Raw genomic sequence first — 53,606 nt, 5'->3', positions numbered from 1 at the left:
CGGGGCTGGCGAGCTCCAGTCTCAGCTGGAAGGGGCCATTTAACGCCTCTTCCAGTGCAAACTCGGCCACTACTAAGGTGCTCTCGGGCAAGGCCCCCACCTTGACGGTAAATTGTAATCCTGTGCTGTCTGCCATCGGTGCGCCTCTGCTGTCGGCCCCGCATTTCTGCCGGCTGGCCTCAAGATGGGGGAAAGATCCACCATGGTCGCCGCTGTTTCGCCACCATGGCTACCGCACGCCCCGAAGGCGTGCGTGAAGATCCGTCGTCATGTTCTTTCTTGTGCCCGCTCGGCAAACAAACGGGCAGAAGGAAGGCATGGCACAGACAAGAAACGACTGGGGGACACGGGTACCTGGACAGTGGCTTGCACAGGATGGGCCCCCCAAAAGATGAGGAGCACCCAAACGGGTGCTCCTGCATGTCATCATGCTTCGATGGGCGCGCGCCAGTCATCGGCACCGGAAGTACCGGCAACGGTGTGCTCCCAATCGATTTTGCGGTAGGCCAGGGAGACCTGGATCAGCTGGGTGAAGTCAGACTTCGCCGGATCCTGGCAGTGCGGCATCTGGCAGTCGATGTCGACGATGGTGGCGTCGGTCAGCACGGTAGAGAAGAAGTGCTCCTGCTTGCCTTCGACCGAGGTGCGATACCACTTCAGGGTCACTTTCGGCAACATCTCGCCGGAGGCCAGGGAGTTGTACATCAGCGGCACGGCTTTGTTCAGCGCGACGGTGAATTTGAACGGCTTGTGGACACGTTGGCCAGCCGGCTGACCGGATTGCGGGTCGGTCGGCACCGTGACGATGTGCTGGAATTCCTGCACCAGCATCTCGTCTTCATGACCTTGCACGAAGATGTTGCCGACGGAGTCAGAGGTGAAGGCACCGGCGGTGATGTTGCCCTGGGTTTTGCCTTCGATACTGATATAACATGGAGTTGGCATGGGTATGCTCCTGATGGGTTGAACGGTAATGACACTCGACCGAAACCCTTAGCAGTGACCATGCCACCCATTAAAATTAATATATTTCAATGACTTATAAGTAACCCGGCACGACTACCAGTATGAATAGCGCAACGAATTGTGTTTCCCCCTCTTTTAAACCACCAATGATTGCCTGACTGGAATAATGTTCCGCACCGTGCGCAATTTGTTGCGCCATGCAGACGAGTTCACTGCTTCTCATCCACATTGGCGACGGACGCCAGCTCGACATTCAACCTGACGACTCCCTGCTTGAGGGCCCAGGAGATGGCCTGGCACTTGCTGCTCGCCCCCAGCTTGGTGACCACGTTGTTCAGATGAAACGTCACGGTACGCGGGGTGATCCCCAGGATCTGGGCGATGTCGCTCACCTGTTTGCCCTCTGCCGCCCAGCGGCACACCTCCAGCTCTCGCAGGCTCAAGGCATCGTGGGGCGACAGGCCCACCAGGCATACCCGAGCCACGGCCTCGAAGATATGCATGGATAACCAGGTGAGGGAGGGGGTGACGGCCAGCCACTGCTGCCCGCTGCGAGGTTCACGGCTGATCAGGGAGAGCAGACCCACATGCCCATTGGCGCCATGCCAGGGAAAGGTGATGCCATCTCGCAATCCCGCCTCCTGGGCCAGCGTCATGACTGCCAGGCTCTGCTCATCACATGCCCCCTGCGCCATGAGCTCGGCCCACAGAATGGGCGTACTCTGCACCATGCCACGCTGCACCACGGGATCGATGGCAAAGAAGTTTGCCTGGGTATAGGCATCCACCCAGCCTTGGGGGCAGCCATTGAAGATGATGACATCCGGGCGCTGTATGGTGCTGGGAAGCAACAGAGCCAGCCGGAAATAATCAAACCCCATCTGGCGCGTCAGTTTGCGCAGCAAGGCCACTATGGTGCCTTCATCGCTGGCCCGATCGAACTGGGAAATGAGATCTAATGCGTCAGTTGTATCCATGTCATGATGCTGCTTTCAAAGGGTAACCATATTGTTCAGCATGAATTCCAATAGGGGCTGAATCACATCTAAATAAGTTGAGATACGTACAATATAAAAACAAAAACCAATGAATTCAGTTGCTTGGGTTATATACAAAGAAACAATAACTCACCGTAACTCAAACTATGCCACTCCCATTAAAATACAATGAAGGCATATTTATCGATATATTGTACATATTTTCATTTAATTACCACTAATTACGCTCGATAAAAATAACCACTTCAGCATATTCGACTAATGGCACCTTACCTGATAGCGGCATATCCAAAGAAGGATCCTGAGACAGCGTATTTGCAGGGCTTGGTCGGATCGGGTAAATCAAGGAAGACAGCGCGCCTGGGAGCAGGCTTTTCCTCGGCATCGTGCAACAACAGGTCCATCACACTCCGGACGGTGGCTTTATACGCCCCGCACGCCAGACGGCGGTTGATATCGGCAATCACCGGCTCGATATCGGTCAGGTGTCGCCCATATAGTGTGCGCCCGCCTGCCGCAGCCAGGCCTCTGCCGGAGTGCGCTGGATTGACAAGCGACTGGCCCACCTTGCCGCTGGCTAGGTGGACAAATGGGCAACTATCCCCGGAACCGGCCGGGCGATTCACCCTTATGACTTATGAAGAAGCAAGTGAGATTGACGCAGTCAACTTACAGAATAGACACTCCATATTTCCATGATTAGTTGCATCGATTCAGTGCTGTGTCCAACCCAGTTCATCTCGATAGCATGCCAGCCAACACTTAATGACATACCAAGTGGCATACTAAAAATCACAGACACAAAAAAGCCCAACCGATTCAATCGATTGGGCTATATAAATGGCGGAGGAGGTGGGATTTGAACCCACGGATGGTCGCCCATCGCCGGTTTTCAAGACCGGTGCATTCAGCCGCTCTGCCACCCCTCCGCAGCAGTGCGCCGAATACTACCCATCGCGATCCGGCTTGTAAATCCCCGTCCTGTCTGTTTGCCGATTTATTGGGCTAAATGACGCATAAAACCCGTAAATTGGGCACAAGCCGTGCTTTTTCAGCCGGATAACTTGACTTGAAAACAGACTCCACCACTATAGTGGCCTCCACGATATTCCCAGCAAGTTGGACCTATGAGAATCAAACATGCCCTGATCGCCGCCTTGACTGGCGCGACCCTGCTTGCGGCGCCGCTGCAGGCGAGTGAGCTGACCAAGACGGATGTCGAGCAGATAGTGCGCGACTATCTGGTCAAGAACCCGGAAATACTGGTCGAGATGTCCAACGCCCTGCGCGCCAAGCAGGAGAGCCAGCAGTCCGCCAACGACAAGTCGCTGATCGAGGCTCATGCCAAGCAGCTCTACTCCAACAAGGATCCCGAGAGCGGCAACCCCAAGGGCAGCCTGACCGTGGTCGAGTTCTTCGACTACAACTGCGGCTACTGCAAGCGTGCCCATCCGCTCATCCAGCAACTGCTCGGCGAAGACAAGGAGATCCGCTACATCTACAAGCAGTTCCCCATCCTGAGCGAGACCTCCTACTACGCCGCCCGCGCGGCACTGGCGGTGCAGCTCGGCCAGCCCGACAAGTACCAGGGCTTCCACGACAAGCTGTATGCCCATCAGGGTCCGCTGTCCGACGAGGCCCAGGTGAAAGCCGTCGCCAAGGCCGCCGGGGTGGACTGGAGCAAGGTCGAGGCGAAGATCAAGGATGGTAGCATCGACAAGAACCTTGGCACCAACCGCGCCCTGGCCGAAGCCATGAGCATCTCGGGCACGCCGGCCTTCATCATCGGCGACCAGATCCTGCGCGGCGCCCCCCGCGATCTGGCGAGCCTGCAGGCCATCGTCAAGGACGTGCGCGCGGGCAAGAGCATTCAGTAATCCTGCCCCGCGCCCATAAAAAACGCCCCGATTTATCGGGGCGTTTTGCTATTCAGGCTTCGCACCTTCAAGTCTGATAGACCGTCGCGAGACGCTGTCAGCAAGGCGGAGAGCTTCGCATGAGCCCTGATCACTGCTTCGCAGCAGGACCATAGCCGTTCGGGTTCTGGCTTTGCCAGCGCCAGGTGTCGACCATCATCTGCTCCAGCCCACGCATCGCTTGCCAGCCCAGCTCGTCACGGGCCAAGGTGGGTTCGGCCCAGCATTCGGCGATGTCGCCGGGGCACGGGGTTTGATCCGGTAGGGGATGGGGCGACCGCTGGCCGCCTCGAACGCACGGATCATCTCCAGCACTGAGTAACCCTGACCTGTGCCCAGGTTGTAGGTGAAGACCCCGGTGTCGCTCCCGATGCGGGCCAGCGCCTTGAGGTGACCTATGGCGAGATCCACCACGTGGATGTAGTCGCGCACCCCGGTGCCGTCCGGCGTCGGGTAGTCGTTGCCAAACACCCCCAGCTCCTTGAGCTTGCCCACCCCGACCTGGCTGATGTAGGGCAGCAGGTTGTTGGGAATGCCGTTGGGATCTTCGCCGATGAGACCGCTCTGGTGGGCGCCGACCGGGTTGAAGTAACGCAGCAGGACGATGGCCCAGCGCGGATCGGAGTTGGAAAGATCCCGCAGGATCTCCTCCACCATCAGCTTGGAGCGGCCGTAGGGATTGGTGGCGCCGGTGGGGAAATCTTCCCGCAGCGGCACAGAGGCTGGATCGCCATAGACGGTGGCCGAGGAGCTGAACACCAGCCGGAACACCCCGGCCTTGGCCATCTCTTCGCACAGCACCAGGGTGCCGGTCACGTTGTTCTGGTAGTAGGTGAGCGGGATCTGGCTGGACTCCCCCACCGCTTTCAATCCGGCGAAGTGAATAACTGATTCGATCCGGTGCTGGGCAAACAGCGCCTGCAGGCAGCCACGGTCGAGAATATCCCCCTCGACGAAGGTGACGGCCTTGCCGGTGATCCGCTCGACCCGTCGCAGGGACTCCGGCGATGCGTTGGAGAGATTGTCCAGTACCACCACCTGCTGCCCGGCTTCCAGCAGCTCCACCAAGGTGTGGGAGCCGATATAACCGGCGCCCCCCGTGACCAGAATTGTCATTTATTTATCCCGTGTTCCGTTGAAACTGGGCCAAGTGTACCCGCCCGGTTTCAACGGGAGAAGACCGGGATGCTCATGGCGCCATCAATAGTCGAGGCTGACGTCCCCCTTGGCGGTGCAGGAGCAGGCCAGCGCCACCCCATTTTCAAGATCCTGCGCACTGAGCGTCATCACGCTCTGGCGCTCTATGATCCCCGTGGTGGAGCAGCGACAGGCGCCGCACACCCCGGCGCGACAGGCGGCCATCATGGTCTCCCCCGCCCCCTCCAGCGCGGCCAGCAGGGTCTGCCCCGGCAGTATCTTCACCTTCTTGCCGCTCTTCTTGAGGGTCAGCCAGAAATGGTTGCTATCGGTAGCCACCGGCGGCGCCTCGGGCAGACCGAACGACTCCTGATGCAGCTGGCCGGCCGGCAGCCCCAGCGCTGTCAGCATGGTGCAGACCGCCGTCATGTAAGGCGCCGGCCCGCACAGGTAGACGTGGCGGCTGAGCAAGTCCGGCGCCAGTTCTTTGAGCATGTCCGGGCTGAGCCGACCGACCCAGGGGTGAGCCGCCGGCGCCTGCTCCAACACCAGCGCGTGGCGCACGCCGGGATGCGCCTCTGCCAGGGCGGCCAATTCACCCGCGAAGATCACATCCTCGGGGGAGCGGGCGCTGTGAATGAAGCGGATATCCGCCTCCGGTCGCCTGGCGAGCTCGTCTCGCAGCATGGCCCACATGGGGGTGATGCCGGAGCCCGCGCTCAGCAGCAGCGGTCGCTCGCAGGGCAAAGCGGTCAGATGAAAGTCACCGAAGGGACCGTCGGCCCGGATCTCGCCCCCCACCTGCAGGCTCTGGTGCAGGTGATGGGAGACCAGGCCCACGTCCTTGATGGTGACCTGCCAGCAGGCATCCTGCGGGCTGGAGGAGAGGGTATAGGCGCGGCACTGGAGCTTGCCGTCTATTTCGGTGTGCAGGGTGATGCACTGGCCAGCCAGCACGGCCGGCAGGTCGCCCGTTAGCGAGGCAAATTGCCAGCTGGTCACATCGTGGGTATCCGCCCGGCGTGCGATGCATGTGAGCGTGAGAGACGTTGAGCTCATCACTAGGCTCCTCTATCGAATGTAAAAGGTCTGATGAACAGCCTTGTTTGAAAAAAAGGCGAGCCAATCGGCTCGCCAAAGGCTTACAACATGCGAAATGCGTCTGGCCGGAAAAAGCCGGGATCAGGCCGCCAGGATCTCGGCCAGATCCGCTTCGGCCGTGGTGGTGCCCTTGAGACCGGACTATGTCTCCAGCACCTTGATCAAGCAGCCAGGATCTCGGCCAGATCTGCCTCTGCGGTCGTGGTTCCCTTGAGACCGAACTGCTCCTCCAGCACCTTGAGCAGGGCCGGGGTCAGGAAGGCGGGGGCGGTCGGGCCGGTGCGAATGTCCTTCACGCCGAGCGCCAGCAGGGTGAGCAGGATGACGATGGCCTTCTGTTCGAACCAGGAGAGCACCAGGGTCAACGGCAGATCGTTGACGCCGCACTCGAACGCCTCGGACAGCGCCAGCGCGAGCTGGATGGCAGAGTAGGCATCGTTGCACTGACCCACGTCCAGCAGACGGGGGATGCCGCCGATGTCGCCAAAATCGAGCTTGTTGAACTTGTACTTGCCGCAGCCCAGGGTGAGCAGCAGGCTGTCTCGGGGGGCGGCCTTGGCAAACTCGGTAAAGTAGGCGCGCTCGGCCTTGTCGCCGTCACAACCGCCCACCAGGAAGAAGTGGCTGATCTCGCCTGCTTTCACCTTGTCGATCACTGCGGGGGCGGCCTGCATCAGGGCATTGCGGGCAAAGCCGATGGTGATGAAGTGCTCGAGCTCGGTGTGTTTGAAGCCCTCCAGTGCCTGCGCCTTGGCCACTACGGCGGAGAAGTCTTCCCCTTCCAGGTGGGTCACACCCGGCCAGCCGACGATGGAGCGGGTGAAGATGCGGTCGCTGTAGTCACCCACGTTCGGGTCGATGATGCAGTTGGAGGTCATCACCACGGCGCCGGGGAAGTTCGCGAACTCCTTCTGCTGGTTCTGCCAGGCGGAGCCATAGTTGCCCACCAGGTGCGGGTACTGCTTGAAGAAGGGGTAGGCCAGGGCGGGCAGCATCTCGCCGTGGGTGTAGACATGGATGCCAGTGCCTGCGGTCTGCTCCAGGATCAGCTTGAGATCCATCATGTCGTGGCCGGAGACCAGGATGCACTTGCCCGGGATCGGGGTGACTCTTGCTTGAGTCGGCTCGGGGTGGCCGAAGGCGGTGGTTTCACCGAGATCCAGCATCTCCATGATCTTGAAGTTGAGCAGGCCTATCTCCATGGCGCACTTGAACAGGGGATCCAGATCGCTCGGATCCGTGCTGAGCCAGCTCATGATGCGGTGGAATTCGGCGGCCACGGCGCTGTCTTGCTGGTCCAGCACCCGGGCATGCTCCATGTAGGCGGCGGCGCCCTTGAGGCCGTAGAGGCAGAGCAGGCGCAGCCCCATGATGTCTTCGTTGACCTCGCTCTTGCCGCGATTGACCGCGGTCTGGGGCGCATGAGCCAGCTGTTCCAGCAGTTCGGCACCCGGCTCGAAGCGGGCGGCGGCGGGCAGCTCGCTGACCTGCACCGCCAGCGCGGTCAGACGGTCGGCCAGTTGCTGGCGATAAGCGATCGCCTGGTTCACATAGCCGACGATGCGCGCGGAGTCGAAGTTGACGTTGGTGAGGGTGGCGAAGAACGCCTTGGGTACGAAGGCATCGATCTCGTCATCGACGATACCATGCTCGCGGGCGGCCAACGCCCAGGCACTGAGGCCTTGCAGCGTATAAATCAGCACATCCTGCAGATCCGAGGTTTCGGCCGTCTTGCCGCACATACCTTGTGCGTAAGCGCAGCCATTGCCTGCCGGGGTACGAATTGTCTGTTCACATTGCACACAAAACATCATGCCTCTCCTAATTGGACATTTCAGTTGCTTGTTTTGTGGCGATTCTATTCCCCCCGGTAAAAACTTAATAGGCATTCAATTTACCAATTAAGTATTCATTGATGCAGATCAAAAACAAAAAAGCCGCCCAAACAGGGCGGCAAAGGGGTAGATATAGGGGAAAGACAACTCAGGCTTGCAACAATATTCGAGCACATCAGGGGCGGAGCAGCATTTAATCATGCTGCATCCAGCCCCTTCTAACGTCAGGCCAGATAGGCTCGCAGCATCCAGACCAGTTTTTCCTGCTGCTGCACGTAGTCGGAGAGGATGGAGGCCGTGCCCTCGTCACCGGCCTCGGCGGCCTGTCCCAGGATGCGGCGCTGAGCTACCAGCAGCTCGCGGAAGCTCTCCAGCAGGGATTCGACGCAGGCGCGGCCATCGTGCAGCCCCTTCTGCTCGGGGATGGCGGAGACCTTCAAGTAGTCGCTGAAGCTGTGCATGGGCACCCCGTCCAGGGTGAGGATACGCTCGGCCAGGGCATCGACTTTGAGCAGCAGATCGTTGTAGATCTCTTCGAACTTCAGGTGCAGCTCGAAGAACTGGTTGCCACGGATGTTCCAGTGGAAGCCGCGCACGTTCATGTAGAGGATCTGGTAGCTGGCCAGCAACTTGTTCAGCTCGGCGGCCAGGGCTTGTGATTGAACGGTATCAAGACCAATGGGGCTCTTCATCATTCACCTCCAGGTGGAAACATTATTGGGAACGGAGTCAGCATATCCCCGCACAGACTCAAAGGACAATTGCTTATACCTTGTCCATTGATAGCGAATGGCTATCGTCAGTGGGAAAAGCACTTGCTTTCATCGCTCGAGCCGCTCGATATAGAGGATCACCTCGCCCAGGTGAATGCCGAACTTGCTGATCTCGGCGCGATTGATCAGGCGATCTTGATCCAGCAGATACATCCAGTCATCGAAGCTCACCCGCACCACCTCCCCGTCCGGCAGGGCCAGATCGAGTTGATAACGCCAGTTCAGGGCAAAGCCTGCCGTCTTGCCCACCGCCTCCCCCACCACATCCGAGGCGGTGCCGCGCCAGTGCCCATCCGCCCCCTTGTTCAAAAACCAGGTGCGGGTCTGCCGGCGGCCGTCGTCGAAATAGAACTGCTCGAACAACTCCCCCTTGCCACCCTGCCAGCGTCCCTGCATCTCGACCCGAAAGCGACTGGTCACTTCGCCGCCACGGTCGGTCACCAGGCCGTGGGCCACCAGCTTGCCATTGAAGAAACGGGCGAGATCCCAGTTCGGGCCCTGCCCTCTATAGTCATCGAGGCTGGCGCCACACCCTGCCAGCAGCAGCAGTGGCCACAGCAGCAGAATGCGCCATGTGCGGTAGAGAGGCATGAGGGACTCCGGTATCAGGGTTGGCCGCGCAGGCGGCGGGTGAGGGCGGGATCACGGCTGTTGTCGGCCAGCCAGATGGCCAGAAACGCGGCCGAGAACTGAGGATCAGGCATGCTGCCCAGCGGCTTGTCTCGCCACCAGAAATGGCCAAGCCCGGCGTCATCCACGTAGAAGGTCAATGCATCCCCCGAGCTCACATCCGGCCACAGGGTCGCCAGCTGTTGCAGCCAGCGGCGTCGCTGATCCTGGTTGCCCACCCCGAGTCGCTGCCACTCCTGCCCAGTCACGGCGAGCAAGTCCTGGCGGGAAATGGATTTGGCATAGGTGATGGTCAGGGCCTGCGGATAGCGACCGGGCTCGTAGTGGCCGCTCTCGCTGTAGAGGGTGGCGTCATAGAGCTTGAACCAGAGCCAGCTCATCTCCCCCTGTCCGACCGGGCGCAGCTGTTGCCAGGGGGCGGTAGAGGCCTGCACGGCAGTGGCCACAAGCAGCATCAGCGCCGCCAGCAAGGTGCTAATTCCATCCCATGTGCCAGCGGGTGGGATCTTCCAGCTCATGCCAGTTCATCTCCTGTTCCTGCAAGGTGTTGATATCCTGCAACACCACGCGAGCCAGCAGCCCCTGCGCATCCCGCTGGCAGGAGACCACCAGATAGAAGTGCGCGTTTGGCCCTTGCTGGCCCTCCCTGGTCCACTTCGAAAACAGCAGCGTATCGGTCGAAAAGGTGCTCATCTTGGCTCACCCTCCAGCTTGACCATTACCCACAGCAATACGGGTAACCACCACACCCAGATCAGCGCCAGTATGAGGGCGCTGATCCCGATGCCCCAAGACAAGTGTACCGATCCCAAGGCGGCTCCCGCCACATAGGAACCCGCTCCCCCCACCATGCCGAGCAGTCCCTGCTGCCAGCGGGGCAACGCCAGCAACCAGCGCAGCCCCTGGCCCAGAGTCAACGCAAATCCGAGCCACAGCAGCCCCAGCCAGAGGGGAAAGCCCTGGGGAAACTGGAACAATCCGAGATGCCAGAGCAGGCCATCAAGCAGACAGCCGGCCAAGGCCAGGGGCCAGCGGCGCAGATCCCCACGGGCATCCGGCGAGCAGAGCAGATGCAACCCCAGCAGCAACAGCAGTGGTCCCGGCTGCTGCCACACCACCGCCAACCACCAATAGAGGTTGAACCCCAACAGTTGCAGCCAGCCCCACATGATTCAGGGGGAGTTCACGGGCCTGTCCCCCGACCAGCCCTCCGGGCCAGGCTTGGCGGCCTCCAGCTGTACCAGGCTGATGGCTCGCTCCCAAAACCCCCCCTCGCAATAGGCGAAATAGAAGTGCCATAGCCGGATGAAGTCCTGGCTGTAGCCGAGCCTCGGCAACTCGGGGGCCAGCGCCAGGAAGCGCTCGCACCAGTGGGCCAGGGTGCGGGCGTAGTGGTGACCGTGATCATGCAAGCGCACCAGCTGCATGTCGGTCTCCCGGGCCAGCAGCCCCGCCATCTGGGAGACGCTCGGCAAACAGCCGCCAGGGAAGATGTAACGCTGGATGAAGTCGACGCTGCGCACATACTGGTCGTGGCGCTGATCGGCGATGGTGATGGCCTGGATCAGCAGGCGGCCGCCGGGTTTGAGCAGGCGCGATAATTGCCTGAAATAGTCAGGTAGGAAAGCATGACCCACTGCCTCTATCATCTCGATGGAGACCAGCTTGTCGTAGCGACCCTCCAGCTTGCGATAATCCTCCAGCAGCAGGGTGATGCGATCCTCCAGCCCCGCCGCCGCAATCCAGTCGCGGGCATGATCGTGCTGGGCCCGAGAGATGGTGGTGGTAGTGACCCGGCAGCCGTAGTGGCGGGCGGCGTAGATGGCGAGCCCACCCCAACCTGTGCCTATCTCCAGCAGGTGATCCTCCGGTCCCAGTGCCAATCGCTCGCAGATGGTCCTGAGTTTGGCCTGCTGCCCCTCCTCCAGGGTGGCATCCGCAGCCGGATAGATGGCGCTGGAATACTGCATGTGGCTATCGAGGAAGCCCTGATAGAGCCGGTTGCCGAGGTCGTAGTGCGCCGCAATGTTGACCCTTGAGCCGGTCAGGGTATTGCGGCTGCCCCAGTGCCGCAGCCTGTTGAGCGGAAAGCTGAGCCAGCCAAATCGCCGCTCCAGCCGATCGAGCATCGCCATGTTGCGGGCCAGCAGCCGCACCAGGGTGACCGGTGCCTGGCTGGTCCAGAGCCCCTCCACCCAGGTCTCCCCCGCCGCTATGCTGCCCCCCAGCAGGAGCCGCCGGTAAAAGGCGGGATCCAGTACCACGACCTCGGCCTGCAGATCCGCCCCGCGCTCCCCGAAGATGAGGCTCGCCTCCCCGTCACGCAGCAGCAGCTGACCATGTTGCAAGTGTCCAAGCAACCGGAACACCAGTTGCCGCGCCCAGCGATCGAGCAGGGGGATGGAGGTTGTGAGTTGCACCAGTTCCATTAGTGAGTCTCCGGGTGGGTGAACAGCGGTATCCGTTTGATGAGGAGCCGCACGGCCTGCCAATAGATGCCGAGCAACACCCGCATGGTCATCCAGGGCCAGCGCAGCAACAGCATGCCGAGCCCCCGTTTGGACAGTGGCTCGCGGGCCAAGGCCAGGGTGGCATCGAACAACTTGGGATCGCCGCTTTGGGGATGACTCTCGATGTGGATCAGGGTCTCCTCTCTGGGCGGGCGAACACGCCAGTGATAGCGCATGGCCAGCGCCATAAAGGGGGAGACGTGAAAGTCCTTGTCGTGGGGCACCAGCGCCGCCAGATCCAGCAAGTAGTAGTGGCGCTCGTTCCAGGGGGTGTTGGAGACCTCGGCCAGCAGATAACGGGCATCGCTCCCCTGATAGCAGAAGTAAAAGTTGACCGGGCTGAAGTAAAACCCCAGGCAGCGCACATTACCCAGCAGCAATATCCTGCCGCCTTGGGCCGCCCCACCCAGCTCGTCCACCTTGTTCCATACCGCCTGCTTGAGCGGCCCCTGCGTCCCGCGCAGGTAATCGCTGCGACGAAACGAGAGCAGGCCGGCGCGCTCGACCCCGAACCAGGGGCTCAGCTGCAAGTCGGCCAACTCGTCCAGATCCAGCCCCAGCATGAACAGAGGGTAGGAGAAAGCATGGGGCCTGGGTGCGAAGCGGCGATGGCGTACCGCCCCTTGCCAGATGCCGCTGATGAGGGCAGCGCTCATAGCTCGGCCCCGAAGCGACGGGTCACATCCAGGGCGCTGCGCACCCCGTCCTCATGAAAGCCGTTGTACCAGTAGGCGCCGCAAAAATGGGTATGCCGTTGCCCGCAGATCTCGCCGCGCGATGCCTGCGCCGCCAGGGCGGCCTCGTTGAACACGGGGTGATGGTAGACGAAGCGTCGCAACACCTTGCGCTCATCCACCCTGCCGGCGGGGTTGAGGCTGACGCAAAACTCGCGGCTAGCCTTAAGCCCCTGCAGGATGTTCATGCTGTAGGTCACCAGTGGCCTGGCCTGCTCGTCATCCCCGAGCTGATAGTTCCAGCTGGCCCAGGCCTTGCGTCTCTTGGGCAAGCTGGCGATGTCGGTGTGCAACCAGACATCGTTGGCCTGATAGCCGATGCCCCCCAGGATGCGCTGCTCCCGCTCATTGGCATCGGCAAGCAGGGTCAGCGCCTGATCGCTATGGCAAGCCAGGATCACCTCATCGAACGGCTCCTCACCTCGGGCGCTCTGGATCACCACGCTGCCGTTCACCCGCCGGATTTCCTGCACCGGGCAGGCCAGGCGGATCTGCGGCTGCCAGCCGGCGGTGAGCGGCGCTATGTACTCTCGCGATCCCCCGGGGATCACGTACCACTGGGGGCGGTTGCTGACGTTGAGCAGGCCGTGATGGTCAAAGAAACGCAGGAAGAAGCCGAGGGGAAAAGCGCGCATGTCGGCCAGGGTAGATGACCAGATGGCCGCTCCCATGGGCAGAATGTAGTGGCGGGCGAAGTAGTCGCTGAATCCGCCCCCTTGCAGGAAGGCGCCCAGGCTCGGCTCGATACTCCCCGTCTGTGGTGCGGCCAGCCAGCGGCGGGCCGTGTGGTTGAAGCGCAAGATCTCGGCGATGAAACGGTAGAAGCGGGGACGCAGCAGGTTGCTGCGCTGGGCAAACAGGCTGCCCAGCGAGTGACCGTTGTACTCCAGCCCCTCGCTCTTGACCGAGAAGCTCATCTCGGTGGGCTGGCGCGCCACCCCGATCCGCTCCAGCAATTTCAGAAAATGGGGGTAGGTGCGATCGTTGAAGACGATAAAGCCGGTGTCGATGGCATAGCTGCGACCGGACAGGCTGACATCCACGGTGGCGGTATGTCCGCCGAGCAGGGGGGCCGCCTCGAACAGGGTGATGTCGTGCAGCTTGTGGAGCAGATAACCGGCGCTGAGCCCCGAGATCCCGGAACCTATGATGGCGATCTTTTTCTTCATGAAGGGGATCCTTTCGAGATGAGGATGCGACCGAGGCGCAGCCAGAGCCCCGTCGGCAACGCCCCCAGCAGGCGCAGCAGCCAGATGAAGCGACGGGGGAAGTGGATCTGATGGCGACCGGCGGCCAGCCCGCTCATGATGGCGCGGGAAGCCTGCTCCACCGTCACCAGACAGGGCATGGGAAAATCATTCTTCGCGGTGAGCGGCGTCTGCACGAAGCCCGGCCGGATCAGGGTCACCCCTATGCCGGCGCCCTGCAGATCGAGGCGCAAGGTGGCCGCCAGATAATCGAGCGCCGCCTTGGAGGCGCCATAGGCCTCGGCCCTTGGCAGGGGCAGCCAGCTCACCGCCGAGCCGACGATGGCGAGCCGCGACCCGGACGCCAGCCGCGGCAGGAAGGCGGCCAGGGCGTGGCCGGTGGCGACCAGGTTGGTCTCGATCACCCGGGCAAAGAGGGCACCGTCAAATCCCTGGGCCAAGTCCATGTATTCGCAGCTGCCGGCGTTGAGGATCAGCAGATCCAGTGCGGGCAGGCCGGCGGCAACCTCTGCCATGGCGGCGCTGTCCCGTGCATCGAACTGCAGGGGGGTGATCCCCTCATGAGCCAATGCCTGCAACCGCTCGCCGTCGCGGCCACAGCCCCACACCTGCCAGCCCGCCTGCCGGTATGTGAGCGCCAGCTGGCGGCCGAGGCCGGAGCTGGCCCCGGTGATCAGCACCCGCCCGCTCATGTGCCCAGCCTTGTGCGGATGGCGCGGATGAGGCTCCCCAGCAGGGGCAACCGCTCGTAGAGCATGGCGCCGAGATCGAAATAGTCGCGGTGCAGGCACACCTTGCCCCAGGCATCGAACTGCAACTGGGTCGCCCCCTCGACCCGGATCGGCTGACCACCGGCGAGCCTGGGATGGGCAAAGGTCATGATCCAGCCAAGCCAGGCCTCGTTGCCCTGTTGCTGCTGGCTCACTATCTCGAATCGGCAGTAGTGCAGTCGCTGATACAGGGAAGAGAAGTAACGGGTGAGCGCCGCCAGCCCCTCAATCCGGTGCGCCGGATCGATGAAGACCACCTGTTCTGCGTAGATCTCCGGCAGGCGGTGCAACTGCTGCCTGTCCAGTTGCAGGTAGAGGACGATAAAATGGGCCAGCGGTTCTTTCATCCTATTTTCTCTCCAGTTCCTGAAACATCTCGATGGCCCTCAGCCGTGCCTTGGCATGATCCACCATGGGAGCCGGATAATCCCCTCTACCCTGCTGCACCAGCCATTCGTGAGGCTGATGCAGCAGGGCGGTCGGCACATCCTTGAGCTCTGTCACCCAGATACGGATAAAGCTGCCGTCAGGATCAAAGCGCTGGCCCTGAGTGGTGGGGTTGAACACCCGAAAGTAAGGGGCCGCATCGGCACCGGTGCCCGCCGCCCACTGCCAGCCGCCGTTGTTGGCCGCCAGATCGCCGTCCACCAGCCGGCTCATGAAGTAATCCTCCCCGAGCCGCCAGTGCAGGTGCAGATCCTTGGTCAGGAAGCTCGCCACTATCATCCGCAGCCGGTTGTGCATCCAGCCGGTGGCATTGAGGCAACGCATGGCCGCGTCGACGATGGGGTAACCGGTGCGCCCCTCGCACCAGGCAGCCAGCGCCGCCGGATCCCAGCCCCAGGGCAGGGCCCGGGTCTCGGCCTTGAACGGCAGGTTCATGGAGAGGGCCGGCACCAGCATCAGCAGGTGGCGATAAAACTCGCGCCAGATGAGCTCATTGAGCCAGACGAAGCCGGGCTGCGCCTTGGACTGGGGCCGGTAGCCGAGCCGCTGTTGCAAGGCCGCCACGCACTGGCGCGGGCTGATGATCCCCGCCGCCAGATAGGGGGAGAGGGTGGAGGTGCCGGCCAGGGCCGGAAAGTCTCGGGTCTCCCCATAGTCCAGTACTCCCTGCTCCAGAAAGCCGTGCAGCCGGCGCTGGGCCTCGGCCTCCCCCACCGGCCAGCGCGAGTCTGGGCTCCCATCCCAAAGATCGGGATCGACCAGGCCCGTTTCGCAGAGCGGTCGCCATGGCAGCGGCGCCCCTCTCGGCGCTGGGGCGCGGTGGATGACGAAGCCATCCTCCTCCAGCGCCTTCAACCAGGCCCGACTGAAGGGGGTAAACACCTTGAACATCTCTTTGGAGCCGGTCAGTACCCGGCCGGGGGGCAACACGCAGCAGCCGTTGAACCAGTGACTCAGGATCCCCTGCCCCTGCAAGGCCTCGCTCACCGCCAGATCCCGGCGCTGCTCGTCGAGCTCGATGGCCTGATTGGCGTAGAGCTGGCGCACGCCAAGTCGGCTCGCCAGGGCGCAGATCTCGGCCGGCACCTCGGCGAAGCGCTCCACCCGCAGCAGGTGCAAACGGATGCCGAGCGCCGCCAGGGATTTGCCCAGCTCGTCGACCTGGGCCAGCAGGAAGCGCTGCCGGATGGGGGCAACCTTGTGCTGTTGCCACTGGGCGGGGCTGATGACGAACAGAGCCGCGACCTCGCCTCTCTCGCCCTCCCGATCGGCGCAGGCGTGGCGCAAGGCCGGATTGTCGGCCAGACGCAGATCGCTGCGAAACCAGACGAGTTTCATGTTCCCTTGCCCTCGCTGCCCGATGTGCCCTGTGGCCGCGGGTCGGCCAGCGCGGCCGACAGGGTCGGTGACCAGGCTTGCTCCGCCAGCCAGGCCGGCTCATAGAGGCTACCCAGTGCCCCGAACAGCCGGACCGAGGCAGGCCATCGTTCGGCCAGCTCTCTCTTGCCGAGCCCGGCACCCAGCAACACCAGCCAGCGGTCGGGTATCCGTCCCGCCAACAGCGTGACCCCTCTCGGATCGCAGGGGCCGACCAGATGTACCTCGTGGCCCTGATTGACGAGCTCATAGGCGCACCAGAGCAGGTCCAGCGGGCCGATCTGGCCCCAGCTCGCCAGGCTGACGGGGCTCCCCTTCTCCTGCTCGATGAGGTGGCGGCCGAAGTGAGCCTGCAGCCAGCTCAGCCAGAAACGCTGCAACAGCTCTCCATCGGGCCGCTCGCGCCACAGGCCGAGCAGTTGATCCAGCAGCGGTTGCAAGACTCGGCTACGGACCAGCTCGAAGGGGTAGCTGGTGAGCAGATCCTGTAGCAGGGCCTCGGCCTTGCGTTGATGGAAGGTGAGCATGGCCTCGCCAAACTGCGCCAGGCTCTGCTGCCAGTGATCGCTGGCAAGGGGACGGTCCGGCTCGCTCAGCAGCCCCTTGACCTGACCAATGCTCACCCCCCGCTCTAGCCAGCTCAGGATCTCGCCGATCTGCCGGATATCCTGCTCGCTGTAGAGCCTGTGCCCCTTCTCGGTACGGGCCGGTTGCACCAAGCCATGGCGTCGTTGCCAGGCTCGCAGGGTGACGGCATTGACGCCGGTCAGGCGTGAGACCTCGCGGATGGGGTAAATCGCCTTTTCTTGCATGTCGAGTCCATTTGATAAGAGAGGATGCCCCAGGTTTACCGCCTTGGCGGTGACCACGGGGCCATGGAAAGCGTCGTCCTCAGCCTTGCTCACAGGCCATACCTGAGCCTGAGCGTTTCCGGATGAGGATTAAGATAGACCTGCTCGGCCAGATAGGGGTTGGGATGTTCGCGCAGGTGGTGCCGCAGCAGGGTCAGGGGCACCAGCAGCGGAAAGATGCCGACGCGGTACTTGTCGATGGCCTCGGTCAGTTCCTGCTTCTGGGACGGAGTCAGCATCCGTTTGAAGTAGCCCTGCAGGTGCATCAGCACATTGGTGTGGCTGCGGCGATTGGCGCGCAGGGTCAGCGCCGCCATCAAGCCCCTGATGTAGCTGTCTGCAACCTCCTGCAGGTTGGCCTTGCCGAGGTTGCCGAGCAGCTTGCCGAGGGTGCGGTAGTAGGTGCTGGCGTGGGAGAGCACCAGATACTTGTAGCGCGAATGAAAGCGAATGAGGGCGGCGGCGGTGATCCCGCGGGCGCAGAGCTGCTGCCAGTCGTGATAGGCGAACACCCGCAGCACGAAGTTCTCCCGCAAGATGGGGTCGCACAGGCGGCCATCCTCCTCCACCGGCAGCAGGGGGTTGGCTTCCATCAAGGCCTTGGCAAAGAGGCCTATCCCCTCCTTGGCGCTCCCCTCGTTGTTGGCGCCATAGATGCGCACCCGCTCCATGCCGCAGCTGGGGGACTTGGCGCAGAGGATGTAACCGGAGAGAAAATCGAGGCGGCTGGCCTGCTGCTCGCTGAAGGCGATCAGCTTTTCCGTCACATCGAAGCTGCCGTTGCTGGCCTCGGCACGGATCTCCCCCTTGCGCCTGACTAGGCGGATGGCGGCGCGGGGGGCGCCGAGGCCGATGGCCATCTCGGGGCAGACGGGGTGATAGTCAAAGTGAGCGCCAAGATCCCGTTCGCAGAAACTGGAGCGCTTGTGGCCCCCGTCGAACCGCACTTCCTGCCCCAGCAGACAGGCACTGATACCGACCTTGATCTTGTACATGATTACGCCCCTTGTATAAGCATTGAACCAGTTATAGCAGTTATACAAAGAAATGGAAGTTGTATAACTATTACGGACCGATACGACACAAGGGGGAAAACAGGATCACCAGAAAATGAAAAAGCCCATGACCGGGGCCATGGGCAAAGACACGACAGGATGGAAAAATTAGAAGCTGTACTTCACACCCAGACTGGAGATGGAGCCCTGTTGCAGGTCCCACTTGCGGTAGGTGTAGTCGGCGGTGAGGGCCAGGTTCTGGCTCACCTTGTAGGCGGCACCCACCTTGAAATCGTGCATGTCATCGGTCATGTTGGCGTAGCGATAGCCGGTGGAGAGTTCCATCACCCCCAGGTCGTAACGCAGGCCCACTTCGCCGTACAGACTGCCGCTGCTCTTGCGGGTGATGTTGTCCCAGCCGGAGTCGTTTACGTTGTTGGCCAGTTCACGTTCCATGCTGTAGCCCATCAGGCCCGCTTCACCGTACAGGTTCAGACCTGTGCTGAGCGGGGTGAATACCCCCATCCCCAGATTGGAGATAGCCATGCTGTCGTTGCCGCTGTTGCGGGAGCTGTATTCGGAGCCAAAGCGACCGTAGAAGTTGGAACCGAAGCTCTTGGACAGATCCAGGCTCAGGCCGCCAAAGTCACGGTTGTTGCTGTCTTTGCCACCGACGAAGTCGGAGTTGGTGTGAGCCCAGGTAGCGGCGCCCTTGGCGTAGCTGAAGGCATCCTGTGCCATGACAGAGGTGGAAGAGAGACCGGCCAGAACCAGAACAGACAGTGCGACTTTTTGCATTTTGTTGACTCCATAGGTAGAGCTAGTGAGGACCTAGCTGGGATGGAGCCATTGTGACGGCTAGCGGGGACTGTGCCGAGCGGCAAGCTGTTGCCAAACCATTGCAGATGTAAGCAAATATTGCTGGCGGTTGCCGGGTTAACAATTGAACGAAAACAGGCTCCGTAATGGAGCCTGTTTGCTGATGGCGGCCGTGTGGCGAAGAGTCAGCGGAACTCCACTTCGTCGATCTGCACCCGCACCAGCGGCTTGCCGTTGAGGCCCGTGGGGCGAGCCAGCTCGATGGCCCGGGAGGGGCGCTGCTCGCCCTTGCGCAGATAGGAGTCGGGCAGGCGGTTCTCGCCGGCCCAGAACCTGACCTCCAGGCTCGTCAGCTGGACGCCCTGCTCGGTGAACAGGGTGACGCTGCCGCTGACCCGCACCACATTGCGGCTGCCGCTATTGTTCAGCATGAATTGCAGTTGCAACGGGTCACTGCCGTCGATCTGGGTCAGCTTGACCACGATGCCATCCTTGCTCGCCTGGGAGAGCATCTCCGGGTTGGTCAGGGCTTGCTCGGTCAGCACCGGCGCCACTGCGGCTCCCGTTGTCGCCTCGGTTGTGGTGGCCGGCTTGATCAGCAGATATTCCCAGCTGAAGTCGTCGTTGAGCTGCACCTGACGCCCATCCGGCAGGGTGACCTGGGTCAGGGGGGCGGCTTGGGCCAGCAGGGGGGAGAGGCAGAGGGCAACCAGCAGTCGGGACAGGGGCTTCATAGGCTAATGGCTCGGTGGAGAGACAGAGGGCGCCAGTATAAAGAGTCGGGTCGTCCTTGCCTATGACCCGACTCACGTTACGTCGCTCTCCCTGCCGGCTCTCAGATGGCCAGGGCCTGGGGATCCTCGCTCGGCACCATGTCCAGGGTCACCATATCGAACTGGGCACCGAGCAGCGCCTGCAGTATGGTCGGCTGCATGTCGAACACTCGGGCTCGCAGGCCCGTGGGCGTCCGGACCCGCGCCAGGGTAGTCACCCTGTCGGCCAGGGTATGGAAGTAAACCTGTACCCCATCCAGTCCCATGTCACTGAGCAGTTGTTCGGCCATGTCGACCATGCGCAGATGACGCCTGTCCAGCGACTGGGGATCGGAGAAGCGCCGGCTCAGGCAGTTTTCTCCCCCCTTGCCCCAGAGATCCAGCTGCCGCTTTTGGAAGCCATAGCGGAAGTCCCGGTTGGTCATACCCTGCTCGGCAAAGAGCCAGAGCGTGTTGGCGGGCAGGCTGTCAAAACGACGCAGATATTCTCGCATCTCTTCGGCAGAGGCCGACAACAAGATCGGAGGATGAACCTCCTGCCCCAGCCGCTGGCAGAGGTAACGCACCGGATCCTTGACGTCGGCGAGATGGCCGAGGTGCACGCTGAAGATCATCTCATCGGTCTTGATCACCTGGTGCGCTATGCCGTAATGCTGGCAGTAGCGCTTGGCCCGTGCCACCGCCTTGCGGCTGAGGGTCGGGTTATCCAGCGTGATGGCACGAAACCGGACCCCGCTGGCCCGGCACAGATCCATGCTGTAACAGGATTCCAGCCGGCCGGAAAAGGTGACGATCAGCTCATCATAACCGGCCAGTGACTCGATAAGCCGCTGCTCTCTGGCCTGAAAACTCTGATCGTATCCCCGATTCAGCACTACTACATTGGCATCCATTACAACAATTCCGGATGATGAATTGGCGTACATTTTGTGCTCAGCAGGCTGAATAGGTGCTTACGGAACGGGAATAAAATCTTATTTAGATTCAAATGGACCATGGCGGAATTCGTACTTTTCGACTGACGGCCCAGGATCAGCACGGGTTCAAACATGCAGCCATCCCTGCTCGATGAGTTGCCGGCGACACTGTGCCGCATCGGTGAATACCAGGCCTCCTATTCCCAACGCCTGTGCGGCCGCCACGTTGGCCGGGCTGTCGTCGATAAACAGGCACTCCTGCGCCTTGAGATCGAACGACACCAGCAGGTAGCGGTAGATGTCCGGCTCCGGCTTCATCATCCGCACCCGCGCCGACACCACCTTGCCGCTGAAGAAACGCCAGAACGGCTGATGCTGCTCCAGCCAGTCGATGCTGGCATGACCCATGTTGGAGAGGGCGTAGAGACGGTGACCGGCACTGTGCAGCGCCTCGATAAGCGCCACCATAGCGGGATCCGGCAACAGCGAGGCGGGCACCGCCTGCAAGATGGCAAGGTTGTCGGCGGCCGACAGGCCGGTGCGCGCCTCGGCCTGACGCGCCATGGTATGCAAGGAGAGGGCGCCCCTGTCCACCTCCAGCCAGTCGGGGTGATTGAACAGCCGCTCGGCCAGCGCTTCGGCATCCACCGGGCCCATCACGGAGCGCACTATGGCCACCGGATCCCAGCTCACCACCACCCGTCCCAGATCGAAAATAATCGCCATCGTCTCGCCTCCTGCTCAACTGTTCTGATGCCCCGGGAACATCCATCGCGCCCAGCTGCATACCCTGCCCCGTTCGCCGACCTCGGGCAAGTTTTACTTGCATCGAACGCCTAAATCCCTTAATGCTTATGGCGTTACCTCAAGGACAAGCCCATGTACGCACCATTCTTCTTCGTTTTCTCGTTTATCCGGCCCACATGAGGGAAGGCCCTGTCGTCGCATGAACAGAAAACAAAGACGAATCGAGCCTCCCCTAGCGGAGGCTTTTTTTTGCATTCACCACCACAGAATACTTGGATAGGGAACCACAATGGCTACGCTCGACGAGATCAGACAGGACATTACCCAGTTGGATGAGGAGCTGCTCGCCCTGCTGGCCAAGCGCAAGACCCTCAGCATCGAGGTCGCCCGTGCCAAGCAGGCCAACCCGCGCCCCATCCGCGATACCCAGCGCGAGCAGGACCTGCTGGTCGCCCTGATCCAGAAAGGGCGCCCCCTCGCCCTGGATGCCCAGTACATCACCCGTATCTACCACACCATCATCGAAGATTCCGTGCTCTCCCAGCAGGCCTATCTGCAGAGCCTGCTCAACCCCGAGCAGCAGGAGCCCATGACCAGCGTCGCCTACCTGGGGCCGCGCGGTTCCTACTCCAGCCTGGCGGCCCGCAAGTATCTGGCCCGCTACAAGGATCAGGTGATCGAGGTGAACTGTCAGAACTTCCGCGAAGTGCTGGATACGGTGGAATCGGGCCGCGCCGCCTTCGGGGTGCTGCCCATCGAGAACACCAGCTCGGGCTCCATCAACGAGGTGTACGACGTGATGCAGCACACCACCCTCTCCATCGTCGGTGAGCTGACCTACCCCATAGAGCACTGCATCCTGACCGCGGTGCCGACCGATCTCGCCCGCATCAAGACCTTCTACGCCCATCCCCAGGTGTTCCAGCAGTGCTCCCACTACCTGAGCAAGCTGGAAGGGGCGCGCCACGAGATCTGCGACTCCTCCTCCAGCGCCATGATGAAGGTCAAGGAGCTGGGGAGCCCGGAGGCGGCCGCCATCGGCAGCGCCGCGGGCGGCGAGCTCTATGGACTGGACGTGCTGGCCGAGCAGCTCGCGAACCAGAAGGAGAACTACAGCCGCTTCATCGTGGTGGCCCGCAAGCCCATCGACGTGGCGCCGCAGATCCCGGCCAAGACCACCCTCATCATGTCCACCTCCCAGCGCCCCGGCTCCCTGGTGGAGGCCCTGCTGGTACTGCGCAGCCACGACATCAACATGACCAAGCTGGAGTCCCGGCCGGTGCAGGGCAACCCCTGGGAGGAGATGTTCTATCTGGATGTGTCCGCCAACCTGCAGACCCCGCAGATGCAGGCCGCCCTGCTGGAGCTGACCAAGATCACCCGCTACGTCAAGGTACTGGGCTGCTACCCGAGCGAAGACGTCAAACCGACCACGGTGCCGCCGGTACTGATGGGCAGCTAAGCCGCCCCGAACGGCAAGAGGCGAGCATCAGGCTCGCCTCTCTCTTTTCTGCCTCCCAATCCCCGCTGGAGGCGCCACAGCCACATTTACCGCCATCAGCCACCCCAGTCCCCCCGACTGAGCGTTCGGAATAACTGAACGATAAGCCTCTATCATTCACTCTATGTATACGATGCAGGCCGCCAACCGAGCCCCAGACTCAAGCTGACGGGGCGCCAACCCCGGTCCTGCCCCCAGCAGACCCGGCCCCCGGACAACAAAAAGGCGAGCCCATGGCTCGCCTTTTTGTTACCCCTGTCGGCTGGCTCATAACTTGCCAGCCATGGTGATAGAGGATGGAGTCCCGCTTCCGGCGCTAGAACTGACCGGCCATCAGCTGGTTGAGGTGATAGAGGTTGCGGGTATCGAGCTCGAGCTCGGTGGCATAGGTGTTGCCACGGGGATAGGTCGCCACCACACGGGCGCCGCGCACCATGCCAGCCACCGACACATCCAGGGTGTTGGCGGTCTGGGTCAAGTCCTTGTAGCTGCTGCGACCGCTCACCTGCTGGCCGTTGAGCTGCTCCGCCAGTTCCCGGTAGGCATCCATCTTGGAGGCACGAATGGCCTGCAGCATCTTCTCCGACTGGGACGGCCCCGGCTGGATGTCGATCACCGCGTAGCCGACCGCCTTGAGCACCGGGAAGTCATCCGGTTTGCCCCCACCGTCGTAATTCACGACCCGATTTGCGCTGCAGGCAGTCAATAGCATTGCCATCAGGCAACTCAGTAGGATTTTCATCTATTGCTCCTTGTCAGGGGGTCAGGTTGACCAGATGGCCGGACGGGCTCTGGCCGCCCCGCATCAGGTAGCCCCGATTGACCGATGCCCGGCCAAACGAGTTGCTGGCGCCGGACAGATATTGTTGCGGGATCAGGCTCTGGGCCGTGGTCTCCACCATCTTGGTCCGCAGATCGATGATGCGGGCGTTGACCAGGATCCCCTGCTGGTTGCGGCTGAAGGTGCCGGTCAGGATGCGGGAGATGGGCAAACGGGGGGAGAGATCCCGGTAGTTGCGGCTCATCACGAAGTCGCCCTGCGGCGTCACCTGAATGTTGCCCGTGGTCTTGAAGTCCACCACCACTTCCCCGCGCCGGTTGAGCTCATAGATGAAGCTCTCCTCGATCTGCAGCCCCATCCAGTTGGTGTCCTTGAGGGTATCGAGATCGACGAAGGAGGCCACCGCGATGGGCTCGACCAGGGTGGTGAGGGACTTGCGCTCCATCAGCTGATCGGTCATGCGCGCCACCAGCCAGTTGAGCTCCATCCCCTTCGCCGCCTGACGAGGATCCCCTTGATCCCGGTTGATGGGATCGGCGGCCCCGCAGCCAGCCAGCGCCAGCGCCAGCGCCAGCGCCGTGATAAATCTGTTCATGGATACCTGTCCTGTATCTACACCTGACTTGTTATCGGTCGAGACGGCCAACACTTGAGGCGGGAATGCACTGAGGATCTCGCCGTCGTTCATCCGTAGCCAACGCGGCGACGCACGACAGGCTGCCATGCGCAAGGCTGGCAGCGAGACAGGATCCTGCCGCCGTCCATCCCGAACAGGGAATCCACCGGCGCTCCCCGTATCCCGGCACCTCTACCGCTGGGAATGAGGCATGGATCTTGCTTTTATTTGCACCAAGGGTGCAAACCGGCAAGTGTTTATGTTCAGTCCCGGCCCGGGCCGTCATCTCGACAGCCGGTCGCTGACGTTTGTTTATTCAAGGTGTCCGTTATGAAAGTTCCGCTGCTGTTAACCCTGCTGCTGGTCAGCCTGTCGGCCCGGGCCGAGCTCATCGAGGCCCAGGGCAGTGCCGCCATCCTCGGTGGCGACGAGGCCTATGCCCGCGAGCAGGCGACCCGGGATGCGCTGCGCCAGGCCCTGCTGGCGAGCGGCGCGGCCGTCTCCAGCATCCAGCGTCTGGAGAACGGCAGCCTGCGCTCCGAGCAGATCCAGATCCGCTCAGGGGGCGACATCCGCCAGTATCGGCTCAAGCGGGAGGAGGTACGCAACGGCCGCATGTACATCACTGTGCAGGCCGACATCCTGGCGCAGCGCCAGATCTGCCAGACCCAGCAGTACGCCAAGGATTTGACGCTGGTCCGCTTACGGATGCGCTACCCGGATCAGGCGAGCACAGGCGCCCTCGACGACATGTCGGCCGATCTCTCCCGCCGCCTGTTCGAGACCCTGGCCAAGGCGCCGCAAGGGGTGCTCGCCCGCCAGTGGCTGGATGAGAACCTGCGCATCGACCCGCTCCATCTGCAACAGGGGGACCGCAGCGCCCTCGAAGAGATCAAGGCCCTGAGCCTGCGCACCGACAGCCAGTATCTGGTGCTCGGCAGCATCGACGATCTCTCCCTCGAGCCCCAGGGCAATCAGCTGACCAGCTGGTACCGGGATCCCATTCGCAATTTTCGCATGCAGCTCTACCTGTTTGACGGCATCAACGGCAGCCTGCTCGGCCGCAAGGAGTATCAGGGACGCGCCAACTGGACCTTCTCCAAGCGGGAGCAGGTCGGCAGCAGCAGCGGCCAGTTCTGGCAGTCGAGCTATGGCCAGGAGGTGAACTACCAGTTGCAGGAGGCGGCCCAGGATATTATCGCCGAGCTGGGCTGTGCCCAGGTCACCGCCCGCATCGTCGGTCAGCACGAGCGCGGCCCTCACATCAACTTAGGAAGGCGCAACGGCGTCAAACTCGGGGATCAGTTCCGCGTTCAGCACAGCGCCGACTTCGTCGATCCCTATGGCAAGTCCCGCGTGATGCGCAACCCGGCCGATGGCCTGTTCGAGGTCGTGCAGGTATTCGAGGATGGCGCCGTCATCAGCAGTCAGAACAAATATTCGCCATTTAACGTCCAAGTCGGCGATCTGGCCGTATTGGAATAGGAATCAAGGGTTTAAAAGGCGGCGGCTTCTTGTATAATGCCCGCCACAAGGTTCCCGTAGCTCAGTTGGATAGAGCGGTCCCCTCCTAAGGGACAGGCCACTGGTTCGACTCCAGTCGGGAACACCATACAAGACAAGGGGTTGGCATCATCATGATACCAACCCCTTGTGCTATCCACCTCTGGTGGCACACCAGAGAGTCCAGCCTCTGGCACTTCCCCTACCTCATCCATTCGTCTCATGTGACTCACACGGCAATCTGTGATCCCACTCCCTCTCCTATTTGTGCTCCGACTGTTATCAAAAGTGTCGTCATGTACACTCTAGGAGTAACCGTCAAGGGTGACGGCCGCTCTCCACCAGTTTGAGACAAGAGAAGGACATCATGGGTAACAAGAAGAAAGCCAAGGTAGAACAAGTCACAGAGGCGCCCGAGCACAAGCCGCTCGGCACCAAGGAGTACGAGAAGGAGCTACGGCGCCTGCACGTGGAGCTGGTGAAGCTGCAGCAGTGGGTGGTGCACAAGGGGCTCAAGGTGTGCATCGTCTTCGAGGGACGCGACGGCGCCGGCAAGGGCGGCACCATCAAGGCCATCACCGAGCGGGTCAGCCCGCGGGTGTTCAGGGTCATAGCGCTGCCTGCCCCCACCGAGCGGGAGAAGAGCCAGCTCTATGTCCAACGCTATGTCCCCCATCTGCCCGCCGCCGGCGAGGTCGTCATCTTCGATCGCAGCTGGTACAACCGGGCCGGGGTGGAGCGGATCATGGGCTTCTGCACCCCGGAGGCGAGCGACAAGTTCCTGGCCAGCGCGCCGCAGATGGAGTGGTCCATGGTCGATTCGGGCATCATCCTGCTGAAATACTGGCTGGAAGTGAGCCCGGAGGAGCAGGAGCGCCGGTTGCGGGATCGCATCGACGATGGTCGCAAGACCTGGAAACTCTCGCCGATGGACATCAAGTCATTCGATCGCTGGGATGAGTACACCCAGGCGCGGGATGCCATGTTTGCCGCCACCGACACCACCTGGGCCCCCTGGTTCGTGGCCCGCTCCGAGGACAAGAAGCGGGTGCGGCTCAACATCATCTCCCACCTGCTGACCCATATCCCCTACGAGGAGCTGCCGGCCGAGCCGGTCAAGCTGCCCAAGCGCAAGGTCGGCAAGGTCAAACCCACCGACCATCCGTTCCGCTTCATCCCTGAACCCTTCTGATCAGCCGCAAGGGGCGAGCCCCAGGCTCACCCCTTGCCCTGCTGATATTGACGGATCGCCGCCCTGGCATTGAACAGCATGCGACTGGCACCCAGCTGACTGGCCAGACCGCAGCGGCGCACGTTCTCCAGCACCCCGGGATTGAGCCCGGCCAGCCAGAGGTTGACCCCCCTGGCACGCGCATGCTGCTCCCCCTCCATCAGCATCATCAGCGCCGAGTACTCCACATCCTGCACCCGGCTCATGTCCAGCACCACCACCTCGGGCTGGTGGGTCTCGATCAGTTGGCGGATCTGGGCGGCCACATACTGCACATTGATGAAGAACAGGCGCCCCTCCGGCCGCAGGATCAGCAGGCCCGGGATCGTCTCGTCATCGGGGTGGCGCTCGGCGAGCGGGCGCAGCACATCCTCCCCCGGCTTGCGGCCAATCACATAGACCTGGGGCTGCGCCGTCTGGCTGGCGAGCCCCAGCAGGGAGGCCAGGATCGCCACCACTATCCCCTGCAGGGTGCCAAACAGCAGCACCCCCAGGCAGGCGATGGCGGCCCAGCGGAACTCCATCATGCGGATCTGCCCTATCTTGCGAAACTCTCCCGGCTGAATGAGGCCCACCGAGTAGACGATGACCACCACCGCCAGGGTGGCGTTCGGCAACCAGGACAGCAGGGGGGCGAGGAAGATCATGGTGGCCAGCGCCATCGCGGCCGTGACGGCGGAGGCCCACTGGCTCAGACCCCCGACCGAGCGGACCACCGCGGTCTGGGAGGTGCCGCCCCCCGCCGGCATGCTGCCGCAGAAGGCGCCGCCCAGGTTGGCCAGCCCGGTGGCCACCAGCTCGCGGTTCGGATTGATCTCGGGCTCCCCCTCCCCCACGAAGGCCCGGCCGGCGGCTATGGTCTCGGTGAAGCTCATCAGCGCGATCCCCGCCGCCCCCGGCAGCAGCTGCAGCACCAGCTCCAGATCCGGCATCGTCAGGCTGGGCAGGCCGGTGGGAATGGCCCCGACGATGGCGACCCCTGCCTCGTTCAGACCCCAGCCCCACACCAGCGCGATGCCGATGCCGACCCCCAGCAAGGGAGCCGGGGAGTGCGGGAAACGCCACTCCATGAACACCAGTACCACCAGGGTGACGAGGGCGACCCCCAGCGTCAGCCAGGAGGTCTCGGGCAACGCCTGCCCCAGGTGGTAGAGATCCATGAAGAAGTTCTCCTTCTGGATGTGCACCCCGAACAACTTGGGCAGCTGATCGAGGATGATTACCAGCCCTATGCCGCTCTTGAACCCCACCAGCACCGGCAGGGAGATGAAGTTCGCCACGAAGCCGAGCCGCAGCACCGCCGCCAGCATCAGCATGGCCCCCACCAGCAGGGTCAGGGTGGCCGTCACAATGAGCAGCTGGCCGGGATCGCCATCCGGCACCACCACCCCGAGCTGGGTCGCGGTCAGGATCGCCAGGGTGCTGGTGGAGCTGACGCTGAGCACCCGGGAGGAGCCCAACAGGGCGTAGAGCAACATGGGAACGAAGGCGGTGTAGAGACCGATCGCCACCGGCAGACCGGCCACGGTGGCATAGGCCATGGCCTTGGGCAGCACGACCGCCGACGCGGTGACGCCGGCCAGCAGGTCGGACAGGGAGCGCCTTGGCGCCGACGCGGGTGATGACATCTTATCCTCCATGATCGCTGGCCTGAGCGGGCCCTGATGTTGCAACCGGCGCTCAAAGAGGCCCGTTGCCAACCGACGGCCATAGCCGCTCGCCTGAGCGTGCCGACTATGTCTCGTCATACCATGAAGTGTACGCGCCCCGCCTTGCGCCGGGCTGAATGCCTCAAGATAGGTGACGGGCGCGCGAAGCAGGAGCCGCCACAACGAAACACGGGACGCTCGCGCGTCCCGTTCCAATCAGGATGAACCCTGCTCCCGTCGCGTCACGGCAGGCAGAAGACCGAGACCAGCTCCCGGCTGATCGGGCTGTCATCCGGATGGGAAGGCATGAGGCTCTTCATGTAGCCCCACCACTCCCGGCAGATGGCGGTGTCCGCCACCGCCTCCCAGCGCGCCTCGTCCTCTATCTCGACGTAGGCAAACAGCTGGCAGCTCTTGGAGTCGAGAAAGATGCTGTAGTTGCTGGCCCCGTGCGCCTTCAGGGTCTCGGCTAGGGCAGGCCAGATCTCATCGTGACGACGGCGGTATTCCGTCTCGCAGCCGGGGTGAACCGACATCAGAAATGCCTTGCGGATCATCTTGTCGCTCCTCACGCCATGCCCATGCCAACCAGGTTGGCGGCCCCGACGATCACCAGCATGCCGATGCAGAGAATGCGCACCGGGCGCGTCCCTACCCCTTTCCATTCCGCCATCAGCAACCCCACGATCCCACCGCAGAGCACGTAGCCGCTCATGTGCAGCATCCAGTTCACGAAGGAGAGGTGCTCGGGAATGCTGGCCTCACCCCAGGCATAGAAGAAGAACTGCAGGTACCACATGATGCCACCGGTAGCGGCCAGCAGGCCGTTGATCAGCAGGCTCGGCAGTGGCTGGGCCAGATCCTTGCGCAGCGACAGCTCGGGGCGGGTGGCCAGGCGGATGAAGCAGAAGGCCATGTTCACTATGGCACCGCCACCCATGATGATGCCGTAGCTCGGCAGCATGGCATAGAGCGGGTCTATGCCCAGCGCCAGCGAGGCCTGCTTGATGGGGGCCGCCGCCTCCAGCCCGAAGGCGAAGCCCGACGAGAAGATGCCGCACATGACCGCGAGGCCGAGCCCCTTCCTCAGGTTGAACTCCTTGGTCGCCGTGCCCAGGCTCTGCTCCTTCTGGTGGCCGGCCCAGGTGACGATGCCGATGCCGACCAGGGCGACCAGCACTCCCAACAGGGTGATCTGACCGCTGGAGGTGCCGATCAGAGTGCCAAACTCGCCACGCAGAATGGGGGGCATCAGGGTGCCGACCACCAGGGTGACCCCGATGGCGATGCCGATGCCGAGGGACATGCCGAGGTAGCGCATGGTGAGGCCATAGTTGACGTTGCCGACGCCCCACATGGCGCCGAACAGGAACATGCCCCAGAACGCCTTGCTGTCCACCACGCTGTAGAAGGAGGCGAAGTCCTCGATCAGCAGGGAGGTGACGAACCAGGGCAGCAGGATCCAGGAGAAGAGGCCGGCCAGGGCCCAGGTCGTCTCCCACGACCATTTCTTGACCTTGCTGAGGGGGGCATAGAAGGAGGCGGCGGAGGCGGCGCCAACCAGGTGCCAACCGATTCCTGATGCGATAGCAGACATAAGATCTTCCTTGTATGGGTACGATTGTGTTGCGGCTGACCGCCGGGGGAAAGCGTTCCGGCGGGCTACCGAGCTGTTTTTGTTGTTTTTATGACACCCGGCACAGGCCGGGTGCCTGATGCCCCATCAGCGACGCGCCGACAGCACCTCGGTCTCATAACCCTTGACCACCGCCAGCCAGTCGGTACCGACCGGTACCCCTTCCTGGGCACAGGCATAGTCCCAGACCGCCTGCCAGGGCAGGCTGCGGGTCTCTTCCATCAGGGCGAGGCGGGTGGCGTAATCCCCCTGCTGCTCGGCCTGACGCAGCAGGGCTATGGGTTCGATCAGGGCGCGCAGCAGCGCCTTCTTCATGTTGCGGGTGCCGATGACCCAGGCCGCGATGCGGTTGATGGAGGCATCGAAGAAGTCGAGCCCGACATGCACCCGCGCCAGCAGATCGTTGCGCACTATCTCGTTGGCGATGGCCTGGGTCTCGTCGTCCAGCAGCACCACGTGGTCGCTGTCCCAGCGCACCGGGCGGCTGACGTGCAGCAGCAGGTGGCGAACGAACAGGGAGGCCGCGCTGATCTTGTCGCTGATGACCTCGGTGGGGTGGAAGTGGCCGGCATCCAGGCAGAGCGCGATGTCACGGGAGCTGGCATAGCCTAGGTAGAACTCGTTCGAGCCGACGGTGTAGGACTCGGCACCTATGCCGAACAGCTTGCTCTCCACCGCATCGATGTGATGGGCCTCGTCCAGCGGCTCGGCCAACACCTCGTCCAGGGCGGCCATCAGGCGTTGGCGGGGTCCCAGTCGGTCGGCGGGCAGATCCTTCATGCCGTCCGGGATCCAGATGTTCATCACCGAGGGGGTGCCCAGCGCCTGGCCGAAGGAGGCGGAGACGCGGCGGCTGGCCTTGCAGTGATCGATCCAGAAGCGGCGGATCTCGGGGTCTGGGTGCGCCAGGGTCATGCCATCGGCACTCAGCGGGTGAGAGAAGCAGCTGGGGTTGAAGTCGAGCCCAATCCCCTTCGCCTTGGCCCAGTTCACCCAGTTGGCGAAGTGCTTCGGCTCGATCTGGTCGCGCGCCACCGGGACCTCGGACTCCAGGTAGATGGCGTGCAGGTTGAGGCGTTTGGCCCCGGGGATAAGCGACATCGCCAGGTCAAGATCCTGTCGCAGCTCGGTGGCGTTGCGGGCCTTGCCCGGGTAGTTGCCAGTCGCCTGGATGCCGCCGGTCAGATCGCCGGCCTCGGCCTCGAAGCCACCGACGTCATCCCCCTGCCAGCAGTGCATGGAAACGGGAATGGTGGCCAGGGTCGCCAGCGCCTGGTCGACGTCGACGCCGAGCGCGGCATATTGCTGTTTGGCCAGGGCGAAGGCGGTTTCAATATTCGGGTTCATACAACTTCCTCGATTAAGGTATCTGAATGGCTGTGCGCACAGAGCGCGGCAAAGTGTTTCCGGTGGCGATCCAGCTGCGGGATCTCACGGGGTTCCAGGGTTTCGATGCGGGTGTTGTGGCGGATCAGCCGGCGCACGTCCGCCAGATCCTGCAAGAGGCCCAGCCCCTTGAGCTGCCAGCCGATGTTGCCGAGCGCCGAGGCCTCCACCGGCCCGGTCAGCACGGTGCGCTGGCAGATGTCGGCGCAGAGGCGGTTGAGCAGTTGATTCTGGGAGCCCCCCCCGACGATATGCAGTGTCGTGATGGGCTCGCCGGTGACGGCTTCCAGCTCGCCAAGCACCCGGTCGTAGCAGAACGCCAGGCTGTCCAGCACGCAGCGCACCAGCTCCCCCGCCGTCTGCGGCCTGCCTTGTCCCGTCTCCTGACAGAACTGCTGGATCGCCGTGCGCATGCAGGGGGGATTGAGGAAACGCTCATCGTTGGGGTGGATGAGATAGGCGAAGGGCCTGGCCTGTTCGGCCTGTGCCACCAGGGTGGCGAAGCTCTGGGTCGGCCACAGCGCCTGCAGCCGTTGCACCAGCCAGAGCCCCATGACGTTCTTGAGCAGACGCCAGGTGCCCTCCACCCCCCCTTCGTTGGTCAGGTTGGCCGCCTCTGCGGCCTCGTCGGTGATAGGGGCATGGCGCTCGACCCCGACCAGTGACCAGGTGCCGGAGCTGATGTAGGCGGCCCCACTCCCGGCCAGCGGGGTGGCAACTATGGCCGAGCCGGTGTCGTGGGTCGCGGGCAGGATGACGCTGACCTGATGGCCGGACGGGCTGGTCCAGTGCCCCAGCCGGGTCCCGGGGGCCGTGATGGGTTGCAGCCAGTTGGCCCCCTCCCCGATCAGCGCCAGCAGCTCGGGATCCCAGTCACGGCTGCGGGCGTTGACCAGCTGACTGGTGGAGGCATTGGTGAATTCGCAGCTCAGCTCGCCGCTCAGGCGGTAGTGCAGGTAGTCCGGGATCAGCAGCAGGCGGGCGGCCTGGGCCAGCCAGGCTGGCTGTTCGTCAAGCAGCGCCCGGATCTGGTACAGGCTGTTGAACTTCAGAAACTGGATGCCGCTGCGGCGGTAGATGGCCTCCCGTGGCAGCTGCTGCCACAGCCGCTCCGGCACGCCGTCGGTGCGATCGTCGCGATAGGCCACCGCCTCGCCGAGCATCTTGCCGGTCGCATCCAGCAGCACGAAGTCGACGCCCCAGGCATCGATGCCGACCGCATCGAGTCGCACACCGGCGGCATCGATTTTTTCCAGCCCGTGCAGAATGTTGGAGAAGAGGCGCTCCGGCTCCCAGCAATCCTGCCCGTCGATCTGCACCATGCCGTTGGCGAAGCGGTGCATCTCCTGCATGGCGATATCTTGTGTGACCGGATCATAGCGGGCCCATATTACTCGCCCGCTGGAGGCACCCAAATCCACTGCTGCAATATTGACTGACATCGAATCGACTCCATAATTCTCGATGTCGTCACTTTATGTTTCTGAATTATTCGCCACCTTTCTCCCAAGGCCATAAAAAAGGAACGACTGGCATAAAAATCGAGAAAGTCCGTTGCCGATATAAAACTGTGAGTCAGTTCAAATTTAATTTCTGCAGCAGGAAACAATTGAAGCTGGCCGTTAAGTAAATAACCGGATAACTGTGAAAGGCCTCACGGAAAACACTCTGCCAATTTGACCCTGCTCCCTCTATGCGCGTATTCACTGAGCATCCCTTCATGAAGAGCCTGATCATGTTTCGTCTGCAGCAGACCGACTTCTTTGACCAGAACCGGATCATCAGCGTGTTACCGCGTGCCCCTCAGGAACCCTTCCCGGAGCACTGCCATTCGTTTCATGAATTGGTGCTGATCAAGTCTGGCTGCGCCATCCACATCACGGACGGCAGTGCGGTACACATCAGCCGGGGCAGCGTGTTCTACCTGCGGGAGGACGATGCCCACATGTTCGATCAGATGAAGGATCTCTGCCTGACCAATGTGCTGTTCCGGCCAGAAGGATTCCACCTTGCCGGCGATCTGGAGCAGATGCTGCAGACCAGCTGCCACCCGGGGAGCGGGGTGCTGCGCCTGCCCGCCCATCTGCAGGCCCATAGCGAGACCCTGCTGGGCCAGATAGCGCAGGAGAGCGATCGGCGGGATGCCTGCTCTCCGGTGATGATCGAGGCCCTGTTCAGCCAGCTGGCGGTGCTGCTCTGGCGCACCCAGCAGCGCGCCCTGACCGGCGAGCAGGGGGAGGCCGATCAGGCGCGGCTGTCGTCCCTCATCAGCTATCTCGATGAAAATTATCGGGAAGAGATCGACTGGAGTGAATTATCCGAGCGCTTCACCATTCCGCTGCGCACCCTGAATCGGAAAATACAGGAACACACGGGTTTGACGCCCAATAACTATCTTGGCCGGCTCAGATTATGCCGCGCCTCCTGGTTGCTCAGTCATACCGAAAAATCCGTGACCGAGATCGCGTTCGAAAGCGGATTCAATGATGGAAATTATTTTTCCAGCAAGTTTCATCATGTATTTGAAGCGACCCCACTGCAATATCGAAAGCGCTATAAATAATCTTCAACTCACTGCCAATATATTATTTATGCTGGCTGTCTCTTCAAGGTCATCCACCCTGACAGGCTTAATATCTCCCTAATTTCATTCCCAAGGAGATATTGATCATGAGCTTCACACTCTGTCTGCCCCAACTCAGCCTCTCGGGCCGCGGCGCCATCCAGGATCTGGTCGTGCTGATGAGCCAGCAACCCGCCCGCCGACCACTGATAGTGACCGAGCAGGCGCTGCTGACGTTCGGCCTGCTGGATGGTCTGCTCGCCGCCTTGCGCGATCAGGGGTTCAACCCGGTGATCTTCGACGGCGTCCTGGCCAACCCGACCGACAGGGTCGTCGAGGCGGCGCTGGCGAGCTGGCAGGAGGGGGATTGTGATGCCCTCATCGGCTTTGGCGGCGGCAGCGCCATGGATACCGCCAAGGCGATCCGCGCCCTGGTGGCCAACCCCGGCAAGCCGATCCATGCGTTCGAGGGGATCGGCAAGGTCATCCACCGCGGCCCCTTCATGGCGTGCGTCAGCACCACCTCGGGCACGGCCGCCGAGGTGACCAGCAACGCGGTGATCACCGACACCGGGCGCAAGGTGAAGATGGTCATCATAGATCCGGCCCTGATCCCGGAGGTGGCGGTCAACGATCCTACCCTGATGACAGGGCTGCCGGCCGCCGTGACCGCCGCCACCGGCATGGACGCACTGACCCATGCCATCGAGGCCTATGTCTCCATCGGTGCCCACGTGCTGACCGATCACTCGGCCCTCGCCGCCATCCGCTTGATCGCCGAATACCTGCCACAGGCGGTGGCAGACGGCCAGGATCTGACCGCCCGCGAGATGATGGCGCACGGCCAGTTCCTCGCCGGCATGGCGTTCAACAGCGCCGGGCTCGGCTATGTGCACTCGTTGGCCCACCAGCCGGGCGCCACCCATAACCTGCCCCACGGCGTCTGCAATGCCATACTGCTGCCGGTGGTCTGCGCGTTCAACCTGCAGGTCAGGACGGCGCGCTTCGCCGAGATAGCGGCCGCCATGGGAGTCGACACCGGCGCCCTGAGCGAGGAGGCCGCCGCCCACGCCGCCATCGAGGCCATCCGGGCGCTCTCCAGCCGGGTCGGCATCCCCTCCGGCCTGCGTGAGCTCGGCATCCGGCCAGAGGATTTGCCGGGCTGGGTCGATGCCGCGAAAGCCGATCCCTGCTCCGGCTGCGCGCCGCGACCGGCCAGCAAGGCCGAGTTGCTGGCGCTCTATCAGGCCGCCTTCTGAGCCGAGCCTCTAGCTGATCGCACCCGCTACGCCGCCTGCCCAGGGCGGCGTTTTTACAGCCTATTTCCCGCTTCTTGAAAATCCGGCCAACTCCTCCCCGGCCTTGGCTGCCTCGTTGAGGCCCGCCTCGCCGGCCCCCGCTACAGTGGCTCCAGCTTCACAATGCGAGTAGAGGGAATGATGCAGCAGATTGAATTCAATGCGGCCGTGCTGGCTGAAATCGAGAAGGTGGTCGAGGTGTCCGCCTACCTGTGGCAACGGGAGTGGGCCGAGCGCAATGGCGGCAACATCTCGGTCGATCTCACCGACATTTTCGGGCCGGCGCCGACCGATCTGAGCGGCTATCCCCACTGCCCGCTCTCCATGGTGGGCGGCGAGGGGGCCTTCCCGGCCGACAGCGCCGGTCACCTGTTCTTCGTCAAGGGCACCGGCGAGCGGATCCGCGAGCTGCGCAACCCGGATCTCGCGGGCTGTGTCTTGCGGATCGATGACGAGGCCCGCGGCTATCACATCCTGTGGGGCGGCCGCGGCCTGCACGACTACCGGCCGACCAGCGAGTTCATCTCCCACGTGGAGATCATCATGGACAAGCAACGCCGGGGCGCCGCCGACCGCTGCGTGGTACACACCCACCCGCTGGAGCTGATCGCCCTCTCCCACCATCCGCGTTACGCCCGCGACAGCGCGTCCTACACCCATGCCTGCTGGAAGATGCTGCCGGAAGTGCGCGCCTTCGTTCCCCGCGGCATCGCAGTGGTACCCTACTGCATGCCCGGCAGCCAGACCATGGCGGACGGCACCACCGCCGCCCTGCGCCAGCATGATGTGGCGATCTGGGAGAAGCACGGCGCCGTGGCCACCGGCATCGATGCGCTGATGGCATTCGACTTCGTCGACGTGGCGAACAAGGGCGCCAAGCTGCACCTGATGTGCCTCGCCAGCGGCTTCGAACCTGAAGGGGTCAGCGCGCGGGACATGCAGGAGCTGCAGGAGACGTTCGGCCTCTAAGCGTCAGCCGACAGTGTCACCGCCCAAGCCCCTGCCCACGCAGGGGCTTGTTGTTTCCGACTCTTTGCAACCCCCTATACTTCAGCGACTATCTACGCTGACCCGCCCGGCACCCCGGTCCATTCGAGAGAGGAGACCCCCTTGTTGCGACTGCTTGCACTGCTGCTGCTCTGCCTGGTGACCCCGGTGCGGGCGCTGACCCTGGTGCCGCTGGTGGACGGGCTGGCCCACCCCTGGGGGCTGGCCTTCCTGCCCGGGGGGGAGCTGCTGATCGGCGAGCGCCCCGGCCGCCTGCTGCGCATCGATGCCAAGGGCCAGCGTCACCCGGTCTCGGGTCTGCCCCCCATCGCCAACGCGGGCCAGGGCGGCCTGCTCGATCTCGCCCTGGACCAGGAGGGCTGGCTCTACCTGAGCTACAGCGAGCCCGGCGACGGGGTAGCCGGCACCGCGGTGGCCAGGGCCCGGCTGCAGAAAGACAGCCTGGTCGACTGGCAACTGCTGTTTCGCCAGCAACCCAAGGTCGCCGGCGGCGCCCACTTCGGCTCCCGTCTGCTGCTGACCGATGACGGCTACCTCTACATCACCCTGGGGGATCGCTTCACCGAACGGGAGCGGGCCCAGACCCTCGACAACCACCTCGGCAAGACGGTGCGCCTGCACAAGGATGGCCGGATCCCCGCCGACAATCCTTTCGTCGGGACCGCCGGGGCTCTGCCCGAGATCTGGAGCCTGGGCCACCGCAACATGCAGGGGGCCGCACTGCGCCCAGGCAGCCAGCAGTTCTGGGCTCACGAACACGGCCCTCAGGGCGGGGACGAGGTCAATCTCATCCTGCCCGGCCGCAACTACGGCTGGCCCAGGGTGACCTTCGGCGAGGAGTACGGGGGCGGCAAGATTGGCTCGGGCACGGCGGCGGCGGGCATGGTGTCACCGCTCTGGGTCTGGGTCCCTTCCATCGCCCCCTCGGGCATGACCTTCTATGGAGGCGAGCTGTTCAAGGCATGGCGGGGGGATCTGTTCGTCGGCGCCCTGCGCGGCCAGGCCCTGTTGCATCTGCGGCTGGCAGGGGACAAGATTGTGTCTGAGGAGCGGCTGCTGACCGAGCTGGGAGAGCGGATCCGCACCGTCAAGGAGGGACCGGACGGTGCCCTCTACCTGTTGACCGATGCCAGTAACGGACGCCTGCTCAAGCTGACCCCCTGACGGGAACATGAATCATGGACAATGCCGCCATAGGAGAAAGGATGATGAACAGATTACGAGACCTGTTGATGCTGGGTGCCTGCCTGTTGCTGCTGGGGTGCAACACCATCCATGGCATGGGCAGGGATGTGGAGAAGGCGGGGGAAGTGATCCAGAAATCCACCAACCTTTCGGATAATAAGTAGTCGACCCCCTGCGGCGGCTCGGACAATCCTCCCGGGGAGCGACAGCACTCATCCCCCGTCCCGCGCCGGGCAAAGAAGTACCAGTACTCACTGCCGCACGAGGGCCAGTCTGATAGACTGGCCCTCGTTTTTGTTCATCTTGCAAAGGAGTGTTGGATGTCTGCTGTTTCCTGGTGGGACAAGTCCACCGGCCTGGCCCTGCTCACCATCTTGCTGTGGGCCTCGCTCGCGGCACTTACCTCCCGTATCACCAGCGTCTCGCCGCTGGTGCTGGTGGGGCTGGTGCTGTTCTTCTGCGGTGCCGGTGCCCTGCCGTTCTGGCGTCAGTGGCGGGCCCGCCCCGTCACCTGGCTGGTGACCATCACGGCCCTGCTGCTCTATCACCTGCTGCTGTTCATGAGCTTTCGCCACGCCCCCGTGCTGGAGGCGAACCTCATCAACTATCTGTGGCCGCTGTGCATCATTCTGTTCACCCCGCTGCTGCTACCAAACCACCCGCTGCACCTGCATCACCTGCTGGCCGGGGCACTGGGCCTCGCCGGATCCGTGCTGGTGATGGTCGACGGCGAACTGCAATTGCAGCAGGCCTATCTGCCCGGCTACCTGCTGGCATTGGGCGCGGCCATCATCTGGGGGGCCTACTCGGTGCTCTCCCGTCGCCTGCCCCCCGCTCCCGCCGTGGTCACGGCCGCCGCCTGCCTGCCCGCAGGGCTGCTGGCGCTGCTGCTCGCCTGGGGGCTGGAAGGGCCGCTGCCCCTCGCCCGGATCCCGCAGGCGGACTGGCTCCTCATCGCGGGGCTGGCGCTCGGTCCCATGGGGGCGGCCTTCGTCACCTGGTATCTGGCACTGCGGGACGGGGATCCGCGCCGCATCGGCGCGCTCGCCTACCTGACCCCGCTGCTGAGTACCCTGCTGCTGGTCTGGCTCAACGGCGAGCAGCTCACCCCGCGCCACCTGCTGGCGGGGGCGCTCATCATGGGTGGCGCCCTGCTTGGCTTGCTGGTACGTCCCTCCAAGGCACGCAAGACGAGCCCGCCGCTGTCATAAAAACGCCATCACTCCCGCTTAAGCTCCAGCCCATTGCGTGGTTCAAGCAGGAATGATGATGTGAAGATTGCCCACTATGCCGCCCTCTCCTCCCTGGTTTTGCTGCTGGTCGCAGGTATCCAGGCCGCCGCCCTGTTTCATGGCTGGCAGCAACTGGATCAGGCGGAGCAGACCCAGCGTCAACACGAACGCCTGCAACAGCGGCTGAACGGCCCGCTGCAGGGGGCGCTTCGCGACTACCTCGGCAGCGGCGATCCCCTGCGTCTGGCCGAAGCACAGGGGATCCGCAAGCAGGCTATCGACCAGCTGGAGCAGCAGGAGGCGTCACCGAGTGCCTCGCTGCGCACCCTGCTCGAGCAGATGGGTGAGCGTATCGACAGCGATTATCTGGCGGCGGGCAAGCTCTCCGGCAACAGCCAGTGGTTGCTGCAAAATGCCGAGAACGAGCTGACCGCCCATGCCAGGGCGCTGCTGCGCTACGGCCAGCAGGGGGCGACGGGAACGGATCCGGTGAATGCCGATCAGTACCGTCTGGGCGCCGCCGACATGCTGGCGACCTTGCCAGGGCTCGGCCATCTACGCCAGAACTACATGGAGCAGGCCAGCCCCAAGCTGCTGGAAGGTTTGCAATTCGAACTGGCGGCCCTGCAGAAACAGGCGGACAAGCTGGCGGCATTGCCAGCACTCGGGATATTTGAAGAGGCCCCCGCCGCCGACTTCACCCTGGGCGAACCGGAACGCAAGGAGCTCGGCGAGCAGCCGCGCAGCGAGCTGGTCTCCTTGCTCAAACGCTACCCCCAGGAGCTGGACAACAGCCGAAAGGCGCTGCAACAGCAGCAGGCGGCTCGCCAGATGGTGCAGCAGGACATAGCGCAATTGCTGCAGGCAAGTGAGCGGCTAGGGGAACAACTCGCCAGCGCGCGTCAGAATGTGAACAAGGAGCTCGCCACCATTCTCGGCTCCCTGGCGCTCTGTCTGGTGATCGTCGCCCTGCTGTTTGCGCTGGTGCAGCGGCGTTGGCTGGTCAAGCCGCTGTTGCAACTGCGCGGCGCCTTCGCACAACTCGATGCCACGGGTCAGGCCCAGCTGTTGCCGGCAGGGTCCGAGCGCAACGAGCTCGCCGACATAGTCGCGAGTTACAACCGCCTCATCCTCCGCCTGCAACAGGATCAGCAACAGAAGGCGGGCCAGCTCTCCAGCGTCTCCTCGAGCCTGCAGCAGATGGTGCAGCAGGTGCAGGAGATCCATCACAGCACCCGCACCACCGAGCAGGTGGTCGATGAGAGCGATCAGATGATGCAGGAGCTGAATCAGCTGGCCAGCGAGGTGCATCAGGTCGCCGCCGACATCGCCCAGCACGCCCAGCATAACGAGCACTCCATGAGCCAGAGCGAGCAGCTGGTGGGCGGCATGCTGGCCGCCACCGCCCAGACCGGTCTCGCCATCGACGAGAGCAGCACGGCCCTGGCACAGCTCAAACGTTCGGTGGAGGATGTCACCGCCATTGTCGACGTCATCGGCCACATCGCCCAACAGACCAACCTGCTGGCCCTCAATGCCGCCATCGAGGCGGCCCGGGCCGGCGAGCAGGGTCGTGGCTTCGCCGTCGTCGCCGACGAGGTGCGGCATCTGTCAGCCGATACCCAGCGCTCCCTCGGTCAGATCACCGAGATCCTGGCGAGCCTCACCCAGGCAGGAGATCAGCTCGCCACCGTGCTGACCCGCATCACGGCAGAGGCCGCCGGGCAGCGTCAACAGGCCGAACAGTTGCGCCAGACCACCCAGACGGTGCGGGAGATGGCCCGCAGCACCGCCGTCATCGCCCTGCAGGGGGCCGACAACGCGAGGAGTCAGGAGCACCGACTGGCCAGCTTCGCCACCCTGATCGGTCGCATCAGCCAGCATGCCCATCAGGGCAGCCAGCTCTCGGTCCAGGTCTCAAAACATATCCACCACCAGGCCCAGCAGATCCCCCGTATCCTGGGTCAGGTCTGATCTACTGCTCATCCCCCCTTTGACCCGGCGGATCCCCGGGTCAAACCAGATCCTCCCTCGACGCAACCGTCGCTGCTTATCCATCTCCTGACCGGGCAGATCCCCGTATCCCGGGTCAGCTCTGATCCTCCCTCGACGCAACCCTCGCTGCTTATCCATCCCTCGACCCGGTGGATCCTCTGCGTATCTGGGTCAAATCGGGTCCCACCATCGAGAAACCATGCTCTCCCACGGAGCACCTATCTTTTTTTGTGACACAAAATTATCTGTTGCCATCAGGTTAACGGCGAAAGTTCCACATCCTGTGCGAGATCCGCCCGCTGTGGCGAAGAATTCCACCTGAAAACGCTGCCATCGCCGATACAGGCGGGCTGCGAGAGCCCACATCAAGAATCATGATTATTTGCACTCGGTCATATTTTTGAAACTTCGAGGGAACTTTCCGTTGATATTTCGCACCGCGAACGTACTCTTGGTGGTGTCCGATCGCCAAGGGTCGGTACTCAAAAAATAAAGACTGTAAAGAACAGACTGCCCTTCACCGAGAGGCGCCAAGGCACCCGGGAATGGCGGCACACATAGACAAGTATTTCTTTTTTGCCCTACGGGGTTTTGATTGCAATGCCATTACCGAGCGGCGGGCCTTTGCCTGACTGCCGGACAAAAAAGCTAAGTCCATAAAATCAGGAGCAATACAAAATGGAAAAAGTGATCTTCAAGCGCGCCGCGTTGAGTGCCGCTGTGGTTACGGCGCTGCTCGCCCCCGGAATGGCATTGGCCGCCCAGGACATGATGAGCCCGGAATACGGCAAATCCTACGAGGCCTTCCTTGATGAAGGCAAGCTGACCGGCGGCCTGTTCTACTTCCAGCGTGAGCGTGATCGCGTCCAGGCCGGTCCCGGTCAGGATGGCAAGTACCACTCCAACCTGAGCCATGCCACCACCCAAGCCGCCCTGAACTACAACTCCGGTTATGCCTGGGACATGGTGGGTCTGGATGTGGGCGGTTTCGGTGCCTATGACCTGGCCGTTGACGAGAGCAACCCGGTCAACGAAGAGAACGAATTCTCCTTCTGGGGCGACCAGTGGGGTTCAGGTGGTGACGGTGTTCCCGAGAATGGCTTCAGCCTCTCCACCGCCGCCCTGAAACTCAAGTTCATGGATGGCGCCGTGACTGCAAAAGGCGGTTACACCCAGCTGTATGTGCCTGGGATCCTGGGCGTCAACTGGTCCTATCAACCCGGTACCTACCGTGGTGGCCAGATCGAGGGTAACTTCGGCAAGCTCTACCTGACCTACGCCATCGCCGACGAATACAAGGCGCCCTGGTTCAAGAACACCGCCGGCTTCTCCAAGAGCAACCCCTATGCCAGCGACCCCTTCTCCGATGAGAACCAGATCGACTACATCCACGGTCTGGCTGCCCGCTACACCTTCGACAACGGCACTGCCGTCACCGGCGCCTTCGGTCAGGCCGAAGGCTACATGGACAGCTACCACTTCAAGCTGGCCCACAAGTTTGACGTACTGGGTGGCCTGAACACCAGCTACCAGTTCTACGGTTCCGACACTGAGAACGAAGACTATGACGGCCTGGCCTGGCAACAAGCCATGACCGCCAGCTGGGGCGCCGGTCCTTACTCCTTCCGCCTGGAAGGGCTGTACACCAAGGCCGAAGGGGATCTGGGCAACTACCTGCCCCGTCTGACCCGCGGCTACGGCAACTCCCAGGGTGCGAACGAGATCTGGTGGGATTCCCGCTCAGACTGGAACCATAACGAAGAGAAGGCCGTGTTCTTCGGCACCAGCCGCACGCTGGATGATCTGGTCGGTGCTCCAGGCTGGACCGCCGGTGTCTCCGGTGCCTACGGTTGGGATGCCAACAACGGCGATGGTACCCTCGAGCCGGGCAAAGAGTGGGCCTTCAACTTCGACGTCATGTACACGGTGCAGGACGGCAAGCTGAAGGGCACCCTGTTCAAGCTGCACTACACCGACTACAACAACGAGCAGGACGACAAGGGCAGCTGGTACTACCCGAACATGTTCAGCTCCGAACATGACGTCAAGTTCCACATCATCATGCCGTTCACCATCCTGTAATCAGGGGGTAGTAGATGAGCAAACCGGGCCACTTGGCCCGGTTTTGTTTTTGGGACGCTCGGGCTACCATGCCCTCAGCCATTCGGACCCAGCCAAGGACAACGCCATGCCCCACCCCTTCGTACTCATCACCGGCTGCTCCAGCGGCATCGGCCTCGCCGCCGCCAAGACGCTCGGGGCCCACGGCTTCACCGTGATCGCCTCCGCCCGCAAGGAGGAAGATGTGACCTTGCTGCGCCAGCAGGGGCTGCTGGCAGTGCGGCTGGATCTCGCCGACGAGGCCAGCATAGAGCAGGGCGCCGCGCAGGCGCTGGCCCTGGCGGGGGGGCGTCTCTATGGCCTGTTCAACAACGGCGCCTACGGTCAACCCGGCGCATTGGAAGACTTGCCCACGGCCGCGCTGCGGGAGCAGTTCAACACCAACCTGTTTGGCTGGCATCACCTCATTCGTCAGGTGCTGCCGGCCATGCTGGCCGCTGGCGAGGGACGCATAGTGCAAAACAGCTCTGTGCTCGGCCTAGTGGCCATGAAGTATCGCGGCGCCTACAACGCCAGCAAGTTCGCACTGGAAGGCTACACCGACACCCTGCGCCTCGAGCTCGCCGGCAGCGGCGTGCACATCAGCCTGATCGAGCCCGGCCCCATCGACACCCGTTTTCGCGCCAATGCCCGCGCCGCCTTCCTGCGCCACATCAATCCCGAGACGAGCCGCCATCAGGCCGCCTATGGACAGACCCTGAGCCGGCTCGAGCGGGAAGGGGGCGCCCGCGGCTTCACGCTGCCAAGCGAAGCCTGTATACCGCCGCTGCTCCATGCGCTGCAGAACAAGCGTCCCAAGCATCGCTACCCGGTCACCCTGCCGACCAAGCTGTTTACTGCGCTGCGCCGCCTGCTGCCGAGCCGCTGGCTCGACAGGCTGCTGATCAAGTCCGCCTGAGCCGCTACAACCACCGATCGCGCAGGGGCGATAGTTCCACCCATTACCCCCTGCGAGATCCAGCCGTACAGATGCCCTAGTAGTGCTCACCGTTGCTGTAGTAGTGACTCTTGACGATAGGCAATACCTGCACCACCACATAGGTCTGCTCCCCCAGCACCGCCTTCAGGTGGCGGGTGATGAGGGCGGCGGCGGCATCCTGCAGTTCTTGGGGCCGCTCGAACCAGACCAGCTCCACGAAGGGGAAACCGGCCTCGATGGCGCCGTCGCGCACCCGGATGCTGTCGACGCACTCCAGGGTGACAAACTCCGGCTTGCCGCCGGTCAGGGCACAGAGATCCGCCAGCAGAGGGGTGCTTATCCGCTGAAGGGTGTCGACAGAAACTGCCCGAAAACGAAGGTGGGGCATGGGAAACCTCTTGGCTGTGACAAATGAGGACTTATCATAGAGAAGTCATCCCGCTCGCATAAGGTACCTCATGAGATTTCATCACTCGCTGTTCTCCCTGCTGCTGTGCCTGCTGCTGCCGCTGCAGGCCATCGCCGATCCGGCCTTCTATCGCATCGAAAAAGGCAGCGAGCAACACTGGTTGCTGGGCTCCATCCATGCGGGCAAGCCTTCCCTCTATCCCCTGCCCGACCCCATCGAGCGCGCCTGGCAACAGAGCCGTACCCTGGTGATGGAGGTCGACATGACCCACATCAGCCAGGCACAGTGGCAGGAGATGGGCGCCATCACCCGGCTGGTGGATGGCAAGACGCTCAAGGATCACCTGCCACTCGATCTGTACCGCCGCACCCTGATCGCCGCTGGCCAAAACGGCCTCACCGAGACCATGCTGGCCCCGCTGCGGCCCTGGTTCGCAGCCATCACCCTGACCCAGGCGGCGCTGGAGCGCACCGGCTACAGCGGCGAGTACGGGGTGGATCAGCACTTCGCCAAGCGGGCAAACGAGGGGGGCAAGCCCATCGTCGGGCTGGAGACCCTGCTCGAGCAGCTCGGCTACCTCGCCAGCGTCGGCGACAACCAGACCCTGATGCTGGAGAGCACCCTGGATGAGCTGCCCGAGCTCGAGAAGGGCTTTGGCGAGGTGATGAGCGCCTGGCAGAACGGGGATCAGGCCACCCTGATCAACCTGTTGAAAGAGGAGATGGCGCCCCCCAAGCTGCAAGCCTGGCTGGAGCAGACCCTGCTGGCGGAGCGCAACCGCAATTGGGTCAAGAAGTGGCCGACACTGCCAAACGAGAGCTTTATCGTGGTAGGTGCGCTGCATCTTTACGGCGACCAGGGTCTGCTCGCCCTGCTGGAACAGCAAGGCTGGCGCATCACTGCGCTCACCGAACCCAAGGCGCAGACCACGCATTGACGGCCTGAACGGCCGCCAACATCAGCCGACACCTCCCTCCACCAGGTGCCGGGTGCGAGGCAGCTCACAGAACGGACTGCCGATTTAATAACCACGACGGGACTTGATCGGGATCATTCCATCCCTCCCAAAGAGGTATTTATCATGCCTGTCATCGAGAGGACGACAGGAGTGAACGAGATGGAATTTTGGATGAACCTGATGTTTGGCAACAGCGTGGGGCTGATGTCCATGCTGGTGATTATCGGCACCTTCCTGCTGATCAGCGCCTACGCGGTCTACTTCATCTACAAAGTGATACACGCAAAGCCGCCCACCGAGGAGCAATAAGCCGACGGGCGAACCGGCCGACCGCGGGCCGCCATTCTAAGCAAGTCCCTGCCCCGCTATAATGCCCGCTCATTCTCATGCGGGGAGCCTGCCGTGTCCCATGACGACGAACGCTCACTGTTCCTGCAAGAGGTGGCCGGTGTGCGGCCCCTTCGCAGCGACCATCTGACCCCTCCTGCGGGCAACAGCCCCCCGACCGAGGCGCAACTCGCGCGCCGCCAGGCCGCCAGTGCCGACCCACTGTCCCCTGATCCGCTCGGCATGGAAGGGATCGAGATGCTCGATCCCCACGACATCGTCGGCTTCAAGCGCGACGGGGTACAGGAGGGGGTCTACAAGAAGCTGCGGCTCGGCAAGTACGAGCTGCAGGCCAGCCTGGATCTGCATCAGAAGACGCTGAGCGAGGCGCGGGTCGCTCTGGTGCAATTCATCCGGGATTACGCTCAGCGAGACATCCGCTGCCTGCTGATCCTGCACGGCAAGGGGGAGCGCAGCACGCCGCGCGCCCAGCTCAAGAGCCACGTCAGCGCCTGGTTGCCACAACTGCCAGAGGTCATGGCCATCCACAGTGCCGAGCGCCGTCACGGCGGCAGCGGCGCGCTCTACGTCCTGCTCAGAAAGAGCGAGCGCAAGAAGGCGGAAAACCGCGAACGCCATCAGAAGCGTCTCGGTTGAGCATCGGGAGTGGAAAAACGCCTGACGGCGGTGCTAGCATCGAGGCGCCCCGATCATGCCAGGTACGGGACCGATTCTCTCAGGGCGATAACAAGGACAATTCCATGTCATATCAGAAGCTCGAACAACATCAGCAACAGCTGCACCGTCTCAGCCACCTCAGCGCCATCTGCGGCTGGGATCAGGCCGCCATGATGCCGGAGGGCGGCAACGAGGCGCGTGCCGAAGCCATGGCCGAGCTCGGCGTGCTCATTCACGAGAAGCGCACCGCCCCGGAACTTGGCGACTGGATAGCCAAGGCCGAAGGCGAGAGCCTGGATGCGACCCAGCGCGCGAACCTCGCGGAGATCAAGCGCCACTGGCAGGATGCGAGCCTGCTGCCCACGGCGCTGGTGGAGGCCCTGTCTCTGGCCGGCAGCAAGTGCGAGCACGCCTGGCGCCGCCAGCGCAAGGAGAATGACTGGGCGGGCTTCGCACCGAACCTGAAAGAGGTGGTGACGCTGTCGCGGGAAGTCGCGACCTTGCGCGCCGAGGCGCTGAACGTGCGCCCCTACGATGCCATGCTGGCGCTGTACGAGCCCGGCATGACGAGCGCACGGCTGGACGAGATCTTCGGCGATCTGACGAGCTGGCTGCCCGGCCTTATCCAGACGGTGAGCGAGCGGCAGAAGCAGGACGCCATCCTGCTCCCGCAGGGCCCCTTCCCCATCGCGACACAACAGGCGCTCGGTCAGGAGGTGATGGGGCTGCTCGGCTTCGATTTCGCCCACGGCCGACTCGACGTGAGCAGCCACCCGTTCTGCGGCGGCGTGCCGACGGACGTGCGCATCACCACGCGCTACAACGAGGACGAGTTTGTCTCCAGCCTGATGGGCATAGTGCACGAGACGGGTCACGCCCGTTACGAGCAGGGGCTGCCGCGCCATCTGCTCGGCCAGCCGGTCGCCGAGGCGCGATCCATGGGCATTCACGAGGGCCAGAGCCTGTTCTGCGAGATGCAGCTTGGCCACTCGCCGGCGTTCCTGGCCCTGCTCGCGCCGCGCATCCGGTCACACTTCGGCACCCAGCCCGCGCTGGATCCGGCGAACCTCGCGAAGCTGTACAACCGCGTCGAGCCCGGCTTCATCCGTGTCGATGCGGACGAGGTGACTTACCCGGCGCACGTGATCCTGCGCTACGAGCTGGAGCGCGATCTCATCGAGGGACGCATCGAGGTCGCTGACATCCCCGAGCTGTGGGATGGGAAGATGCAGCAGTGGCTCGGCCTGTCGACGAAGGACAACTACCGCAATGGCTGCATGCAGGACATCCACTGGACGGACGGCTCGTTCGGTTACTTCCCGAGTTACACGCTCGGCGCCATGTACGCGGCGCAGCTGCGCTTCGCGCTGGAGAAAGACTTGGGCGAGATGGGCAGCCTGATCGCGGCGGGCCGCCTGCCGGAGATCTTCACGTGGCTCGGCCGCCATATCTGGTCCCAGGGCAGCCTGCACGACACCGATACGCTGATCCGCAACGCGACCGGCGAGGCGTTGAATCCGCAGTGGCTGCGCAAACACCTTGAGCAACGTTATCTGAAGTAACCTTGCCCTGATGCAACAAACGGCGCCCTGACTCGGGGCGCCGTTTTTTTATCCCTCTTTTCCATAGATCCCTACCCCGATTATTTTTCCTATCCCTGTCCGTTTTTGGCTAGTCAGCCCCCTCGTCCCCGCTTAGTCTCAGGACATGAACAGCATCTGCGGAGTCGTCCCCATGAATATCGAGCAGCCCGGCTCCCGGGATGAGATCATCCCCGGCCTCACCCGCGAGCAGTGCCACGCCGCCCGGCTCGCCCGGGATGCACGCTTCGACGGCCGCTTCTTTACCGGTGTGTTGTCCACCGGCATCTATTGCCGCCCCATCTGCCCGGCGCGCGCGCCCCACGAGCACAACGTGCAGTATTTCCGCGTCGCCGCGGCGGCCGAACAACAGGGGCTGCGCCCCTGCCTGCGTTGCCGGCCGGAGCTCGCGCCCTCATCCGGGGGCGAGCTGCCAAGCTTGGTCGGCCAGGTGCTGGCGCGCATCGAGCGCGGCGAGCTTGGTGATCACTCGCTCGGCGTGCTTGCAACCGAAGCCGGCATCACCGAGCGCACGCTCAGGCGCCAGTTCGAACAACACCTCGGCGCGTCGCCAAAGCAGGTGGAGCAGACGCGCCGCCTGCTGCTCGCGAAACGGCTGCTGACTGAGACAGTGCTGCCCATCACTGACGTCGCATTCGCGGCGGGCTTTGCGAGCATCCGCCGCTTCAACGATGCGTGGCAGCACGCCTACGGCCTGGCCCCGAGCGCGCTGCGCAAGCGGGACGGCGCGCAACATCAGCAGGAGGGCGGTGCGGTTGCGACAACTCAGCCGAGCCTGACACTGCAGCTGACGTATCGCCCGCCGTTCGATGTACAGGCCATGCTCGCGTTCTACCGGCTGCGCGCCATCCCGGGGCTCGAGCGCGTCGATGAGCATGGCTACGAGCGGCGTCACAAGGTCGGCGAGCAGGAGGGCTGGATCCGCATCGCGCCCGGCGAAGGGCACCACCTTAAACTGACGCTGCAGGATCTGCCGCCAGGGGCGCTGCCGGATCTCTTGTATCGCGTGCGGCGCATGTGGGATCTCGACGCGGACATGACCCGCATCGGCGAGCGGCTCGGGCAGGATCCGCTGCTTGCACGGATACAGGCGCGCTGGCCCGGGGTGCGGCTGCCGGGGGGCTGGGATGAGTACGAGGTACTGCTGCGCGCCATCGTCGGCCAGCAGGTGTCGGTCAAGGGCGCCATCACCATCATGGGACGGCTGGTGGCACGCACGCAGGAGCAGTTCGGGGTCAGCGCGCTGCCGACCCCGGCACAGCTGTGTGCGCTCAATCTGGACGGCATCGGCATGCCGGGCAGCCGGATCAGAACTTTGCAGGGCATAGCGGCCGCGCTCGCGAGCGCTGAGATCACCCTTGCCACGGCGAGCGACGAGGCGCTGCTGGCGCTGCCGGGCATAGGCCCCTGGACCATCGCCTACTGGCGGCTGCGCACCGGCCAGGATCCGGATGCCTTCCCCGCCTCCGATCTGGTGCTGCAAAAGGCGCTCGGCGGCGGCGTCAAGCTGCCGGTCAAGGAGGTGGAAGCATTGAGCACCGCCTGGCAACCCTGGCGCGCCTATGCGGCGAGCTGGTTGTGGCACGCCATGAGCGAGCAACCCGCGCTGCTGACCGAAGCGGTGACATCACAAGAAAACGAGGAGACAACATCATGATCCGTTATGACTTTCTGGATACCGCCTGCGGCGCGCTGCTGGTCGCCATCGACGACACCGGCCTGCGCCACGTGGACTTCGTGGATGGCCTGCGCACCCTGCCCATTCAGCCTGAGTGGCAGCAAGACAGCGAGGCGCTGGCCCCCTATCTCGCGCAATTTCGGGACTACTTCGCGGGTGAGCTGCAACGCTTCACCCTGCCGCTCGCGGCCCGGGGCACGCCATTTCAGCAGGCGGTGTGGCAGGCGCTGTGCGACATCCCTTATGGCGAGACCCGCAGCTACCGTGACATAGCGCTCGCCATCGGCAAGCCGACCGCCATGCGGGCGGTGGGGGCCGCGAACGGCCGCAATCCGCTGTCGATCATCGTTCCCTGCCACCGCGTGATCGGCCGGGACGGCAGCCTGACCGGCTACGCGGGGGGGCTCCCCATCAAGCAGGCGCTGCTGAAACTGGAAGGCATCGAGCGCTGAATGCAATGACTGAGACGGGTCTGCTCCCATGAGCCGTCCTCAGCCGGCATGCGCGGCCGAGCCGACTCACTTGGTCGCCGCTACGAGCAGGCATTCTCCCCCGACCTCAAACCCGCCCGGCGATTCGAAGCGGCCCATAGCGGCCGCGATTTCGTTCCAGATGGACTCCTGCTCCGGCGCGGGCAGGTGCGCCATCATGGCGTTGAGCCCGCCGAAGGCCTCCCGGGCGACCCGCACGTACTCCTCCGCGCTGCCCATGCGATGGGGCGCGGGCAGGGCGTGCACTTCTGGGTTTGCGAATCCCGCCTGCCGGAAGAATCCCTCGAGCACCCCGGGCGCCCCCAGACTGAAGGGCCCGGGTTGCCCCACCACCGGGGCAGGGAGCCGTGCGCGGCGGCGAATGATGGACGCGGGCAGGGCCCCCCAATCGTTGCGATCCGCCGTGGAGAACACCAGGACGGCGACCCGGCCACCGGGTTTCAGCACCCGCCGCCATTCGCGCAGCGCGATCAGCGGACGCGGCATGTACATCAGGCCGAGCCGGCACAGGACGGCATCGAAGGCATCGGCGGGCAGCGTCAGTTGCTCGCCATCCATGACCCGCGTCTCCACCTGGCCGAGCCCAAGCGCACCGGCGACCTGGCGCGCCTGCTCCATGATCCCCTCCGAGATGTCGGTCGCCAGCACATAGCCTCCGGGCCCGACCTGGGCGGCGGCACTGACCGCCGGCTCACCGGCGCCGGCGGCCACGTCCAGGATCCGCTGGCCGGGTGCAATGTGCGCCAGCTCGAGCATCAGGCGGGTCGCCTCGCCATACCAGGCGTCCAGCGTCGGATTCCAGCGTCGCCAGGCCGCGCCGTCCTTGTTCCACTGTGCCCGCTGCGTATGTTTGTATTGTTCGCTATCGAACGGGGGTTGTTGCTCGGCCATCTCATGCCTCCTCTGGGCGGGATCCCGCGGCCAGCAGGCCTCATAACGGGATGAGCCGCCCACCATGGCCGCTCTTCTGATCCTCTAGTCCATGTCGGCGACCCTTGCCAGGGGACAAGCTCCGGCTCGCCCCGGCAACCGGCATCCCCGTCACTTCACGCGCGGCGCGTCAGGCCCTCGGCGACCCGGGCAGGCCCCAGGCTCTATGATTGAAGAGGCGAGGCGCCGATGGCCTCGCCGCAGATGGAAGCATTTTTCAACTCGCAAAGGAGAGAGCAGATGAAATTCATGCATGCAGTCGTCCTCTCGCTGTCGGCGCTGCTTATGGTCGGCGTCCCCTCCTGGGCCGCCGCCGGCGCCCAGGTAATGACCCAGGCCGATCTCAAGTGGAAGGACATGGGCAACGGCATCGCGGCCGCCCCGGTGTCCGGTGACATGGCCAGCGGGCCGAGCCGGTTCTTCCTGAGGTATCCGGCGGGGCTGGTGACGCCAAACCACCATCACGATACGGATCACTATGTGACCCTGGTGTCCGGCGCCATCACCCTGACGGTGGCGGGCAAGGCATATCACCTCGGCCCCGGCGCCTATTTTGCCCTGACCGACAAGGTGCCGCATGTGGCCAAGGTGGAGGGCAAGGAGCCGGCACTGTTCTTTATCCAGGCGGATGGCCCCTGGAATGTGGTGATGGAGAAATAAGTAGTGTGATCTGCGGCGGGCGCCTGCGGGCCCCGCCGAGCAGGGGTTCCCAGACTTGGGTGACCCTCCTTCCTCCCCTCGTAAAGATGTGGCGTCAAGGCTGACTCAACGCCGCAGCGCCAACCAGCCGTGAAAACCGAGTGCCTGAAAGTAGCGTTGCCCCGCCTCGAAGCCAGCACCCTGTAACAGTTGCTGAAGTTGCTCCTCATCCAGCGGCATAAAGTCCTGTTCTAGCCGCTGCACCATGCGATCGCTGGCTGGCCGGGGCAGACCCGCCAGCCGGGCCTGCTGCCCCATCACGGCCCGCTCGACCAAGTCTGGTGGCACCATCAGATCCGCCAGCAGCAGCGGGGCCCCCACATTGAGCTGGCGGGAGATATCGGCAAGCAACGCCGCCTTGGTATCTTTATCCAAAAAATGCAGCACCAGCAGACAGAGTGCGCCGTCGCATTGCAGCGAGGCAGTGGGTAAGTCTCCCGGCAGCCAGCTGATCCGCGCCCCCATCCCCACCTCGTCGGCCCGCTGGCGCGCCAGCGCCAGCATGTCGGCCGAGATGTCCTGGGCGACAAACTGCCAGCCGGGGCAGAGCCTGCCGAGCAGCACCAGCTCGCTGCCGGTGCCCACCCCCACCAGCAGCACCCGCGCGCTTGGGCCGAGGCGCGTCATCAACTGGGCGGCACTCAACTGATGCAGCAACTCATAACCCGGCACCAGCAAGGGAATGCGCTCGTCATAGGCCTGCGCCCCCTCTCCTGCAAACCGCTCCGTCATCTCGCTCTCTCCTCTGGTTGGAGTCCCTTGATAGGGGCTACCGCCGGGAGAAGGTAAAGCACCATCTGAAAGGGTGCGGTTCAGATCAGGGCCGGGGAAAGGAAGGCCCGGGCATGGCGGCTCGGACCCGAAAGGCTGCTTATCTTGCCTTGTTTCTCAGGGCAGGATTGAAGACTCGCTTTGTGGAGGCGGGATTGGCCGCCAACTTAACGACGGGACGGCGGGGGCGACTGACCAGCTCGCCGCCGCAGTTCGGGCAGACATGGTGCAACAGTTGCTCGGTGCAATCGGCGCAGAAGGTGCACTCGAAGGAGCAGATATAGGCGTGGCCGGTGTCGGCGGGCAGGTCTGTGTCACAACATTCACAGCTGGGTCTGAGTTCAAGCATGGGTAACCTCTTGGGAGAACGGAAGAAAAGCGCGGCTCAATCGACTATAAAGAGCCGGGCACCGGCTTGGGTGGAGGATCTATGGGGCTCGGCGTTGTCGGCCACCTGATAGCTCATGCCCGCCGTCAGGGTGAAGACGCGGCCATCCTGCAGCTCGGTGTGCAGCTCCCCTTCGATGCAGAACAGGACGTGGCCCTTGCTGCACCAGTGATCCGCCAGATAGCCAGCGGAGTACTCCACCAGCCGCACCCTCAACTCCCCGAAGTGCTGGGTGTGCCAGAAGGCCACCCCGGTTTCTCCCTTATGCTCGGTGGGCGCTATCTCGGCCCAGTTCGTGGTGCAAAACGGTAAGTCCTTGATGTCCATCGCAACTCCATTTGTCAAAACAAGAGGCATCACCGCAGCAGGGGCAATCAGCATCCGTCGCCCCCCCGCCATGCCGGCTGTAGGCTGGGATGCCCGGACAAGCTAGTCTCCCCATAGTGCCTCCCTGATACTGCCATCGAACCAAGCGCCATAACATACCTATCAAGCTGGTGTTACTAAGGCGGGAAGGAATTGGTTATTAGTGTAGTGGTCTAATCATC

Annotated in this window: 53 protein-coding genes, 2 tRNA genes, 1 pseudogene and 1 other annotated feature; of the genes and pseudogenes, 21 read left to right on the top strand and 35 right to left on the bottom strand. The window is 63.2% G+C overall.

The genetic code is table 11. The annotated features are described in order from the left end of the window. Positions 1–426: 426 nt before the first annotated feature. From hcp1 to LG30_RS0108180, 3 genes are all read right to left on the bottom strand, one after another. Positions 427–945 (bottom strand): type VI secretion system effector Hcp1, encoded by a 519-nt coding sequence (gene hcp1, locus LG30_RS0108190; RefSeq protein WP_033130216.1) that lies wholly within the window; start codon positions 943–945, stop codon positions 427–429. 230 nt (positions 946–1,175) lie between these two features. Beyond that, on the bottom strand, positions 1,176–1,943 hold the full coding sequence (locus LG30_RS0108185; protein ID WP_033130215.1) for a LuxR family transcriptional regulator: 768 nt from the start codon (positions 1,941–1,943) through the stop codon (positions 1,176–1,178). 862 nt (positions 1,944–2,805) lie between these two features. After that, positions 2,806–2,893, bottom strand: a tRNA-Ser gene (locus LG30_RS0108180). A gap of 198 nt (positions 2,894–3,091) precedes the next feature. Here LG30_RS0108180 and LG30_RS0108175 point away from each other — a divergent pair. Next, positions 3,092–3,841 carry a DsbA family protein gene (locus tag LG30_RS0108175; protein ID WP_033130214.1) on the top strand — a complete coding sequence of 250 codons (750 nt, stop codon included), beginning with the start codon at positions 3,092–3,094 and terminating at the stop codon, positions 3,839–3,841. A gap of 130 nt (positions 3,842–3,971) precedes the next feature. Here the strand turns inward: LG30_RS0108175 and galE are convergent. The 20 genes and pseudogenes from galE to LG30_RS0108075 form a co-directional block, all read right to left on the bottom strand. Next, a pseudogene (gene galE / locus LG30_RS20950) lies at positions 3,972–4,996 on the bottom strand (UDP-glucose 4-epimerase GalE). An 84-nt stretch (positions 4,997–5,080) separates the two neighbouring features. Further along, complete coding sequence (locus LG30_RS0108165; RefSeq protein WP_033130213.1) at positions 5,081–6,076, bottom strand: FAD-binding oxidoreductase; 996 nt, start codon at positions 6,074–6,076, stop codon at positions 5,081–5,083. A gap of 203 nt (positions 6,077–6,279) precedes the next feature. Then, positions 6,280–7,929 (bottom strand): hydroxylamine reductase, encoded by a 1,650-nt coding sequence (gene hcp / locus LG30_RS0108160; protein ID WP_033130219.1) that lies wholly within the window; start codon positions 7,927–7,929, stop codon positions 6,280–6,282. A 248-nt stretch (positions 7,930–8,177) separates the two neighbouring features. Then, positions 8,178–8,645 carry a Dps family protein gene (locus LG30_RS0108155; RefSeq protein WP_021140949.1) on the bottom strand — a complete coding sequence of 156 codons (468 nt, stop codon included), beginning with the start codon at positions 8,643–8,645 and terminating at the stop codon, positions 8,178–8,180. A gap of 129 nt (positions 8,646–8,774) precedes the next feature. Then, positions 8,775–9,317: a DUF3833 domain-containing protein gene (locus LG30_RS0108150; protein ID WP_033130212.1), complete on the bottom strand. Its 543-nt coding sequence runs from the start codon at positions 9,315–9,317 to the stop codon at positions 8,775–8,777. A gap of 14 nt (positions 9,318–9,331) precedes the next feature. After that, positions 9,332–9,874: a chalcone isomerase family protein gene (locus tag LG30_RS0108145; RefSeq protein WP_033130211.1), complete on the bottom strand. Its 543-nt coding sequence runs from the start codon at positions 9,872–9,874 to the stop codon at positions 9,332–9,334. Then, entirely contained in the window at positions 9,831–10,049 is a 219-nt protein-coding gene (locus LG30_RS0108140) for a TIGR02450 family Trp-rich protein (RefSeq protein ID WP_033130210.1), read from the bottom strand. The genes LG30_RS0108145 and LG30_RS0108140 overlap by 44 nt, the downstream gene beginning before the upstream one ends. Then, a complete protein-coding gene (locus tag LG30_RS0108135; protein ID WP_033130209.1) occupies positions 10,046–10,525 on the bottom strand; it encodes a DUF2878 family protein in 480 nt (159 codons plus the stop codon). Before LG30_RS0108135 ends, LG30_RS0108140 begins: the two co-directional genes overlap by 4 nt. Positions 10,526–10,528: 3 nt before the next feature. Continuing rightward, positions 10,529–11,785, bottom strand: a complete 1,257-nt coding sequence (locus LG30_RS0108130; protein ID WP_033130208.1) for an SAM-dependent methyltransferase — start codon at positions 11,783–11,785, stop codon at positions 10,529–10,531. After that, positions 11,785–12,522: a DUF1365 domain-containing protein gene (locus tag LG30_RS0108125; protein ID WP_033130207.1), complete on the bottom strand. Its 738-nt coding sequence runs from the start codon at positions 12,520–12,522 to the stop codon at positions 11,785–11,787. Before LG30_RS0108125 ends, LG30_RS0108130 begins: the two co-directional genes overlap by 1 nt. After that, on the bottom strand, positions 12,519–13,769 hold the full coding sequence (locus LG30_RS0108120; protein ID WP_033130206.1) for an NAD(P)/FAD-dependent oxidoreductase: 1,251 nt from the start codon (positions 13,767–13,769) through the stop codon (positions 12,519–12,521). Before LG30_RS0108120 ends, LG30_RS0108125 begins: the two co-directional genes overlap by 4 nt. Then, positions 13,766–14,500, bottom strand: a complete 735-nt coding sequence (locus LG30_RS0108115) for an SDR family NAD(P)-dependent oxidoreductase (RefSeq protein ID WP_033130205.1) — start codon at positions 14,498–14,500, stop codon at positions 13,766–13,768. Before LG30_RS0108115 ends, LG30_RS0108120 begins: the two co-directional genes overlap by 4 nt. After that, positions 14,497–14,925, bottom strand: coding sequence for a nuclear transport factor 2 family protein (locus LG30_RS0108110; RefSeq protein WP_033130204.1), 429 nt, complete (start codon positions 14,923–14,925; stop codon positions 14,497–14,499). Before LG30_RS0108110 ends, LG30_RS0108115 begins: the two co-directional genes overlap by 4 nt. Before the next feature lies 1 nt (position 14,926). Beyond that, positions 14,927–16,363 (bottom strand): deoxyribodipyrimidine photo-lyase, encoded by a 1,437-nt coding sequence (phrB, locus tag LG30_RS0108105; protein ID WP_033130203.1) that lies wholly within the window; start codon positions 16,361–16,363, stop codon positions 14,927–14,929. Next, positions 16,360–17,214: a MerR family transcriptional regulator gene (locus tag LG30_RS0108100; RefSeq protein WP_033130202.1), complete on the bottom strand. Its 855-nt coding sequence runs from the start codon at positions 17,212–17,214 to the stop codon at positions 16,360–16,362. Before LG30_RS0108100 ends, phrB begins: the two co-directional genes overlap by 4 nt. An 89-nt stretch (positions 17,215–17,303) precedes the next feature. Beyond that, positions 17,304–18,248: a YbgA family protein gene (locus LG30_RS0108095; protein WP_033130201.1), complete on the bottom strand. Its 945-nt coding sequence runs from the start codon at positions 18,246–18,248 to the stop codon at positions 17,304–17,306. A gap of 168 nt (positions 18,249–18,416) precedes the next feature. Then, the gene (locus LG30_RS0108090) at positions 18,417–19,046 is read right to left on the bottom strand and encodes an outer membrane beta-barrel protein (RefSeq protein ID WP_033130200.1); all 630 of its coding nucleotides are present in this window, start codon (positions 19,044–19,046) and stop codon (positions 18,417–18,419) included. Between the two features lie 206 nt (positions 19,047–19,252). Next, positions 19,253–19,801 carry a DUF3157 family protein gene (locus LG30_RS0108085; RefSeq protein WP_033130199.1) on the bottom strand — a complete coding sequence of 183 codons (549 nt, stop codon included), beginning with the start codon at positions 19,799–19,801 and terminating at the stop codon, positions 19,253–19,255. A gap of 101 nt (positions 19,802–19,902) precedes the next feature. Further along, positions 19,903–20,766 carry an adenine nucleotide alpha hydrolase family protein gene (locus LG30_RS0108080; RefSeq protein ID WP_081966084.1) on the bottom strand — a complete coding sequence of 288 codons (864 nt, stop codon included), beginning with the start codon at positions 20,764–20,766 and terminating at the stop codon, positions 19,903–19,905. Between the two features lie 117 nt (positions 20,767–20,883). Beyond that, positions 20,884–21,483: an HAD family hydrolase gene (locus LG30_RS0108075; protein ID WP_033130197.1), complete on the bottom strand. Its 600-nt coding sequence runs from the start codon at positions 21,481–21,483 to the stop codon at positions 20,884–20,886. A gap of 149 nt (positions 21,484–21,632) precedes the next feature. Then, positions 21,633–21,755: a sequence feature (Phe leader region), on the top strand. 38 nt (positions 21,756–21,793) lie between these two features. On the opposite strand from LG30_RS0108075, the gene pheA reads away from it, so the two are divergent. Further along, positions 21,794–22,966, top strand: a complete 1,173-nt coding sequence (gene pheA, locus LG30_RS0108070) for a prephenate dehydratase (protein WP_033130196.1) — start codon at positions 21,794–21,796, stop codon at positions 22,964–22,966. Between the two features lie 355 nt (positions 22,967–23,321). On the opposite strand, the gene LG30_RS0108065 is transcribed toward pheA, so the two are convergent. Further along, a complete protein-coding gene (locus LG30_RS0108065; RefSeq protein WP_033130195.1) occupies positions 23,322–23,747 on the bottom strand; it encodes an LPP20 family lipoprotein in 426 nt (141 codons plus the stop codon). A 13-nt stretch (positions 23,748–23,760) separates the two neighbouring features. Then, positions 23,761–24,381, bottom strand: a complete 621-nt coding sequence (locus LG30_RS0108060) for a FlgO family outer membrane protein (RefSeq protein WP_033130194.1) — start codon at positions 24,379–24,381, stop codon at positions 23,761–23,763. Between the two features lie 351 nt (positions 24,382–24,732). Between LG30_RS0108060 and LG30_RS0108055 the strand changes: the two genes are divergently transcribed. The 3 genes from LG30_RS0108055 (at position 24,733) to ppk2 (ending at position 27,097) form a co-directional block, all read left to right on the top strand. Next, complete coding sequence (locus LG30_RS0108055; protein ID WP_033130193.1) at positions 24,733–25,887, top strand: flagellar assembly protein FlgT; 1,155 nt, start codon at positions 24,733–24,735, stop codon at positions 25,885–25,887. Positions 25,888–25,937: 50 nt separating this feature from the next. Further along, positions 25,938–26,014, top strand: a tRNA-Arg gene (locus LG30_RS0108050). Between the two features lie 258 nt (positions 26,015–26,272). Next, positions 26,273–27,097, top strand: coding sequence for a polyphosphate kinase 2 (gene ppk2, locus LG30_RS0108045; protein WP_033130192.1), 825 nt, complete (start codon positions 26,273–26,275; stop codon positions 27,095–27,097). A 26-nt stretch (positions 27,098–27,123) separates the two neighbouring features. Here ppk2 and LG30_RS0108040 read toward each other — a convergent pair whose 3' ends face one another. The 5 genes from LG30_RS0108040 to rhaB form a co-directional block, all read right to left on the bottom strand. Further along, entirely contained in the window at positions 27,124–28,764 is a 1,641-nt protein-coding gene (locus LG30_RS0108040) for a SulP family inorganic anion transporter (protein WP_081966082.1), read from the bottom strand. 263 nt (positions 28,765–29,027) lie between these two features. Beyond that, entirely contained in the window at positions 29,028–29,342 is a 315-nt protein-coding gene (gene rhaM, locus LG30_RS0108035) for an L-rhamnose mutarotase (RefSeq protein ID WP_033130190.1), read from the bottom strand. 11 nt (positions 29,343–29,353) lie between these two features. Beyond that, complete coding sequence (rhaT, locus tag LG30_RS0108030; protein WP_033130189.1) at positions 29,354–30,382, bottom strand: L-rhamnose/proton symporter RhaT; 1,029 nt, start codon at positions 30,380–30,382, stop codon at positions 29,354–29,356. Between the two features lie 126 nt (positions 30,383–30,508). Further along, complete coding sequence (locus LG30_RS0108025) at positions 30,509–31,768, bottom strand: L-rhamnose isomerase (RefSeq protein WP_033130188.1); 1,260 nt, start codon at positions 31,766–31,768, stop codon at positions 30,509–30,511. After that, a complete protein-coding gene (gene rhaB, locus LG30_RS0108020) occupies positions 31,765–33,249 on the bottom strand; it encodes a rhamnulokinase (protein ID WP_033130187.1) in 1,485 nt (494 codons plus the stop codon). Before rhaB ends, LG30_RS0108025 begins: the two co-directional genes overlap by 4 nt. Positions 33,250–33,527: 278 nt before the next feature. On the opposite strand from rhaB, the gene LG30_RS0108015 reads away from it, so the two are divergent. From LG30_RS0108015 to LG30_RS0107980, 9 genes are all read left to right on the top strand, one after another. Beyond that, positions 33,528–34,370 carry a helix-turn-helix domain-containing protein gene (locus LG30_RS0108015; RefSeq protein ID WP_052100909.1) on the top strand — a complete coding sequence of 281 codons (843 nt, stop codon included), beginning with the start codon at positions 33,528–33,530 and terminating at the stop codon, positions 34,368–34,370. 107 nt (positions 34,371–34,477) lie between these two features. Continuing rightward, a complete protein-coding gene (locus LG30_RS0108010) occupies positions 34,478–35,629 on the top strand; it encodes an iron-containing alcohol dehydrogenase (protein WP_033130186.1) in 1,152 nt (383 codons plus the stop codon). Between the two features lie 180 nt (positions 35,630–35,809). Then, positions 35,810–36,637, top strand: a complete 828-nt coding sequence (rhaD, locus tag LG30_RS0108005) for a rhamnulose-1-phosphate aldolase (protein ID WP_033130217.1) — start codon at positions 35,810–35,812, stop codon at positions 36,635–36,637. A gap of 141 nt (positions 36,638–36,778) precedes the next feature. Then, positions 36,779–37,840 (top strand): PQQ-dependent sugar dehydrogenase, encoded by a 1,062-nt coding sequence (locus tag LG30_RS0108000; protein ID WP_033130185.1) that lies wholly within the window; start codon positions 36,779–36,781, stop codon positions 37,838–37,840. A 44-nt stretch (positions 37,841–37,884) separates the two neighbouring features. Continuing rightward, positions 37,885–38,025 (top strand): entericidin A/B family lipoprotein, encoded by a 141-nt coding sequence (locus LG30_RS21515; RefSeq protein WP_081966086.1) that lies wholly within the window; start codon positions 37,885–37,887, stop codon positions 38,023–38,025. 156 nt (positions 38,026–38,181) lie between these two features. Further along, positions 38,182–39,072, top strand: coding sequence for a DMT family transporter (locus tag LG30_RS0107995; protein WP_033130184.1), 891 nt, complete (start codon positions 38,182–38,184; stop codon positions 39,070–39,072). A gap of 60 nt (positions 39,073–39,132) precedes the next feature. Then, entirely contained in the window at positions 39,133–41,067 is a 1,935-nt protein-coding gene (locus LG30_RS0107990; RefSeq protein ID WP_033130183.1) for a methyl-accepting chemotaxis protein, read from the top strand. Between the two features lie 699 nt (positions 41,068–41,766). After that, positions 41,767–43,170 carry an OprD family outer membrane porin gene (locus tag LG30_RS0107985; protein ID WP_033130182.1) on the top strand — a complete coding sequence of 468 codons (1,404 nt, stop codon included), beginning with the start codon at positions 41,767–41,769 and terminating at the stop codon, positions 43,168–43,170. 106 nt (positions 43,171–43,276) lie between these two features. Continuing rightward, positions 43,277–44,107 carry an SDR family oxidoreductase gene (locus tag LG30_RS0107980; RefSeq protein WP_033130181.1) on the top strand — a complete coding sequence of 277 codons (831 nt, stop codon included), beginning with the start codon at positions 43,277–43,279 and terminating at the stop codon, positions 44,105–44,107. A 76-nt stretch (positions 44,108–44,183) separates the two neighbouring features. On the opposite strand, the gene LG30_RS0107975 is transcribed toward LG30_RS0107980, so the two are convergent. Then, positions 44,184–44,516, bottom strand: coding sequence for a DUF1904 family protein (locus LG30_RS0107975; protein ID WP_033130180.1), 333 nt, complete (start codon positions 44,514–44,516; stop codon positions 44,184–44,186). A 70-nt stretch (positions 44,517–44,586) separates the two neighbouring features. Here LG30_RS0107975 and LG30_RS0107970 point away from each other — a divergent pair, with 70 nt between their 5' ends. The 6 genes from LG30_RS0107970 to LG30_RS0107950 all read left to right on the top strand — a co-directional run bounded on the left by LG30_RS0107970 (position 44,587) and on the right by LG30_RS0107950 (position 50,231). After that, the gene (locus LG30_RS0107970; RefSeq protein WP_033130179.1) at positions 44,587–45,474 is read left to right on the top strand and encodes a TraB/GumN family protein; all 888 of its coding nucleotides are present in this window, start codon (positions 44,587–44,589) and stop codon (positions 45,472–45,474) included. Between the two features lie 180 nt (positions 45,475–45,654). Next, positions 45,655–45,804: a DUF3149 domain-containing protein gene (locus LG30_RS21510; RefSeq protein WP_081966080.1), complete on the top strand. Its 150-nt coding sequence runs from the start codon at positions 45,655–45,657 to the stop codon at positions 45,802–45,804. A 93-nt stretch (positions 45,805–45,897) separates the two neighbouring features. Beyond that, positions 45,898–46,479, top strand: coding sequence for a DNA endonuclease SmrA (gene smrA / locus LG30_RS0107965; protein ID WP_033130178.1), 582 nt, complete (start codon positions 45,898–45,900; stop codon positions 46,477–46,479). Between the two features lie 104 nt (positions 46,480–46,583). Further along, positions 46,584–48,062 (top strand): carboxypeptidase M32, encoded by a 1,479-nt coding sequence (locus LG30_RS0107960; protein WP_033130177.1) that lies wholly within the window; start codon positions 46,584–46,586, stop codon positions 48,060–48,062. A 172-nt stretch (positions 48,063–48,234) separates the two neighbouring features. Continuing rightward, a complete protein-coding gene (locus LG30_RS0107955) occupies positions 48,235–49,758 on the top strand; it encodes an AlkA N-terminal domain-containing protein (protein ID WP_033130176.1) in 1,524 nt (507 codons plus the stop codon). Then, on the top strand, positions 49,755–50,231 hold the full coding sequence (locus tag LG30_RS0107950) for a methylated-DNA--[protein]-cysteine S-methyltransferase (RefSeq protein ID WP_033130175.1): 477 nt from the start codon (positions 49,755–49,757) through the stop codon (positions 50,229–50,231). The genes LG30_RS0107955 and LG30_RS0107950 overlap by 4 nt, the downstream gene beginning before the upstream one ends. A gap of 66 nt (positions 50,232–50,297) precedes the next feature. Here the strand turns inward: LG30_RS0107950 and LG30_RS0107945 are convergent, their stop codons facing one another. After that, complete coding sequence (locus LG30_RS0107945) at positions 50,298–51,161, bottom strand: class I SAM-dependent methyltransferase (RefSeq protein ID WP_033130174.1); 864 nt, start codon at positions 51,159–51,161, stop codon at positions 50,298–50,300. Positions 51,162–51,440: 279 nt separating this feature from the next. Here LG30_RS0107945 and LG30_RS0107940 point away from each other — a divergent pair, with 279 nt between their 5' ends. After that, positions 51,441–51,860, top strand: coding sequence for a cupin domain-containing protein (locus LG30_RS0107940; protein ID WP_033130173.1), 420 nt, complete (start codon positions 51,441–51,443; stop codon positions 51,858–51,860). 105 nt (positions 51,861–51,965) lie between these two features. Here the strand turns inward: LG30_RS0107940 and LG30_RS0107935 are convergent, their stop codons facing one another. The 3 genes from LG30_RS0107935 to LG30_RS0107925 form a co-directional block, all read right to left on the bottom strand. After that, on the bottom strand, positions 51,966–52,631 hold the full coding sequence (locus LG30_RS0107935) for a class I SAM-dependent methyltransferase (RefSeq protein ID WP_033130172.1): 666 nt from the start codon (positions 52,629–52,631) through the stop codon (positions 51,966–51,968). A 139-nt stretch (positions 52,632–52,770) separates the two neighbouring features. After that, positions 52,771–53,019 (bottom strand): DUF1272 domain-containing protein, encoded by a 249-nt coding sequence (locus LG30_RS21505; protein ID WP_081966076.1) that lies wholly within the window; start codon positions 53,017–53,019, stop codon positions 52,771–52,773. Positions 53,020–53,055: 36 nt separating this feature from the next. Then, positions 53,056–53,385, bottom strand: coding sequence for a DHCW motif cupin fold protein (locus tag LG30_RS0107925; RefSeq protein ID WP_033130170.1), 330 nt, complete (start codon positions 53,383–53,385; stop codon positions 53,056–53,058). Between the last annotated feature and the right edge of the window lie 221 nt (positions 53,386–53,606).

The sequence above is a fragment of the Aeromonas aquatica genome, from assembly GCF_000764655.1.
GTDB classification, from domain to species: domain Bacteria; phylum Pseudomonadota; class Gammaproteobacteria; order Enterobacterales; family Aeromonadaceae; genus Aeromonas; species Aeromonas aquatica.
The sequence above is the reverse complement of the archived record's forward strand: the minus strand, read 5'-3'. Positions and strand labels throughout refer to the sequence as shown.

Excerpts from the sequence above, each read along its gene's own strand:
- LG30_RS21510 (WP_081966080.1), top strand. The coding sequence starts at position 45,655 with ATGGAATTTTGGATGAACCTGATGTTTGGCAACAGCGTGGGGCTGATG.
- LG30_RS0107925 (WP_033130170.1), bottom strand. The coding sequence starts at position 53,385 with ATGGACATCAAGGACTTACCGTTTTGCACCACGAACTGGGCCGAGATA.
- rhaT (WP_033130189.1), bottom strand. The coding sequence starts at position 30,382 with ATGTCTGCTATCGCATCAGGAATCGGTTGGCACCTGGTTGGCGCCGCC.
- LG30_RS0107995 (WP_033130184.1), top strand. The coding sequence starts at position 38,182 with ATGTCTGCTGTTTCCTGGTGGGACAAGTCCACCGGCCTGGCCCTGCTC.
- phrB (WP_033130203.1), bottom strand. The coding sequence starts at position 16,363 with ATGAAACTCGTCTGGTTTCGCAGCGATCTGCGTCTGGCCGACAATCCG.
- LG30_RS0108175 (WP_033130214.1), top strand. The coding sequence starts at position 3,092 with ATGAGAATCAAACATGCCCTGATCGCCGCCTTGACTGGCGCGACCCTG.
- LG30_RS0108085 (WP_033130199.1), bottom strand. The coding sequence starts at position 19,801 with ATGAAGCCCCTGTCCCGACTGCTGGTTGCCCTCTGCCTCTCCCCCCTG.
- LG30_RS0108155 (WP_021140949.1), bottom strand. The coding sequence starts at position 8,645 with ATGAAGAGCCCCATTGGTCTTGATACCGTTCAATCACAAGCCCTGGCC.
- hcp1 (WP_033130216.1), bottom strand. The coding sequence starts at position 945 with ATGCCAACTCCATGTTATATCAGTATCGAAGGCAAAACCCAGGGCAAC.
- LG30_RS0107945 (WP_033130174.1), bottom strand. The coding sequence starts at position 51,161 with ATGGCCGAGCAACAACCCCCGTTCGATAGCGAACAATACAAACATACG.
- LG30_RS0107975 (WP_033130180.1), bottom strand. The coding sequence starts at position 44,516 with ATGCCCCACCTTCGTTTTCGGGCAGTTTCTGTCGACACCCTTCAGCGG.
- LG30_RS21505 (WP_081966076.1), bottom strand. The coding sequence starts at position 53,019 with ATGCTTGAACTCAGACCCAGCTGTGAATGTTGTGACACAGACCTGCCC.
- LG30_RS0108075 (WP_033130197.1), bottom strand. The coding sequence starts at position 21,483 with ATGGCGATTATTTTCGATCTGGGACGGGTGGTGGTGAGCTGGGATCCG.
- LG30_RS0107970 (WP_033130179.1), top strand. The coding sequence starts at position 44,587 with ATGAGATTTCATCACTCGCTGTTCTCCCTGCTGCTGTGCCTGCTGCTG.
- LG30_RS0108165 (WP_033130213.1), bottom strand. The coding sequence starts at position 6,076 with ATGAGCTCAACGTCTCTCACGCTCACATGCATCGCACGCCGGGCGGAT.
- LG30_RS0107985 (WP_033130182.1), top strand. The coding sequence starts at position 41,767 with ATGGAAAAAGTGATCTTCAAGCGCGCCGCGTTGAGTGCCGCTGTGGTT.
- rhaD (WP_033130217.1), top strand. The coding sequence starts at position 35,810 with ATGCAGCAGATTGAATTCAATGCGGCCGTGCTGGCTGAAATCGAGAAG.
- LG30_RS0108090 (WP_033130200.1), bottom strand. The coding sequence starts at position 19,046 with ATGCAAAAAGTCGCACTGTCTGTTCTGGTTCTGGCCGGTCTCTCTTCC.
- LG30_RS0108135 (WP_033130209.1), bottom strand. The coding sequence starts at position 10,525 with ATGTGGGGCTGGCTGCAACTGTTGGGGTTCAACCTCTATTGGTGGTTG.
- LG30_RS0108025 (WP_033130188.1), bottom strand. The coding sequence starts at position 31,768 with ATGAACCCGAATATTGAAACCGCCTTCGCCCTGGCCAAACAGCAATAT.
- pheA (WP_033130196.1), top strand. The coding sequence starts at position 21,794 with ATGGCTACGCTCGACGAGATCAGACAGGACATTACCCAGTTGGATGAG.
- LG30_RS0108010 (WP_033130186.1), top strand. The coding sequence starts at position 34,478 with ATGAGCTTCACACTCTGTCTGCCCCAACTCAGCCTCTCGGGCCGCGGC.
- LG30_RS0107980 (WP_033130181.1), top strand. The coding sequence starts at position 43,277 with ATGCCCCACCCCTTCGTACTCATCACCGGCTGCTCCAGCGGCATCGGC.
- LG30_RS0107950 (WP_033130175.1), top strand. The coding sequence starts at position 49,755 with ATGATCCGTTATGACTTTCTGGATACCGCCTGCGGCGCGCTGCTGGTC.
- LG30_RS0108115 (WP_033130205.1), bottom strand. The coding sequence starts at position 14,500 with ATGAGCGGGCGGGTGCTGATCACCGGGGCCAGCTCCGGCCTCGGCCGC.
- rhaB (WP_033130187.1), bottom strand. The coding sequence starts at position 33,249 with ATGTCAGTCAATATTGCAGCAGTGGATTTGGGTGCCTCCAGCGGGCGA.
- LG30_RS0108060 (WP_033130194.1), bottom strand. The coding sequence starts at position 24,381 with ATGAACAGATTTATCACGGCGCTGGCGCTGGCGCTGGCGCTGGCTGGC.
- LG30_RS0107935 (WP_033130172.1), bottom strand. The coding sequence starts at position 52,631 with ATGACGGAGCGGTTTGCAGGAGAGGGGGCGCAGGCCTATGACGAGCGC.
- hcp (WP_033130219.1), bottom strand. The coding sequence starts at position 7,929 with ATGTTTTGTGTGCAATGTGAACAGACAATTCGTACCCCGGCAGGCAAT.
- LG30_RS0108125 (WP_033130207.1), bottom strand. The coding sequence starts at position 12,522 with ATGAGCGCTGCCCTCATCAGCGGCATCTGGCAAGGGGCGGTACGCCAT.
- LG30_RS0108145 (WP_033130211.1), bottom strand. The coding sequence starts at position 9,874 with ATGAGCTGGAAGATCCCACCCGCTGGCACATGGGATGGAATTAGCACC.
- LG30_RS21515 (WP_081966086.1), top strand. The coding sequence starts at position 37,885 with ATGAACAGATTACGAGACCTGTTGATGCTGGGTGCCTGCCTGTTGCTG.
- LG30_RS0108055 (WP_033130193.1), top strand. The coding sequence starts at position 24,733 with ATGAAAGTTCCGCTGCTGTTAACCCTGCTGCTGGTCAGCCTGTCGGCC.
- LG30_RS0107955 (WP_033130176.1), top strand. The coding sequence starts at position 48,235 with ATGAATATCGAGCAGCCCGGCTCCCGGGATGAGATCATCCCCGGCCTC.
- rhaM (WP_033130190.1), bottom strand. The coding sequence starts at position 29,342 with ATGATCCGCAAGGCATTTCTGATGTCGGTTCACCCCGGCTGCGAGACG.
- LG30_RS0108065 (WP_033130195.1), bottom strand. The coding sequence starts at position 23,747 with ATGAAAATCCTACTGAGTTGCCTGATGGCAATGCTATTGACTGCCTGC.
- LG30_RS0108130 (WP_033130208.1), bottom strand. The coding sequence starts at position 11,785 with ATGGAACTGGTGCAACTCACAACCTCCATCCCCCTGCTCGATCGCTGG.
- LG30_RS0108185 (WP_033130215.1), bottom strand. The coding sequence starts at position 1,943 with ATGGATACAACTGACGCATTAGATCTCATTTCCCAGTTCGATCGGGCC.
- LG30_RS0107940 (WP_033130173.1), top strand. The coding sequence starts at position 51,441 with ATGAAATTCATGCATGCAGTCGTCCTCTCGCTGTCGGCGCTGCTTATG.
- LG30_RS0108140 (WP_033130210.1), bottom strand. The coding sequence starts at position 10,049 with ATGAGCACCTTTTCGACCGATACGCTGCTGTTTTCGAAGTGGACCAGG.
- LG30_RS0108040 (WP_081966082.1), bottom strand. The coding sequence starts at position 28,764 with ATGTCATCACCCGCGTCGGCGCCAAGGCGCTCCCTGTCCGACCTGCTG.
- LG30_RS0108015 (WP_052100909.1), top strand. The coding sequence starts at position 33,528 with ATGAAGAGCCTGATCATGTTTCGTCTGCAGCAGACCGACTTCTTTGAC.
- LG30_RS0108100 (WP_033130202.1), bottom strand. The coding sequence starts at position 17,214 with ATGCAAGAAAAGGCGATTTACCCCATCCGCGAGGTCTCACGCCTGACC.
- LG30_RS0108110 (WP_033130204.1), bottom strand. The coding sequence starts at position 14,925 with ATGAAAGAACCGCTGGCCCATTTTATCGTCCTCTACCTGCAACTGGAC.
- LG30_RS0108080 (WP_081966084.1), bottom strand. The coding sequence starts at position 20,766 with ATGTACGCCAATTCATCATCCGGAATTGTTGTAATGGATGCCAATGTA.
- LG30_RS0108120 (WP_033130206.1), bottom strand. The coding sequence starts at position 13,769 with ATGAAGAAAAAGATCGCCATCATAGGTTCCGGGATCTCGGGGCTCAGC.
- LG30_RS0108150 (WP_033130212.1), bottom strand. The coding sequence starts at position 9,317 with ATGCCTCTCTACCGCACATGGCGCATTCTGCTGCTGTGGCCACTGCTG.
- LG30_RS0108095 (WP_033130201.1), bottom strand. The coding sequence starts at position 18,248 with ATGTACAAGATCAAGGTCGGTATCAGTGCCTGTCTGCTGGGGCAGGAA.
- LG30_RS0107960 (WP_033130177.1), top strand. The coding sequence starts at position 46,584 with ATGTCATATCAGAAGCTCGAACAACATCAGCAACAGCTGCACCGTCTC.
- ppk2 (WP_033130192.1), top strand. The coding sequence starts at position 26,273 with ATGGGTAACAAGAAGAAAGCCAAGGTAGAACAAGTCACAGAGGCGCCC.